This window comes from Ruminococcus intestinalis (assembly GCF_014288065.1).
GTDB classification, from domain to species: domain Bacteria; phylum Bacillota; class Clostridia; order Oscillospirales; family Acutalibacteraceae; genus Ruminococcoides; species Ruminococcoides intestinale_A.
Genome location: NZ_JACOPS010000002.1, coordinates 288,358 through 346,028, shown reverse-complemented (window position 1 = coordinate 346,028; position 57,671 = coordinate 288,358). Strand labels below are relative to the sequence as shown.

The following is a 57,671-nucleotide window of genomic DNA, read 5'->3' as shown; positions in this document are numbered from 1 at the left end:
AAGTTTACTCAATTTTTTCAAAAATTGCGGGTTTGGGCAGCGCCCATAAAATCTTCCGACACAACAATTTATCAGGCGCAAACAGCCACGCTGTTTGCGTGCTTGCACATAGTTTGAAAAACAGGCGACAGCCTTTTATAAAAGAAATGATTAACTTTTCATTATATATCGAATGGCTTTCTTGTTGCTATCGCACTTTTAAAGGCTAACGCCGTTGTGTTCAAGCCGCCAAACAGCGAGCTGTTTGGCTATCATTAGATTGCATAAACGGAAAGTATTTGTGGGCTTTGCCCACACCCACGACCTTTGAAAAGGTCGACCAAACTTTTATAATTAATTGGCAAATCAATTTGCTAAACCACAATTTATAAAACTAACCCAACATTTATAATAGAACCGTTTTAATATTGCATATGAAAAGCGCATAAATTTATATGAAATGTTTTTTGGAGGATTTGGTATGAGCATATTGGATCTTTTTATCCTTGCGGTGGGCTTATCAATGGACGCTTTTGCTGTGTCTGTGTGTAAGGGCCTTTCGCTCGGTAAAATTAAGCCTAAACATATGTGCATTGCAGGTGCATGGTTCGGTGGATTTCAGGCACTTATGCCGCTTATCGGTTATTTTTTAGGCAGCTGTTTTGCAGAGATGATTGAAAAGTACGACCATTGGGTTGCTTTTGTTCTCCTTGCGATTATCGGCGGAAATATGATAAAAGAGTCTTTTGGCAAAGACGAAAAAGTCGATTCTTCAATGGATGTAAAATCAATGCTTTTGCTTGCAATTGCGACAAGTATTGACGCTTTGGCTGTCGGTGTAACTTTTGCTTTCTTGCAGGTTCAGATTGTTCCCGCTGTGTCGTTTATCGGTGTGATAACATTTATATTTTCTGCCGTAGGTGTAAAAATAGGCAGTTTATTTGGTACAAAGTATAAATCAAAGGCGGAATTGTTCGGCGGTATTGTGCTTGTGCTTATCGGTATAAAAATATTGCTCGAGGGCATTGGCGTATTAGGATAAAAATACAAAATTTTTTTAGAAAAAAGTCATTTGTAATCGGTTATCGCCCTTTACTTTTGATATAAATTATAGTATAATTATCTGTAAAGCAAAGTTAGGCTTTGCTTGGTTACTTAATTAAAAAGGACAGGAGTGCAGAAAGCAATGATAAACGGTGCCGATATAATGGTAAAATGTCTGGAAGCCGAGGGTGTTTCAGTGGTTTTCGGATATCCGGGTGCGGCTATTTGCCCTTTTTACGATTCGCTTTATAATTCTTCAATCAAGCATGTGCTTGTTCGTCAGGAGCAGAATGCGGCTCATGCGGCAAGCGGTTATGCAAGATGCAGTGATATTCCCGGTGTATGTGTAGCAACTTCGGGACCGGGTGCAACAAACCTTATTACAGGTATTGCTACCGCTTATCAGGATTCTATTCCGATAATCGCAATTACAGGTCAGGTACGCAGTGATTTGCTTGGCAGAGATGTATTTCAGGAGGCTGACATTACAGGCGCTTGTGAGCCGTTTGTAAAGCACAGCTATCTTGTAAGCAAAACAGAAGATTTGCCACGAATTTTCAAAGAGGCTTTTCATATTGCAAAAACAGGCAGACCGGGCCCTGTACTTATTGATATTCCTATTGATATTCAGCAGAATGAAATTGAAAAGTTTGAATATCCCGAAACTGTAAATATTATCGGCTACAAGCCGAATACCAAGGGACACATTTTTCAGGTTAAGCGTGCGGTCGAGGCTATCAAAAACTGCAAGCGTCCGATTATTGTATCCGGCGGCGGTGTTTTAAGCTCGGGTGTTAAGCCTAAATTTCAGGCTTTTGCCGAGAAAACAGGTATTCCTGTAATTTCCACAATGATGGGAATCGGCGTTATGCCGTCAGAACACGAGCTTTACCTCGGTATGCTCGGTACTCACGGTAAGCCTGCAGCAAACAGAGCTTTGCACGAGGCTGATTTGGTTATTGTGTGCGGCGCAAGACTTGGTGACAGAGCCGTGGCGGCGCCCGACCAGATGAGTAAAAGAACAACTGTAATTCACATAGACATTGACCCGGCGGAAATCGGAAAAAATGTTAAGACCGCTATTCCGATTGTCGGCGATATGATGAATGTTATGGATATGCTCAATGAAAACATTGGCGACTACAAGGTTCAGAACCAGTGGAGTGAGGCTGTTAAAACATGGAAAAAGGATTTATTCAGAGAACCTCCTAAGTTTGACGGTTATGTAGAACCGAGAACGCTTGTAGGTCATTTGAGCGCAATGTTCCGTTCAAAGGCAATTTTGGTTGCCGATGTAGGTCAAAATCAGATTTGGTGTGCAAACAACTTCCGTATTCGTGAGGGAAGATTCCTTACAACAGGCGGTATGGGTACAATGGGTTATTCGGTTCCTGCCGCAATAGGAGCAAAGTTTGCAAGACCGAACAGAGATGTGCTTGTTGTCTGCGGTGACGGCAGTTTTCAGATGCAGTTAAACGAGCTTGCAACTATTGCAGGTAATAACCTTAACATTAAAATTATAATTATGCGTAACTCAAGACTCGGTATGGTGCGTGAGCTTCAGGATAACCACTACGGTCACAGACACAGTGCAACTATTCTTGAAGGTGATCCCGATTTTCTTAAAATTGCGGAGGCTTACGGAATTGATCATGCAGAGGCAAACTCAAATGAGCAGGCAGAAGAAATCATTAAACATATTGTTGATTCCGACAAGCCGTTCATTCTTGTGTGCGATGTATATCCCGACACTCCGTCGATTTAATGAGGTGTTGTTATGCAATATACTTTATCAATACTTGTTGAAAACCAGGCGGGCGTTCTTTCTAAGATTTCGGGTTTGTTTTCAAGACGAGGCTTCAACATTGACTCACTTGCGGTTGGTGTGACTACCGACCCAAATGTATCGAGAATCACTATTGTTGCAAACGGTGACGAATATGTTGTTGAACAGCTTGAAAAACAGCTTAACAAACTTATTCCCGTAATCAAGGTTAAAAGACTTGCCGAAGGTGATTTTATCAGCCGTGAGCTGATACTTATAAAAGTTCATTGTCCTGCTACAAAGCGTGGCGAAATTCTCACCACTGTTGAGCTTATGCAGGGTAAAATAGTTGATTTCTCTACTACAAGCGTTACCGTTGAGTATTGTGAATGTTCAAGCCGTGTTGACACTTTGGTAGAGTTATTAAAGCCTTATGGTATCCGTGAGATTGTAAGAACAGGTACAGTAGCTCTTGATAAGGGTGCTACTGCAGTGTCCGTGTAATCTTGCAGATTTACATAAATCTTTTTATATAAACCGCATAGCGGTAAGGAGGATTTTTAAAATGGAAAATATGACAGCAAAAATTTTCTATCAGTCAGATTGTAACCTTTCTTTGCTTGACGGCAAAACAATTGCAATCATTGGTTATGGTAGCCAGGGTCACGCTCATGCTCTTAACCTTAAGGATTCAGGCTGTGATGTAATCGTTGGCCTTTACGAGGGTAGTAAGTCTTGGGCGAAAGCAGAAGCACAGGGCTTTAAGGTATATACAGCTGCAGAGGCTGCTAAGCGTGCCGATATTATTATGATTCTTATTAACGATGAGAAGCAGGCAGCTATGTACAAGAAGGATATCGCTCCTAACCTTGAGGCAGGCAATATGCTTATGTTCGCTCACGGTTTTGCAATTCACTTTGGTCAGATCGTTCCTCCGGCAGATGTTGATGTTACTATGATCGCTCCTAAGGGACCTGGTCATACAGTAAGAAGTGAGTATCAGGCTGGTAAGGGTGTACCTTGTCTTGTTGCTGTTGAGCAGGACGCTACAGGTAAGGCTAAGGATCTTGCACTTGCTTACGCACTCGGTATTGGCGGCGCAAGAGCAGGTGTTCTTGAAACAACATTCAGAACAGAAACAGAAACAGACCTCTTTGGTGAGCAGGCTGTTCTTTGCGGCGGTGTTTGCGCACTTATGCAGGCAGGTTTTGAAACACTTTGCGAGGCAGGTTATGACCCAAGAAACGCTTACTTTGAGTGTATCCACGAGATGAAGCTCATCGTTGACCTTATTTATCAGTCAGGTTTTGAGGGTATGAGATATTCTATCTCTAACACAGCTGAGTACGGCGACTACATCACAGGTCCAAAGATTGTTACTGAGGATACTAAGAAGGCTATGAAGAAGATCCTTTCTGACATTCAGGACGGTACATTCGCTAAGGACTTCCTCCTCGATATGTCACCGGCAGGCGGTCAGGCTCACTTCCGTGCTATGAGAAGAAAAGCTGCAGAGCATCCTGCAGAAGTAGTTGGTAAGGAAGTTAGAAAGCTTTACAGCTGGTCAAACGAAGACAAGCTTATCAACAACTAATTTTATAGTTTACAGCTTATTTACAGCCTTGGCTTTTGCCAAGGCTGTTTGCGTAAACGGAAAGTATTTGTGGGCTTTGCCCCACCCACGACCTTTGAAAAAGGTTGACCAAACTTTTATAATTGATTACAAAGTGTTTTCCTAAACCATAATTCATAAAACTATTCTCTCAATCAAAACACCTGATTTTCAGAATAATTTGTCTTGCTATTGACAAAAATACCCAACACAATTATAATTGTAGCAACAGATGTAATGGGGTGTTGGAATGAAAAAATTTGATCCGGCTGTTTATAAAAAGCGTAAATGCGAGTGCCTTGACAAGTGCTTTCAGGCTTTTATGGATAACGGACTTGAAAATACAGGTTTACAGCTTTTGTGCAAATATTGCGGATTTAAAACTAACCAAGCATTATATCACTATTTTGAAAGTAAAGATATGATAATTACAGAATCTGTACAGTATGCAATGATAAAATTTGAACGAGAATTTATGAAGAAAGCACCTCGTTCAAGAGCGGATTTAAAAAATTATCTTGAAAAATTTCCACGCTGGATGCAGAAAAACTACGGCGAGCATATGCGATTTGTATATCAGGTATATACTTCTCCGAAATATAAAAAACAGGGCTATGATTTCTTTTCGGGTATTCCGAAGAGATACGATACATTCATTCATCATATAGCCAAAAACCTTGATGTTTCTTTTGAAAGCATACAAGCGCTGTACTATCTTTACATAACATCAACACTTCAATTTGCACTTTTTAAAGATGAGGTTTACCTTGATGTAGAGGTAAATGCTATTTATAATATGTGTCTTGAAGTTTTTGAGGCAGAGGACAGGAAAAAACTTAACAGCATTAATACTTAAGTTATAAATTTAAAATTATGATTTAGCAAATTGCTTTATCAAGCAATTATAAAAGTTTGGTCGACCTTTTCAAAGGTCGTGGGTGTGGGCGAAGCTCACAAATACTTTCCTTTTACGCAATCTAATAATAGCCGAACAGCTTGCTGTTTGGCGGCTTGAACAAATAGGCGAAAGCCTTTGCGAGAGCAATAAAAGAAAATACACTTCGTTTTCATAATCAACGCAATGCGTTGATTATGTTTTTAGCATTTCTGATTATAATGGCTGTTGCCTGTTTTAACAAACTTAGTTTTAGCACGCAAACAGCGAGGCTGTTTGCGCCGGATAAATTGTTATATCTGAGGATATTATGGGTGCTGCCCAAACCCGCAAGCCTTTAAAAAGGCTTGACCTAAATTTTAAAATTATTTACCCCCAAGTTATGCAATATTTAAATAAATACATCCGTCTGTAAAAAAGCAGACGGATTTTTTATGTTTTGTAAACTGTCCTTATAAAATTTACGAAAATTGTCTATTTTAATAGTGACACTATTGTTGTATAATGGGAACATCACAAGATAAATGTTGAACTGTTCAGAAATTTGAGGCGTGATTTAATGACAAAAAAAGCTGTTTTAATAAATGACCTTTCAGGTCTTGGAAAATGCTCGCTTACTGCGGCTATACCCGTGCTTTCCGTAATGGGTATTCAGGCTTGCCCTATGCCGACTGCGGTGCTTACAAGCCAGACCGGCTTTAAGAGTTTTTACTGCAACGACTGCACCGACAAGCTCGATTACTACACATCGGAATGGAAAAAACTCGGTTTTCAGCCCGACGGCATTTACACAGGTTTTTTATCAAGTGAAAAACAGGTTGATAAAATTCTTGATTTCATAAACAGCTTTGAAACAGAGAACACGCTTGTACTTGTGGACCCTGTTATGGGTGACGGCGGCAGAACCTACAGCCTTTTTACAGACGCTCTTGCCTGTAAAATGAAAAAATTGGTGACGGTTGCCGATGTTATTACACCGAATCTTACAGAGTGCTGTATTCTTTGCGATGTTGATTACTGCGAATTTATAAAAAATGCCGACAAGCCCGATTTTATGGACAAAATCGCAGAGCTTGGCAAGAATTTGCTTAATCGTTATGGCGTAAAAATCGTAATAATTACGGGCATTGAGCACAAAGATATTGACGGTACAATGTATGTGCAAAATCTTATTGCATCCAAAGATGAGGTGTTTAGTGTAAGCTGTAAAAAAATAGGCGGCAGATATTCGGGTACGGGAGATTTGTTTGCCTCGGTAATGTTTTCCGGACTTTTAAGAGGCGACACTTTGAGAGATACCGTTAGTCTGGCAGTAAAATTCATAGAAACTTCTTTGCGTGATACCGTAGCGTTGGGTATTGACCGCAATGAGGGCATTGAGTTTGAAAAACACTTAAAAATACTTTTGTGAGGGATAACTATGGAATCAAATACAATTTCAAAATCTAAGTCAAAAATTAATGTAAAGCTTATTGCTATTACAGCAATGTGTGCGGCTTTGGTAACAGTTACTACTGCGTTTATTAAAATTCCGTCAATGTTCGGATATTCACACGCCGGTGACTCAATGATTTATCTTGCAGCAAGCATTTTGCCCGGTCCTTACGGTATCATTGCCTCATCAATCGGCGGTGCGCTTGCAGACTTGATTTCCGGTTATCCGCAGTGGGCAATTCCTACTGCTATCATCAAGGCTTTTAATGCTGTTCCGTTTGTTCTTTGCAGAATGGCTATGAAAAAACACGGCAAGGACAACAAGATTATTAACTGGTCATCACTTTTAATGCTTATTCCGACTACTATGGTTACAGTCGGCGGTTACTTCATTGCGAACGGTCTTATGTATGGCTTTGAAGGCGCAGTTGCAGAGCTTGCTACTTGGTGGTTACAGCCGGGTATGGGCGCATTAATCTTTATAGTTCTCGGTTTTGCCCTTGACAGAATTGATTTTAAGAAAAAACTTGCTTTAAAATAAGCACATTTGCTTATTTTTGAGATTTGGAGTATAATAAATGAAAAATAGACTTGAATTAAATAAAAACCTTGCGCAGATGCTCAAGGGCGGAGTTATTATGGATGTAACAACTCCTGAACAGGCTAAGATTGCCGAGGCTGCGGGTGCGTGCGCAGTTATGGCATTAGAGAGAATTCCTGCCGATATTCGTGCGGCAGGCGGAGTTTCTCGTATGAGCGACCCTAAGATGATTAAAGGTATTCAGAACGCAGTTTCTATTCCTGTAATGGCAAAGTGCCGTATCGGTCATTTTGCAGAAGCACAGATTTTACAGGCAATTGAGATTGACTACATTGACGAAAGCGAAGTTTTATCTCCTGCAGATGACAAGTATCACATTGATAAAACCGCTTTTGATGTACCTTTTGTATGCGGCGCCAAAGATTTAGGCGAGGCATTAAGAAGAATCAACGAGGGCGCATCTATGATTCGTACAAAGGGCGAGCCTGGTACAGGCGATGTTGTGCAGGCTGTTCGTCATATGAGAATGATGCAGTCTGAAATTCGCAGAATCGCATCTATGGCAAAAGATGAACTCTTTGAAGTTGCAAAGCAGTTACAGGTTCCGTATGATTTGGTTTTGTATGTTCACGAGAATAAGAAATTGCCTGTTGTTAATTTTGCTGCCGGCGGTGTTGCTACTCCTGCTGATGCTGCGCTTATGATGCAGCTCGGTGCAGAGGGTGTATTTGTCGGCTCGGGTATCTTTAAGTCGGGTAATCCCGAAAAAAGAGCGTCTGCTATTGTTAAAGCTGTTACAAACTTTAATGACGCTAAAATGCTTGCTGAACTTTCAGAAGATTTAGGCGAAGCTATGGTAGGAATTAACGAGCAGGAAATTGAAATCCTTATGGCTGAAAGAGGCAAATAATTATGCAGATAGGTGTACTTGCTTTGCAGGGAGCTTTTATCGAGCACGAACAAATGCTTGCAAAACTCGGTGTGTCCTCTTTTGAAATCCGTTGTTTAGATGATTTGAAAAAGCCGTTTGACGGTCTTATAATTCCGGGCGGCGAAAGCACCGTTATCGGAAAATTACTTTTTGAACTCGGGCTTTTTGAGCCGATTAAAAAGTTGATCAATGACGGACTGCCGACTTTTGGCACTTGCGCAGGCTTATTGCTTTTGGCCGACAGCATAGAGAATGATACAAGAAAGTATTTTTGCTCTATGAATATTGAGGCCGTAAGAAATGCCTATGGCAGACAGCTCGGAAGTTTTTATGCCGAAGACAGCTTTGCGAACGAAGGAAAAATTCCTATGACTTTTATACGAGCTCCGTATATAAGCCGAGTTGGCGACGGTGTAGAAGTTCTTGCTCAAGTTGACGGAAAAACAGTAGCGGCAAGGCAGGGGAAACAGTTGGTAACTGCTTTTCACCCTGAATTAAATAATGATTTAACCGTACATAATTATTTTATAAAAATGATTAACGGAGAAATATAATGTATTTATAAGGGAGAAGAAAATAAATGGCTGACATACTTTATGTTTATAAAACATCAATTTATGCTAATCTGACTAACAAATGCCCGTGCAGATGTACTTTTTGTATTCGCAATAATACCGATGCAATCGGTAATGCAGATACACTGTGGCATAAGCACGATCCGAGCATTGAAGAAATCAAAAAAGCTGTAGATGATTTTGATTTTACAGGCTTTAAAGAACTTGTGTTCTGCGGTTACGGCGAGCCTACCAATGCTCTCGATAATCTTATTGCTACTGCGCAGTATGTCAGAGAAAAGCACCCGGATATTAAGCTAAGACTTAATACAAACGGTCTTGGTGATGTTATAAACAAAAAGCCCGTTGCAGAGATTTTGTCAAAATACATTGACTCTGTATCAATCAGTCTTAACACCTGTTCGTCAGAAAAATATGACGAGGTGTGCCGACCTGTATTTGAAAATGCATATGAATCAATGCTGAAATTTGCGACAGACGCAAAAAAATACTTTGGTCACACTCAATTTTCAATAGTCGATACTATTCCACAGGAAGATATAAAGGCTTGTCAGAAGATTGCTGACGATATGGGAATTTACCTTAGAATAAGAAAATATTCCGCTTAAAAAAATATAAACCGCTCATTGACCTTTTGTGTCATTGAGCGGTTTTGTTGTGTTTAAATTTAAAATTATGGTTTAGCGGAGTGTCGGTCGGGCATTGAAATTTAGCTAACGCTAAATTATCCTCCCAAAAGCAAAAAAGTTTACTCAATTTTTTCAAAAATTGCGGGTTTGGGCAGCGCCCATAAAAATTTTCCGATATAACAATTTATCAGTCGCAAACAGCCACGCTGTTTGCGTGCTAAAACTAAGTTTGTTAAAACAGGCGACAGCCTTTTATAAAAGAAATAATTAATTTCCAATTTAATAATGAATGGCTTTCTTGTTGCTATCACATTTAATGGCATTCGCCGTTGTGTTCAAGCCGCCAAACAGCAAGCTGTTTGGCTATCATTAAATTGCATAAACGGAAAGTATTTGTGGGCTTTGCCCACACCCACAACCTTTAAAAAGGTTGACCAAACTTTTATAATTAATTGGCAAATCAATTTGCTAAACCATAATTTATTCCAATTTTTCGATAAAAAGCCAAAAGCAATCCCTCCGAAAATATCGGAGGGATTGCTGCGTGACTATCGAATATTTAATTAATATCTTAATTATCACCAAGTACCTACATTATAGCCTTTATCTGTCTTTGTTGTTTTAGCATAGTAATTGGTGTCTTTTGAACCTGTGTTAATATCAACAGTCTGTGAAGAACCGTTAGTAAAGATTACGCTGTCGCAAGAAGTCGGAACAGTCAATGTATAAACTGCCTGACCGTGGTCATTATTCTCTACGAAATTCATTTTTGTGCCCGGCCAAGCAACTTCACCCTGACTGCCGCTTGTCCAATAATAACAGTAAATTGTACCGTCCCAGTTAAGTGAGTTTGCAAATGTTACTGTGTATGTACCGCTTGGAGTTGTTGTAGGCTCTGTTGTCGGTTCTGCAGTTGTAGGCTGTGCTGTAGTTGGCTGTGTTGTCAGTGCCGCTGTACTTGCTTGTGTTGTTGGCTGTGTAGGCTGTACAATATACTTATACTGACCTACTAAACTGCCGTCTGCAATATTATGAACCAAGTACATCTGAACAAGTGTAGCGTCAATTACATCAACACTGCCGTCATCATTTGCATCTGCCGCAATAAGCTGTTTATCTGTCAATGTTGACTGCTCACTGATAAATAACTGTATAACAGATACATCATTGATTGAAATGTTGCCGTCTGTATCAACATCTCCTATCAATACTTTATCAGAAGGTGTTGAAGGAATTTCTGTTGCAGATGTTGACGGCTGTGCTGTGGTAGGTTGTGTAGTCGGTGCTGTTGTAGGAACTTCACCTGAATCGTAAAGATATACAACATTGATTACGCCTGCGGAATAATTGCCTGTTGCATTTAAAGGAGTAATTACATTTTTACCTGCAACTGCAGAAGTTGTGTATGTGTCGCTTGAAGTAACCTTTGTTTTCTTGCTTACAACATCAGAGGCAATCTTTTTGCCTGTTGCAATATCAATATGGCTTGTAATTACTGTAGCGGCAAATGTGATAGCGCCGTTATTAATCCATACTTCGCCGGATGCGGCATAACCGCTTGCACCCTGCCCCGGCTCCTGAGCGATATTTGAAGTTGGGTGGAACATTACATAGCAAGCTGATGCAGGAACTGTACATTTGTACCAACCGTCGCCCTCGCTTGTCATTACTGTAGCGGTATTCCATTCGCCTGTCGGATTTTTGCCGTCGTCTGTATATGAATAGCAACGAACATCTGACCAGCTTGACGGCTTTTTGTAGTGAACTACTGTGCTTGTAGAATTAAGCTTTTTGTACTTAAATGTAATAGTTGTGTCAGTACCCGAGAAAGTACCGCTTGTGTTTGCAGGGAAACTATCTGTATCAAGCTGATAACCCTGAATTGTTGCAGGACTTACAGAGTATTCATCTCCGCTTCTCATTTTGTTCTTAACAGAGTCTTTAACCTTTGTGCCGTTTGCATTTACATAGTTTACTGTAAGGTAACCTGAGGAAATACCTGAAGATTTGTATGTAAATGTTACAGTGTATGTCTTGCCGCTTTCAACTTTACCTGTTGTTGTGCCTGTTGTATTAACAAGATTATAGTCATAAAGAAGTGTTGTATCAGGTAAAGCACGGTATGTTGTACCTGTCTTATAAGTAGCTGATGTGCTCTTTAAAACATTGCCGTTTTCATCAACATGGTTTACCTTAAGTGTACCGTATGTAGGCTCTGCATTCTGAAGATCACCGAATGTAGATGACTGAACAAGTACGCAAGTACTTCTTGCAGGGATAGAATATGATTTGCCCGAAACTGTGCCAAGACTTTCAAGTCCTGCCTTTGTGCCGTTTGCAACAACTGTCCAGCCGCTGCCGTCAAGATCGATTGTGCAAGCCTGTGTACCGCTGTTTACGAGTACGCAAACCTTGCCCCACTCGCCGGCTGTGTTATTGGAATATGTATAAGCAACAACATTGCCGTATGATGACTGGAATGTAGGAGTTGAGAAGTTACCTCCCTTGAGCGGTGTGTAATTCTCTCTGATTTTAAGAAGGCCCTTATAATAATCGGCTGTTTCAGAATATGTCTTTAAACGAGTCCAATCAATGGCATTGATTGAATCGGGTGATTTATAACTGTTGTGGTCGCCCTGCTTTGTACGGCAGAATTCCGAACCTGCTGTCATAAATACTATGCCCTGTGAAGTCATGAGAAGTCCCATTGTGGCTTTCATCTGATCTGTAAGCGAAGAGGAAGTAGAGTTCCAATCCTTACTACCGTTACTAAGCACCATCTTATCCCACATAATAAGGTTATCGTGGGCATCGGCATAAGCAATTGTCTGTGAAGGAGCTTTTGCACCGAAGCACTGACCTTTTACACCGTTTACAACTGTGTAAGTTTTACCATTATTACCCTGAATAAAACCGGTTGATGCATCGTTTGTACCACCCTTAATAGCATCACGGTATGAGTCGCAGAACATACCTACTCTTGCATCAAGCTGAGAAGCTTTGCTCTGAAAACAACCGTCGCTGATTGCGGTTGAACCGCCTGTCCAAGGCTCACCGTACATAAGAATCTTCTTACCCGAACCGTCCGAATAAAGGTTATCAAGACTTGAACGAATCTGATTCATAGTAGCAATGTCGTGAATTCCCATAAGGTCAAAACGGAAACCGTCAATGTGGTACTCGCTTGCCCAATAGAGAATTGAGTCGATCATATACTTTCTGTACATAAGTTTATCGGATGCAGTTTCGTTACCGCAGCCCGAACCGTTTGAATAAACGCTTGAACTTGTTTTTCTGTAATAGTAGTTAGGAACTGTATCTGTAAAACATGAACCCTCTGTTACATATGTATGGTTGTAAACAACATCCATTACAACGGAAATACCTCTGTCATGAAGTGCCTGAATCATCTGCTTAAATTCAGTGATTCTAACATTACCGTCATATGGGTTAGAAGAATATGAACCCTCGGGAACATTGTAGTTTACAGGGTCATAACCCCAGTTTCTGTTTGTTGCCGAACCTGTGATTGTTTCATCGACAGAACCGAAATCATATACAGGCATTAGCTGAACGCAGTTAATACCCGACTTTACAAGATAATCAGCAGCAGTTGATACATAGCTTGCGCTTGTATCCGAATTAATCTTTGTGCCGCCCTCGGTAAATGCGAGGTATTTACCTTTATTGTCATCACTGACGCCCGAAGTGTCCGAAATTGAGAAGTCACGAACATGAACTTCCCATACAACTGCCTCCTGTGCATTGTTGAAAAGAACATGGTTATCGCTGTCCCAACCGTCAGGGTCTGTTGAATCAAGGTCAACAACCATTGAACGGTTACCGTTTACACCTGTTGCTTTTGAATAAACATCCTGTGTTTCGTTTGTTGTACCGTTTACGGTAACAAGATAAGTATAGTATGTGTTCTTAAGGTCACCGTTTACAGTAACCGACCACATACCTGTAGAGCTGTTCTTTTTAAGGTTATAAGTGCCGAGAACAGCTGCACCTGATTCGGAATCGGAACCTGTTGCATAGAGTTTAACCTTTACGGCAGATGCCTCCGGTGACCATACCTTAAACTCTGTTGAGCTTTTGCTGTAGTTTGCACCGAGATTCTGTTCGTTGTAAGCATTGCTTGCATAATTTTCAAGATAACTTGCGTTGTAGTAATTACCTGCCGACACTGCTTCGGTATCTGTGGTTGCCGCTGTTGTTGACAACGATGTCATACCAAAGAGCATTGTAGCGCTAAGTAAAACTGCAAGCGTCCTTTTTAAAAACATTTCTTTCTCTCCTTTTTTCAATTTACTTTATGTATCAGTAATTAGATTTTAGCAAATTTTGCAAAGCTTTAATTTCTTTTACGGAAAATAAATAAGCACATTAAAACAAAGTTTTACTGTGCTTATTGTGCATAATTAACAAAATTGTTTTCTATCCAAAAAATCAGTCAAAATCAGTAATAAGCTGCATATCAGCCGAAAACACAGATTTAACGGAAATAAGTATTTTCTTGTTCTATACGCAAGAAATATCATTGCATTTAACACGGCACAGCAACAATAAATACAGAACTGATTTTATTATATATGACAGCGTTCACTAAGTCAACACATTTCAAACATTTGTTCCGAATATTATTTATGTAATTAACAAATTTGTATAGCATTTTAACTATAATAATCGTCAATGATATTTTTTGTGGTTACAAATCTATACTTTTTTGTTTATTTCTGTATCTGAAAAATGACAAAAAATTTACAATAAATCTACATAAAAAACAAAATTGTATTTTGTTAAAATATACAAAGATAAATATATACCTATACTTTTGTGCGTATTTGCCTTGACTTTTATCGTAAAACGATGTATTATCTTGCTTAAGGGTGATTGGTATTCACAAAGAAAGGTTACTTTTATTTTATGTTACTGTTCAGAATTAATACTTATTCTAACAATGCTAATATTTCCTACGGTATTGATGTAATTGACAAAGAGCGAACTGTCAGGCAATATGCCAATCTGTCCGATAATGCGGAAGAGATAAAGAAACTTGTTATTCTTTGCAATTCTCTTGATATTGAGGAATGTCACATTGACGATATAGTAGAAGATTTTTTAACTGATTTCAAAACATATTAATATAGCTATTTTCTTGCAGATGTGCTATACTTATATCATAAATTATTAGGGTGATATCAGTGATATGTAATTTATGTCCAAGAAAATGCAATGCACAAAGAAGTGAATCAAGCGGCGGAGGCTTTTGCCGAATGGGAACAAATCCCGTAATAGCGAGAGTTGCACCTCATTTTGGCGAAGAGCCTTGCATCAGCGGAGCAAACGGCAGCGGTACAATTTTTTTCAGCGGTTGCACCCTCGGCTGCGTTTACTGCCAGAACTATGAGATTTCGTCTTTGCACAAAGGCAGAGAGGTTACGCCGCAACAGCTCGCCGACTGCTACAAAAGACTTGAAGAGCAGAATGTTCATAACATAAACCTTGTTACAGCCGACCATTTTGCACCTGCCGTTGTAAATAGCTTTGAAATTTACAAGCCAAAAATTCCGATTGTGTATAATTGCAGTGGTTATACAAGTCCTAAAATCTTAAATATGCTTGACGGAATAGTTGACATCTATCTTCCTGATTTCAAATACAGCAATAATGAGCTTGCACTTAAGTATTCACTCGCACCAAACTATGTAGAAACTGCAACCGTAGCAATTAAAGAAATGCTGTTTCAGGTTGGGTTTCCACAGTTTGATGACCGACAGATGATGCAGAAAGGCATAATAGTAAGACATCTTATTCTTCCGTCACACACAAAGAACAGTATGGAAGTTCTTGATATACTCAAGAAAAACTACGGAAATCAAATACTCGTCAGCCTTATGGGGCAGTACATACCTATGGGCAATGCTAATAAATATGAAAAAATAAACCGAAAAATCACAAAACGAGAATATCAAAAGGTTAAGGACTACTATATGATGCTCGGCTTTGACGGCTTTACCCAAGAGCTTGACTCAGCCGACCGCAAATATGTGCCCGACTGGGATTTTTAATATTGTGTAAGAATCAAATTTATTGATTAATATCGACATTCATAATATAAATCAAATTTTTAAGCGACAGTTAGTTTATGCTGTCGCTTGTTTTTATTCGGTTAATTCTTGTTGCCATTCAATTTTATGCGTGTTATAATTTAAAAAATTACAGAGTATCAGGGAGTTATTATGGACACATTACTTACCCTTGGTTTAAACCTTGTTTCTTTAAGCCTAACGATTATAAGTACCGTTGTATTTATACAAAATTCATACAGTCAAAAGATGTCACGATATTTTACCGCCTGTCAGATTTTAATTATAAACTGGATAGTATGCCATATTTTTGACATTTTCACCACAAACCTTTCGGTAAAAATAATTCTCAGCAATATCGGCTACTTCTCTGTATGCACTATAGGAACTGTGTTTTTGATTTTTGCTTTGCATTATACAAAAGCCGCTACAGTAAAAAGTAAAATTTTTAAAACAGCCGTATTTCTTCCGTCAACAATTCTCTTTTTACTAAAAATCACAGATCCTATTTTTCATTTATTTTTTAAAAGTTATCAGAGCAACGAAGTAATCGGCGGAAACGGATTTTACATAACGGTTGCATATAATTACTTGTTGCTGATAATATCCGTTTGTTTAATGGTCGGAAAAAACATTAAATCTTTTAAAGAGAATTTCCCACAGATACTTTTGATTTCGCTTTCGGCAATAATTCCCATTACTTTCAACTTAATTTCTTTGCTTGATGTTTTTTCAATAAGATATGATTTTACTCCTGTATCTTTTTCAATAACTTCTTTACTGATATTTTTAGCTGTTTATAAATACGAATTTATTACCATTCCCCCGCTTACCGTAAAATATCTTATGAGCTCAATAAACGAAGGAATAATTGTTACAAATCAAAAACATAAAATCACCTATATTAATGACGCAGTAAAAAAAGCCTTTAATCTTGATGACAGTATTTTACATAAAGATTGTATTACAGCATTTATGCGTATTGCGGAAATCACAAACAGCGATATTTCAAAATTCAGCGATTTACTGAATAAAAACTCAGGTTCATTAGATGTTTCCGTTTCGGAAAACAAATACTTTGAAATCAGCAAAATGCCCGTTTGCAACGAAAAAAGAACCGTATCCGAAATATTTGTTTTTTATGATGTAAGTACATATTATATGCTGAATAAAAAACTGTCAGAAAAAAATCAAGAACTTACAAAAGCAAATACACAGCTTGCTAAGATGAATGTAATAGAAAAGCGACTTGCCGTTGAAAAAGAACAGACAAGGATTGCGCAGGAACTTCACGATTCTGTCGGTCACAGCCTTGTTTCAATTATGACATTGCTAAAGCTGTCGCTGATTGACAAAAACAATTCTAATGAAAATACAAAAAAGGCTTTGCAAGCCTCCGAATTATTACTTAATGATGTAAGAAAATGCGTTGTCGGCATTAAAACAGATACAAAATCAAGCATTTCTGCCAGAATACAAGATTTTATATGTAATTACAATTCAGGAAACAGCTGTATTGAATTTACTGAAATGGGCGAAGAAAAATCATATCACGGTTTTGCATCCGACACAATTTTCAGCGTTGTTCGTGAGGCTGTCACCAATTCAATCAGACACGGAAATGCAAACAAAATTGAAGTTATACTTAAATTTTCAGAGGATTGTATCAGACTTTATATAATTGACGACGGTACAGGCTGTGATAAAATTGTTCCTGATTTCGGACTTAAAGGAATGAAAGAAAAGATTAATTCTATCGGCGGGAATATTGAGTTTTCTTCATTACCCGATAACGGATTTTCCGTAAAGGCATATATTCCCGTGGAGGTGATAAATTATGATTAATGTTATAATTGCAGACGATGATGAAATTTTCAGAAACGGTTTAAAGATAATTATTGAACAGGACAAAGATATAAAAGTATGCGGTCTTGCAAGTAACGGAAATTCGGCATATGATTTATGCAAAACAGAAAAGCCCGACATTGTACTTATGGATATGCAAATGCCTTATTGTGACGGCTCAAGTGCTACTTATAAAATAAAGCAGGACTTTCCGAATATTAAAGTGCTTGTATTAACCACATTTGACGATAAAGCCACAGTAAGCAAAGCGTTGACAAGCGGAGCGGACGGATATGTGCTCAAAGATGTAGATGAAACAAAAATAGTTAATGCTATAAAAAGCACAATGCTCGATATAAATGTTTTTGGAAAAACTGTTTTTGACAGCTTGAAAGAAAAACTTGTTAAAAATAATACTCACACAGTAAAACTTACAAACAGAGAAACCGAATTGCTTGTCAATGTGGCAAAAGGACTTAGCAACAAAGAAATTGCTAAAACTATGTTTTTATCAGAGGGAACAGTGAGGAATAATATTTCTGCATTGCTTCTTAAATTAAAACTAAGAGACAGAACTCAGCTTGCAGTTTATGCAGTGAAAAATGATTATATATAGTTGGTCATAAATAGATTATTAAATATAGATTTGGGCTCATTTTCATTTTGTGAAAATGAGTCTTTTTGCATTAAGTATGAAAAATAATGACAAATGTCATCTAGTAATAAGAAACAATATATGATATATTTTTTATAAAAAGAGAACGATAATTGAATTTGTTTTTTTGTTGAACGCATAGATAGTTTGTATTTGTAGTTTATAAATAATAGTAACTATAGCAGACAAAAATATAAGTGTTATTCGAGAGTTTTCTAGTTAACATTTGACACAGAAAATATTTTACCGAAAGTGAATTATGGGCAATGTTGTGACATATTAGTTGCCATAAAAATTAATAATTAATTGTAATAAGTTTTGAGGGCAGCTGTATGAAAAAAAGAATTTCCTTAGATAGCACAATTAAATATTCGTTAGATAAAGTATCTTGTTTTGAAAGGGCTGTTGCTAATCAACTAAATCATAAAAATGGATATTATGGTGATTTATTTATTATTTTGTCAAAAATATACCAGTTTTACTTCTTACAAATCGGTGTGGATTCTCGTGAAAAAATAATTGAACTAAGCAAAAAACTATTAAAATTAGAAATTAAGCATATTCATAAAAATAACTTTTCAAAAAAATATTCAGAATTACATTAACAAGGGTTATGTGACTGTTTTGGGCGGAAATCTAATATCATTGTTTTATTCCGAACAGTACATGGAAAAGGATTGGCCGCATTGGTTTATAATTACCGGATATGATACAGATAAAAAACTTTATTATGTTATAGATGATATTCAATATGCACATGAAGATAAAGTCTATGGCGATGTTTGTTTAACAAGTAAAATGTTAAAATCTATTTATAAAAAATATATTTCAAAATATGGCATCAAATGGAGTTGCTTTGTTTTAGAGCCACAACAAAAATTATTTTTATCTGAAGCGTTAAGAAAAATATTAATGTTATATACATATACAAAATATGTTTCAACGAAATAAACTGGGAGGGTTACTAATGAAAAAGATTATAATATCAATTATATTTGTATTTACTCTAATTATTGGCTGTATAGTCTATGTTGCATCAGCTAGTGTAGATAGTTTAAATGATATTGAGGCTAACACAGAAAAACTAATAGAAGCAGAAAGGACAGTTGTAACACATTCAGCAACAGCAGAGAATATAATCGAACAAGTTTATGAAGCTAATGGTTTTAGTGAGGACGATAGGAGAACTGATATAAAGTTGAACATATCAACGAGTATCAATAGAGTTAATAGCATATCTAATGTTAGAAGTAGTGACAGTATTAATAGTGAAACGAACAAATCTTATATTTATGATAGAATGTTGAATTCAATTGATTATTTTAACTCATTACAGGCTACCTACTATCATATTCCTTCGACAGGTTACTCATATTATTCCACATATTGTATTCAGCAGGGTGAAAATCCGAAATCAAAAGAATTGATATATAACGAAAATGGGGAATTAATATCAAGTTGCTCATTTGATGGAAAATACTCTGCCAATGTAAATGGTGATGCAGAAAATATAAAAGTTGACGCTGATATACAGAAGCAAAAAACCAAAAGCATAAATAGCATTCAAAATAAAGCTATCGAAGAAAGAATTATAAATGATCGAATTAATATTTCTGCGAAAGAGATAAAATCCGAAAATGAGAATAATATTTATGAGAAATTGCCGGTTGATATTGAGTCAAGCAAGAAATTGGATTTTGTATCCTTAGTTGACTCAAAGAAAAGAATCAAATATTTACCCGAAGAAAATGAAGACTGCTATTTTTATAGAAATAATCTTCCTCAATTACCAATGTCGAATACGCAATATTTTTCACAAGCATTTGCTTTTGGTTTTTTATCAGACTTTAAAAAATGGAATATAGACAAAATAGATGAAGTTTTAGACAGAGAGTGCTTTGTAATTTCAGGTGAAATAGATGGTGATTATTCTGAAAAAATAAAGACTCAAAAATTTGAAATGTGGGTAGATAAGGAGATAGGAGCGTTATTAGCCCTAGAAGGTTATGATGAAAATGGCGATTTATCCATTCTTTTAACTACATCTGAATTTGTTGTTGATGAATCTATTGATCAATCTGTTTTTGATGATTTATCTAATTTGTAATAATTCAAATTTGGCTTGATTGTGTTTGCTTCATTCAAGGCTAATGAAGTATTTAGTTGTCTTAAAGTTTTAATAATTATTATTTTGTAGTGAGAGCTTAATTTATTTAGAATACTATTTAATATAATGAATTTGCAGGAGGGGTGGAATAATTATGTTGAGAAAATCAAAAAAAATTTAAGTTTCACATTATCCATATTAATATTTACTAGTATATTTTTTAGTTTTCCGATAACAACTAATGCGGCTTTTGTTGAAGACTCAGAGGTCGGAGCTGGAAATCAGAATGTTATTGATGCACAGACATGGCTAAATAATACATATTCGGGCAGAGCAGGATATACACCCATTGATGTTGATGGAGTGTCATATTCAACAACTTTTATTACATTAGTAAAAGCGTTTCAGATTGAACTAGGATTTCCAGAGTCTAAAATTACCGGAACTTTTGGTTCGCAGACGAAGGCAGCAAGTCCGACATTTGAAATTAATAAGACAAACAATAATAATATGGTGAGAATCTTGCAATACGGATTACGCTGTAAAGGGTATTATGATACAAATATAACTGATATTATTTTTATAATATTTATTTTACCAAGGTGATATGATGAAAAAAATAAAAAAATATAAACTACCTATCGGGATATTGTGCGTAGTGTTAGTGATATTTATATTGTTGCAAATCTTTTCAAGTGAACATTGGTGGTTTGGGTACACATATGAAACCGATGGATATACAAATAAATCGGCAACAATTGTAAAGATAAACTACCCGTCAGAGAAAGTTGTAATTCCTTCAACAATATTTTTCCATAAAGTAAATGCTTTAGGCGGATATGTTACAGGATACAATTTGTGGGGAGCAGAAAGGAAAGGAATGTTTGAGGATAACGATATAGTAAAAGAGATTGTTGTTTCTGAAGGGATAGAGTATACATTTAACAGATGTTTTTACCATTGTATTTCATTAGAAAGCATACAACTCCCAAGTACTATAAAACAATTCTCTTTTACGAATTGTGAAAGTCTGAAAAATGTTAATTTTAATGGTGATGTAAAAGAAATTGAAAGTTTATCATTTTCAGGCTGTTCTTCATTAGAAACGCTTGTAATTCCGGATAATATTGCTGATCGTGGTATAGCATACGGTGCTTTTTCCGGTTGCACATCACTAAAAAGTATAAATATTCCCGATAATATTACTGAAATACAACGATATACATTTAGTAATTGCATATCCTTAAAACAGTTAGTTTTGTCTAAAAATATTGAGAGCATTGAATGGGGTGCTTTTGAAAATTGCACCTTGTTGGAGAAAATTATCATTTACGATAAGGTAGAATATATTGCAGATAACGCTTTTGAAGGTTGCGATAAGCTCACAATTTATGGAATAAAAGGCTCATATGCAGAACAGTATGCAAACGAGCACAATATACCTTTTGAAGAATTAGATGCAACATATGAGCCTACAAATTAGCAAGTAGCAGTTTGTTAAAGGTCAGCGGAATATGCAATATCTTGCTTATTTCTCTGATATTTTTATATTTTTTACCAAGGTGATATGATGAAAAAAATAAAAAAATATAAACTACCTATCGGGATATTGTGTGTAGTGTTAGTGATATTTATATTGTTGCAAATCTTTTCAAGTGAACATTGGTGGTTTGGGTACACATATGAAACCGATGGATATACAAATAAATCGGCAACAATTGTAAAGATAAACTACCCGTCAGAGAAAGTTGTAATTCCTTCAACAATATTTTTCCATAAAGTAAATGCTTTAGGCGGATATGTTACAGGATACAATTTGTGGGGAGCAGAAAGGAAAGGAATGTTTGAGGATAACGATATAGTAAAAGAGATTGTTGTTTCTGAAGGGATAGAGTATATATTTAACAGATGTTTTGACCATTGTATTTCATTAGAAAGCATACAACTCCCAAGTACTATAAAACAATTCTCTTTTACGAATTGTGAAAGTCTGAAAAATGTTAATTTTAATGGTGATGTAAAAGAAATTGAAAGTTTATCATTTTCAGGCTGTTCTTCATTAGAAACGCTTGTAATTCCGGATAATATTGCTGATAGTGGTATAGCATACGGTGCTTTTTCCGGTTGCACATCACTAAAAAGTATAAATATTCCCGATAATATTACTGCAATACAACGATATACATTTAGTAATTGCATATCCTTAAAACAGTTAGTTTTGTCTAAAAATATTAAGAGCATTGAATGGGGTGCTTTTGAAAATTGCACCTTGTTGGAGAAAATTATCATTTACGATAAGGTAGAATATATTGCAGATAACGCTTTTGAAGGTTGCGATAAGCTCACAATTTATGGAATAAAAGGCTCATATGTAGAACAATATGCAAACGAACACAATATACCTTTTGGAGAATTAGATACAATATATTAGCCTACAAACTAGTAAATAGCTGTACAACGGATAAATTTTATTTGACCTAAGGTGAGACATTATGAGAAAAATTATATGTATTCAGATATCTATTCTGTTACTACTTTGTGGCTGTACGAGAAAAGAAACAACAAAACAAGGTTTTGAATATTATATAACAAGCGGATATAATTATACATTAAAAGATGGAAAAGCGGTACTTATTGAAAAAACGGTTAATAAAGATGATGAGATTATTAATCTACCTGATGAAATAGACGGATATCCTGTTATAGGGATAGGCAGGTATCATTATACTTTTATTTACGGAGAAACAACAAGAGGAATGTTTGAGAATAATGAAAGTATCAAAACGGTCGTATTGCCATCAAAATTGGAAATGCTAGATTCACAGGTTTTTAATTGGTCTTCAATTCAATGTATTGAGTTTCCAAATACGCTTTGCAATGTTGGGCAATTTGCATTGTCAAGCTGTGTTTACTTAACTGATGTAAAGTTTGGCGAGGGACTAAAAACAATTTCTATGGGTATGTTTTCGCATTGTACAGCATTGGGAGAGATTTCTTTGCCAAAAAGTATTGAAAAAATTGCTTCTTATGCATTTGAAGGATGCGAGTCTTTAGAAAAAATCGTGATTTATAACAATTGTGTAGAAATAGATGACACAGCTTTTGACGGTTGTGACAAACTCACAATCTATGGAATAAAAGATTCATATGCAGAACAATATGCAACCGAGCATAACATACCTTTTACGGAAATAAAGGAATAATTAAAACAATGGATAAGGAAATAATTAAAGATAACAAAATAAAACTCATCATATGTATTATACTTTCATTATCAATTTTCAGCATATATATTCCTATTAATACAGGCGGATATTTTACAATAATAATGTGGTTTGTTCAAATTATCATACCAATTATTTTCGGAGTGCTGATAAAGGAATATAAAAACTTTTGTATTTGTATAGCCGGTCTGACTTTATCAAATATACTAAGCAGTATTTTTATATGGATATGGGTACAAAACCAAATTACAATGGTAAAAGAATCAGTTAAAAACTATGGAGCAGTATTTGCAATTGTCGCATTCGGTATAATTGCAGATCTTTCAATTATATTTACTGTCTTTGTATGCATAGAGTGTATTATATACTTTATTGTACGATATAAAAATTACAAACAAAAATTAAACAGCTGACTTTAACCGACAGACAACAGATTTACCATAGTCTTTGTCTGTCAATTTTTTTATATTTTGTTTTTAAAAAAATTAATATTCATTATGTATTGTTTTATTTATAAAATTATGGTATAATCAATTAAAAATTTCTTAAATGAGGGATATATTATTATGGAAAAGAAAAGAAGTAACTTTTCCGGTGGCCTGGGATTTGTATTTGCTGCGGCAGGCAGTGCAGTAGGCCTCGGAAACATCTGGCGATTCCCCTATCTTGCCGCACAGTACGGCGGCGGTATTTTTATTTTGGTTTACCTTATATTAGCCGTAACCTTCGGTTTTGCAATGCTTACCGCTGAAATTGCTATCGGAAGAAAAACAAAGTTAAGCCCTGTACTTGCCTATAAAAAGCTCAACAGCAAATTCGGCTTTTTGGGCGTACTTGCAGTTATAGTTCCTATCATAATCTGCCCTTACTACTGTGTAATCGGCGGTTGGGTAACAAAGTATGTTACAGTATATGCACAAGGTCTTGCTACACAAGCGGCAGGAGATAATTATTTTTCCGACTTTATCGGTAATCCGTGGTCACCGCTTGTATTCTTTCTTATATTTATGGGATTAAGCGTATGCGTAATTTTGATAGGTGTTAAAAACGGCATTGAAAAAATCAGTAAATTTCTGATGCCTATGCTCATTATTCTTACAATCGGAATTTCGGTTTATGCACTGACACTTCCGGGTGCGCTTGACGGCGTTGCCTACTACCTTGTACCGGATTTCAGCAAATTCTCCTTAATGACGGTTGCAGGTGCTTTGGGACAGCTTTTCTACTCAATGAGCCTTGCAATGGGTATTATGGTTACCTACGGTTCATACACAAAGAATGAAATCAACCTTACCAAATCTGTAAACCAAATTGAAATTTTTGACTCTGCCGTTGCACTTCTTGCAGGTCTTATGATTATTCCTGCCGTTTATGTATTCAGCGGTGAGGCAGGTCTTTCAAAAAGCGGCCCGGGTCTTATGTTTATGACTCTTCCAAAAGTATTTGACCAAATGCCCGGCGGCGATGTTGTTGCTCTGTTGTTCTTTATTCTCGTATTCTTTGCGGCAATCACAAGTGCCATTTCAATTATGGAAGCTATAGTTTCCTCACTTATGGACAAATTCCATGTAAACAGATGTGTTGGCTGTCTTATCGTAATCGGACTTTGCTTGTTGATGGGTATTCCGTCATCACTCGGAAACGGAATCTGGTCTGATTTTAAAATTTTCGGAATGGATATTCTGACATTCTTCGATTTCTTCAGCAACAGTATTCTTATGCCGATTGTAGCGTTCTTCACCTGTATTCTTATAGGTTGGGTTATCAAACCAAAGGCTATTACAGACGAAGTTACACGCAACGGCGAAGCTTTCAAAAGAAAAGGTTTGTTTAATGTAATAATTAAATATGTCGCTCCGATTTGCCTTATCATTATTCTTGTAACATCAATTCTTACTCAATGCGGAATTATTACTATCTGATTTTAACAGAAACTGCATCTTGTCATATGACAGGGTGCAGTTTTTTGATAAGTCTTTTTATAAAAAAGTTGGGGTAATTTGTGGTTTAGCACATAATTTAAGTTGAATTTTATAATTTCTTCGGGAAGAATTTTGTTACCTCTAATCTGCAAAACTTTACTCGAAATCTTAAATAAGAGTTTTTTATATTTAACAAAAACAGAACTGTTTTAAGATAATATTTTTATTTGACAAGGAAAAAGCAGAGTGATATACTAAGGTTAGAAGAAACTAACTTGCAAGGGGCTGTTATTATGGAATCTATTATTTCTACAATTATTGTTTGTGCGGTTATCGCTGTTATATGTGTAATCGGTGTTTTAAAATACATCAAAAACCTTAAAAGCGGTTGCTGCGGTACAGGCGGCGACAGCATAAAAAAAGTTAAGCCGCAGGACAGTAATGTGAATAATTACAGCTTTGAATACAAAATAAAAATCGACGGTATGACTTGTAAAAACTGCGCAATACGAGTGGAAAATGCTTTTAACTCAAAAGAAAATTATCTTGCAAAGGTAAAACTTTCGGAAAATTCCGCTTATGTGAGAACAAAGCAGGAAATTGCCGAAAAAGAATTGAGAGATATTGTAATAAACGCAGGATATATTCCTATGAAGACAGAGAAAATCTAAAACAGTCTGCTGCGTCGGCAAAATGCATACACAGCAGATAATTTTAACGACTTAAGTTAGTTGAAACTAATCAAATGAATTTTTAAAATAACTTTTATTTATTTTTTGCTTGACAATATTTGCTTTGTATGTTAAATTCTTATTATTGAACATATGAACAAATAAACATATATTCATATAAATAGCAGGAGGTAGTTTATGTTTCTTGAAATTAAGAGTATAGAAAAGTATTACGGTACAGGGGAAAATCGTACAAAGGTATTAAAAGGTATTACCACCGGAGTTGAGAAAGGCAAGATTTGCGTTTTGCTCGGTCCGTCAGGTTCGGGTAAGTCAACCTTGCTCAACATTATCGGCGGTATAGAAAAAGCCGATGGCGGCAGCATTTCCATTGACGGCAGTAAAATCGAAGATATGAACGAAAAGCAGCTTTCGCTTTACAGAAGAAATCATCTCGGTTATGTATTTCAGTTCTATAATTTAATTCCGAATCTTACTGTAAAAGAAAATATAGAGGTAGGAGCATTTTTAAGCAAAAATCCTCTTGATACAGATGAACTTTTGCATACTCTCGGCTTGTGGGAACACAAGGATAAAGTTCCGAGTCAGCTTTCGGGCGGTCAGCAGCAGAGAACATCAATAGGCAGAGCAATTGTAAAGAATCCCGATATTTTACTCTGTGATGAGCCGACAGGTGCGCTTGATTATAAAACTTCAAAGGATATTTTAAAACTTATCGAAACCATTAATCAAAAGTACGGAAACACCGTAATTATCGTAACTCATAACGACGCTATCAAATTGATGGCAGATAAGGTTATCAAACTCAGAGACGGAAATATTCGTAAAGAATATGAAAATACCGAAAAAGTTAATGCCGAAGAGCTTGATTGGTAAGGAGATGAATTTATGAAGAATCCGCTTAATAAGCGACTGCCACGAGAACTTAAGGGAGATATCGGAAAGTATATTGTTATTTTTATATTCTTAGTAGCTACAATCGGAGTTGTATCAGGCTTTTTGGTTGCCGGTACAAGTATGAAAACCGCTTTTGACGAAAGTTTTGATAAAAATAATATAGAGGACGGTAATTTTGTTCTTGAAAGCAAGATGACCGATGACCTTAAAACAAAACTTGAAGATGAAGATTTAACGCTTTATGATAATTTTTATAAAGAAGAAACCTATAAAAGCTCTACATACAGAATTTATAAAATGAGAAATGATGTAGATAAGATAGAACTTTTTGACGGAGAATTTCCAAAGGCAGACAATGAAATTGCACTTGACAGATTGTTCAGCGAAAATAATGATATAAAAATCGGCGATAAAGTAACGCTTGACGGCAAGGAATACAAAGTCAGCGGTTATGTTGCTTTTTCCGATTACACATCATTGTTCAAAAGTAATACAGATATGATGTTTGACGCTCAAAACTTTACTGTTGCAACTGTAACAGATAATGCTTTTGACAAAATTTCCGATAAAAATTTAAACTATTGCTATTCCTACACTTTTAACGATGCTTCATATTCAGAGCAGGAAAAGCACGATAAAAATACCGATATAAAAGAATTGATTGCAAAAAATGCAGAGCTCAAAAACTTTATTGCCGAACCCGATAATCAGGCAATCCATTTTTCGGGTGATGATATCGGTTCGGATACATCTATGATGATAACTCTTTTATATATCGTTATTGCTATTATGGCATTTGTATTTGCAGTTACTACTTCAAATACTATTGAAAAAGAGTCAGCTGTTATCGGTACACTCAGAGCATCAGGCTATACAAGAGGCGAATTATTAAGACATTATCTTGTTTTGCCTGTAATTGTTACACTTATCGGTGCGGTACTCGGTAATATTCTCGGATATTCGGTATTTAAAAATGTTATAGCAGATATTTATTACGGAAGTTACAGCCTTGGCCCGTATGTTACATTGTGGAATGCATATGCTTTCTTTATAACAACCGTTGTGCCTTGTATAATTATGGTACTTGTCAATATATTTATTCTCAGCAAAAAGCTCTCGCTTTCACCTCTTAAATTTTTGCGTCATGACCTTAGCAAAAAAGAGAAGAAAAAGGTTGTGAAGTTACCTGATTTTAAATTTATGACAAAATTCAGACTTCGTGTGATTTTTCAAAATAAATCCGGCTACATTGTTATGTTTATAGGTATTTTATTCTCAAACTTTATTTTAATGTTCAGTCTTTTATTGACACCGTTGGTAAATAATTTTAAGACAGAAGTAATCGATAATATGATTTGTAATTATCAGTATGTTTTAAAAGTTCCTGTTGAAACAGATACTAAGGGAGCGGAAAAGTACGCTGTAACCACACTCGAAACCGATTTTGAAAATTCGGACAATTCGGATGAAATTACCGTGTATGGTGTGGATAAGGATTCGGACTATGTAAAAGCAGGTTTTGTTGACAGAAATTCTGCTTTTGTATCCGAGGGTGTATTGGAAAAATTCAGATTAAAAGTCGGAGATAATCTTGACTTAAAGACAAAGTATGATGATAAAACTTATCGACTGACAATAAGCGGTACATATAAATATCCTGCATCACTTGCAGTCTTTACAGATATAGAAAATTTCAGAAACGAATTTGAAAAAAGCGATGATTATTTCAGCGGATATTTTTCGGATAATGAAATAACCGATATTGATGATAAGTACATTGCAAGCAAAATTACTCAAAAGGATTTGACTGTTGTTTCCGACCAAATGACAGATTCAATGGGCGGAATGATTCCTATAATTGTAGTATTTTCCGTTGTCCTTTATATGTTGCTTGTTTACCTGATTTCTAAAGTTATAATCGAAAAGAATGCAAATTCCGTTTCGATAGTAAAAATACTCGGCTATCAGAACGGAGAAATCACAAGACTTTATATTATGTCAACAGCGATTGTAGCCATTCTTTCGGTAATAATCAGCTTGCCGATTTCGTATTTGTTTATGAAAGCTATATATTCCGAAATTATCAGGAGTTTTTCAGGCTGGCTTACTTTCTACATTGACCCTATGGTTTATGTTCAAATGCTTGTTTTAGGCATACTTGCATATGCTGTTGTAGGTGCGCTGCAGTTCAGAAAAATTAAAAAAATTCCTATGGAAGAGGCTCTTAAAAACGCAGAATAAAAGTACAGACCGATACATTTTGATGTGTCGGTCTGTTGCTTTAGTTTTGAAAATTGATTTGTTGTTCCGTAATTAACGGATAGCGTATAAGCTCTGTACCGTCAAGATTTTCTCTGTGCATATCTACGGCGGAAATCTGATGATTATTATAGGTTGTGTAGTAATAAATTCCCTTTGCGGCATTACAGCAGGAAGTATAAATTGTAATTTCATACTTTCCTTTGCTGACTTCACAACAACCTCGTTGCTGATCTACAGAGCCGAGAATATGGAAAAATTGGCTTACACTTTCGTTTTCGCTTTCACCTGAAATTGAATTCATTTTAGTAAATGCAACTCTCACAAATCGTGATGCAGATGAAAGATCACCCGGCAATCCGATTGCCCCCATACCACGGCTGTACGAATTAAGTGTAAGTCCGTTTGCAAATGTGTTCTGCGGTTGTTTAGCGGAGAGCGACATATAATTATTCAGCAGAAACATCTGGGTTTCAAACGGTGGATTGTTAGTGAGTACACCGACAGGATTATCGTAAATATGAAGTCCGTCCGCAACGGATTCAACGGTTATAGATTCGTTTTTATCTGCAATTATCCAGTGAAGCCCGGCGGTCGGAAGTTTATCGCTGAACGGAGTGCCTGTGAGATTAATTTTTGCAAGCAAGTTTTTTGCATCGCTTACACTCGCACATTTGCTTAAGATATACGGTATAAATTCAAATTGCGCCACATTTTCCTTACTGTCGTCAGGTTCGGCATAAACGGCATTTCCGACAAAGTTAAGTCCTGCCATTCCAAGCCCTTTTTCGTTGATTGCATCATAGTAGAGCGGATAATTACCTGCAATATGAGCCATTCCGATTATTGCATAATGGGAGTTGCAAGTGCTTGTATGACGAAAATCAAAGGCATAGTTTCTCGGTGTAATTGTAATTTCATCACCGTAAGAAAATTCGTAATCAAGAGTTCTTCCAAAATAAAAATCTTTTGTTTTGTATGTTGCGGCAGTACACATATATATACCTCCTTGTGTTATTATTTTCAAAAAATAAGTTAATATGTAAATGTTAAAAAATAACATCAGACTCCCTGCCTGCTGACAAGGAGTCCTTTTGATTTGCAGTCAGATTATTACCATTTAAGCTCGCCGTCACCGCCCATAAGTTTTGTCATTTTCTCAATTTTTTCAAGCGGAAACGGGGGAGATGATACGGGTTTCATTGCAATAGACATAAGTTTCATCGGGTTATCGTCAGCGGCAATTCTGTTTGAGCTTAATGTTCCGCAGATTTTGCAGCGGTGAATAATCGCCCATTCGCCGTTTTTGCGAACCCATACTGCGACAGGTTCCATAGTTTCTCCGCAATCTGCCTCACGATCACCGGGCTCAATATCAAGATGTTGACTTGACAGGCAGTAAGGGCAATGATTGCGATGGTCGCTTCCCGCACCGTTAGGTACAACAAGTCTGCCGCATACCTTGCAGATAAAACTTTCGTTGCAAGCGTGTGATTTATAATAACCTTTTTTATATGATTTTTTCTTGTTTTCTCTATTCATAGAGCATAATCCTCCAAAAAGTAAAATCAAAAACCTTTTGGGAGGTTTGTGGGTAAAAGTAGCAAACCTCCCGATTATGCTACTATTACAGTTGTATTAGTCTTTGTCAAACACTAATCTCCTTATTAAAATATTTATGAAAAAGCCAAGGCTTAGTCAACAATCGGTGTTTTTATTATATCAACATATAAAATATTTTTCAATATATATCAAGTGAATTTTTGTATAAAATTATATTTTAATTTTTTCCCACTCTGTCCCGACAGCGGCGGAGGGAATGTTATCTTTTTTCATATAGGAATACATGATATTGAAAGGAGTGTTAATAAAAGTCCAATCTCTTACCGCAATGCTTGCCTCTTTGGCATAGCCTTTATGCTGCATATCTTTTCTAAAATGATACCCGATTTCAGGCTTAATTTGATTATTGATAATTTGCATAGTAAGTCCGCAGTCGCCAATCATTTCGCCGTTATCTTTTAAGCAAACTGCCCACAAGCCAAAGCCGAAAATATTGTATCGCTCAATGCTTTTGTCAATCCAATTCATTACTCTTGCTTTATCAAATGTATATGGATAGTGTTGCATTATATCCGAATCTGCCAAAACAGCATATAGTGCACTGAAATCATCTTTTGTTAGCTCACGAAGAAATAATCGTTCTGTTTCCGTAATCATAAAATCACCATCAATAATTTTACTTTTTATATATGTAAAAGTCAGCAAAAATCAAAGGGAACTTCTCGGTTGAAAAGTTCCCTTAATTTCATGCAAGTGCTTTTTTATTTTTAAAGCCTTTCATTTTTATATAGTAAACCGCAAGCATTAACAGCATACTTGCCGTCCATGCGGCAGGACCTGCAACGCAGATTGATATATAACCGATTATTGAGCTTAAAATAACCGGTGCACATATTCTCATAAGTACCTCGATAAGCGAGCCGATCATCGGAATAATGCCGTTTTTAAGTCCCTGTATTGTGCCTCTGTAAATGAACAACATTCCGAGAGTAAATTCAAACGGGCAGTTCCAGAATATGAATTGTACGGAATAATCTATTGTTTGCTGAGAGCTGTTGCTTGTGAATATTCCCGTAATCGGTGTGGCAAACAACATTGTTAATGCGCCAACTGCTATTGCGTATGTTATGCAGAGAATAAGGCAGTAGTTTACGCCTTTTCGTATTCTGTCATATTTTCCTGCGCCCTCATTTTGTCCCGCAAAGGTAGCAATTACCATGCTTATTGAGTTCATCGGATTTTGAACAAGCATCTGCACTCTGTTGCCGATAGTATATCCTGCAACCGCATATGAGCCGAACTGATTTACAAAATACTGCAAAACCATCATACCTATAGAAATTACAGAGTTTTGAAGTCCCATAGGACAGCCGACTTTAAGTTCGTCAGCAACCATTCTGCCTATACTTGTAAAACTTTCTTTGGTCGGCAAAAGAAGTTTAACTTTAAAATATATGTAAATACAGCAAAGCACTGCAGAAATTAATTGTGAAACTACAGTTGCTATTGCCGCACCTGCAACATCCCATTTGAATACTACTATAAACAGCAGGTCAAGTCCGACATTCAGAACAGAAGAGAACAACAGTAAATACAACGGAGTTTTGCTGTCACCGACCGATCTGAGCAATGATGCTGTAAGATTATAAAGCATAGTTGCCGGTATGCCGAGGTAGATTATTGTAAGATACCGGCTTGCGTAATCAAAAGTTTCTTTTGTAGTGCCGAGCATTGTTAAAAACGGATTTACTAAAAATACAAAAGCAACTGTAAGTACGGCAGATGATATAATTCCGATTAATATATGTGCGGCAACACTTTTTTTGATTTGCTTAATATTTCCTGCACCGAAGTGTTGAGAGGTGATTACCGAACAGCCTGCCGATAAACCTATGAAAAAGCCGAGCGCAAAAAAGTTAAGAGAGCTTGTAGAGCCTACCGCCGCAAGTTTGATTTCGCCAAGCGTTTGCCCCACTATCAAGGTATCAACTACATTATATAATTCCTGTAAAAGGTTTCCTATAATTACGGGAATGGCAAAAAATAAAATCTGACTGAATATTTTACCCTGCGTCAGATTTCGTACGGATTTTGAACCGGTCATAATAATTCACACTTCTTTGTTAAAATTTATTGTAAAGAATAATTATGGACTACAATATCCTTGAATTCGTATGAATTATAGCATAGCAGAATAAAAAAGTAAATCCTAAAATTTTGAAAAATACACTGATGTTTACTTAAAAAATTTTTACAAAATGCACAGTTGTGTTTATAAGAGAAAAGTAAAATTACAAGATGTTTAGTTGTAGTGTGAAATATTTACGCAAACAAAAACAGGCGAAAAAATCACGCCTGTTTATCGTAAAAATATTTAGGTTAAATGTAAAATGTTAATCAAAAGCAGCCATACCATACCGTAATATGTCACAACTGCAACAAGGTCGTTTATGGTTGTAATCAATGGGCCTGACGCTACGGCAGGGTCGATTTTCATTTTGTTGAAGAACATAGGAACAAGTGTGCCGATAAGGCTTGAAATTACCATAGACGCCAAAAGCGAAAATCCTACGCAGCCCGATACAATAAACGAGTAGGCAATATCGTTTCCTTTAATAAGGAAAATATAAAGACCGACAAAAATCACTGCCATTACACCGAGGAGAATTCCGTTTGAAAATCCGACTTTCATTTCTTTGACGGTGAGTTTTAATTTGTCTGACGCTGTCAGATTTTCATCCATAAGTACACGGATTGTAACCGCAAGCGATTGAGTGCCTACATTTCCCGCCATATCAAGTATGAGCGACTGAAAGCATATAACTATCGGAATAACGGCTACCACCGATTCAAAAATGCCTACCACCGAAGATACTCCCATACCGAGAAAAAGCAGAATAATTAGCCAAGGCAATCTTTTCTTTGTGCTTTGAAAAGTGGTTTCGTTTAAATCTTCTTCTGCGGTCAAACCACCGAGTTTTGCGTAATCCTCACCGAGTTCTTCGTCCACAACCTGAACAATATCATGGGCGGTAATAACGCCGAGAATATGTTTTTCGTCATCAAGCACAGGGATAGAATCCTCTGCATAGTCTTTTAATTGTTCAATACAATCCGTAATTTTTTCGTGTGCCTTTACAAAAGGATATGACTTTACTATGATGTCATCAAGATTTTGATAATTCCTTGCAACAATTAAATCTTTCAAATCAATAGCGCCGAAAAAACAGTTGTTGTCGTCAACAGCGTAAATTGTATTGATGTTATCATTTTCACCTGCCTGCGAGATAAGTTCGTGTCTGGCTTCTTTTATAGAAAGATTTTTGCTTATAACGATGTAGTTGGTAGTCATTTCACTGCCGATTTCATCATCGTCATAAGATAAAATCATTCGTACATCTTGTTTTGCATCGTTGTCAAGCAAGGCGACTATTCTTTTTCTGTCGTCATCGCCGAGCTTTTCAAGAATATCTACCGCATCGTCGGAGTCCATTTCCGAAAGCAGATTAGCAACTTTATCGGAATTAATTTCTTTCAGATACTCTTCCGAATCTTCAATGTAAGAAAATATTTCCGCAACAAGTTCCACACCGAGAACAGGGTAGAGCGCTTTTCTTTCGTCGACAGTCATTTTTTCAAGAGCGTCGGCAATATCGCTTGTATGGTAGTCGGAAATTTTTTCTATAAGCTCGTCTTTTGAAAGACCGCTCCTGAAAATCTTTACGATTTCGTCTGCATACATTGGTTTGTTTAATACTTTCTCTGTCATATCATTACCTCCCATTTGCCTCAAAAGGGCATAAAAATACCACCGCTATTCCCACAGCAGTTTAACAATTGATTGTTGAGCAGTATAGGATAATATTCGGTGGAACAGAAAGTAATATTATGTTTACAAAAGGCTAAACATCAGTCAGAATTTAACAGACAGCCTTACATTGAGTATTTCCGTAACACCTGTTTGAATACTTCGACCAAAACTACTGCAACTGTCCATTAAATCTCACCTCCGATTAAACTTCATCATATATTAATTTATCACCTAAATATATTTATGTCAAGTAAGTATAAGAATTTAGATTTAAAATTTACAATCCGATAACAATATTATGCACAAGTTGTTTGCAGCTTATAAAATATTATGAATTGTGACAGATTTCCCTATAAAAAGTGATGCTTTATATTTGCAATTTGTGCCGCAGCACAAAGAAATTTGTGCATAAAAGTGTTGCGCTCATAAAATATCGTGGTATAATAATGGCATAAACAAAAGAGATTTCAAAGCAATGGGGCTTCGTTGAACACGAAGTCCCATTTGTGATTTGATAGGGTATGATTTGAAAGGATGATAATTATGACACCTGAAAAAATTGTTGAAAACCATAAGAAATATGTACTTCAGTCATGGAGCAAGCAGGGTAACTTAAATCCTATTCCTGTTGCAAAGGCAGAGGGAATTTACTTCTACGATTTTGACGGTAATAAATATACAGATATGTCTTCACAGCTTGTAAACCTTAACTTAGGTTACGGTAACAAAGCTATCGGAGATGCAATTAAAGAACAGGTTGATAAGTTTTGTTTTGTAGGCCCGTCATACGCAACAGAGGCAAAGTCAACACTTGCGGAAATGATTATTAATCTTCTTCCGGACAGTTTTGGCAAAGTATTCTTTACAAATGCAGGTGCAGACGCAAACGAAAACGCAGTAAAGATTGCAAGAATGTTTACGGGCAGAAACAAGGTATTCAGCCGTTACAGAAGTTATCACGGTTCTTCATTCGGCGCAGGCAACCTTACGGGCGAGCCGAGAAGATATCCGCTTGAGCCGGGTATTCCGGGATTTGTAAAATTTTTTGATCCGTATGTTTACAGAGAGGCTGTTGAATTTGAATCCGAAGAGGCAGCTACAAAATATTATCTCACTAAATTGAGAGAGCAGATTATTTACGAAGGCCCTGACAGTGTAGCCGCAATCGTTATGGAAACAATTACAGGTTCAAACGGTGTAATTATTCCTCCTAAGGGTTACTTACCGGGAGTAAGAAGGATTTGTGATGAGTTCGGTATTCTGATGATTTGCGATGAGGTTATGGCAGGTTGGTGCAGAACAGGTAAAATGTTTGCATTCCAGAATTTTGATGTAGTTCCCGATATTGTATCATTTGCAAAGGGCGTTACCTGCGGCTATGTTCCGCTCGGCGGCGTTGCGGTATCGCAGAAAATCGCAGATTACTTTGACGATCATCTTCTTTCCTGCGGTCTTACATACAGCGGTCATCCACTTGCTTGTGCGGCAGGTGTTGCCTGTGTAAACTACTACAGCGAGGCAAACATTCTTGACAATGTAAACAAGGTTGGCAAGGTGCTCGGTGAAATTCTTGAAGAAATGAAAGAGAAACATCCTTGTGTAGGTGATGTAAGATATATCGGTTTGTTCTCTGCTATTGAACTTGTAAAGGACAAGAAAACAAAAGAACCGTTAGTTCCGTACGGCAAGGATGAAAAAGGCATTATGGACAGTCTTGTAGGAATGTTAAAGAAGAAAAAGTTTATGACTTATTCACACGAAAATATGCTCTTTGTAAATCCGCCGCTTATCATTACAGAAGAACAGATCAGGGAAGAAATGGTAAAGATGGACGAAGTTCTTACATATGTTGACAATGAATTGATTTGATACTATAATAGTAAAATTCTAAAATAACGGGAGATATTAAAATGTCACATTTTGTAGTTCCAAATCACATAGTAGTCGGCAAAGGCGTGCTTAACGAGGCTGCACCGCTTTTAAAAGAAATGGGCAGAAAGGCTTTTATCGTAACAGGCAGACACATTGCGGTTTCGGATATGATGAAAAAACTAACGGCATTGCTCGACGAAGAGGGTAGATAATATGCTGTTTTATGTGCTAAGCAATTTTACAAATGCGGAAATCGAAAGTCTGGTTGAAAAGTTGCAGGCAGAGCAGGAGAAGTTTATGAGCGTTAATAAACTTTATATTGCGGTCAGTAAAACCGATTGTAATATAAAGTCGCTGTCAAAAGCATATCAGATTGTGCTTAAGATGCTCAAACTTTCTCAACGCAGAAATATCAGTCCGATGTTTTATGAAAAACTTGAAATCAAAAAACTCATTCTTGCCGTAGACGATAATTCGCTGCTTGAGAGCATATACAATGAAAACCTCAGAAAACTTGAGATTTACGACAGAGATAACGGAACCGATTATCTGAATTTTTTACGGTTGTATCTTAAGTATGACGGCAGTGTGCAGAAGGTGGCGGAAGAAACATTTGTGCACCGCAATACAATAAATTATCAGCTTGCTAAAATCAAAAAAATCCTCGGCAATAACCTTAAGACCTTTGAGGAACGCTTTAAACTCATTTTGGCTTTTGAGATAAAAGATGTGCTGTAATTTTATAAATTATTTTGTTGTCAAAAAATACAAAGCTGACATTGCAATGCAAATTAGCAATGTCAGCTTTGTTTATTTTAAATGTGATTATATATGCAATAATCTTAATACGGGAAATCCCTTCTTTAGTGCGTTCCAGAGTAATATCAGCGCCGAGCAGGCAAGAATGTCAACTATTGTCATAATCCACCAACAATAGCTTATACTTTGCAGTACAGGAGTATTGCTCCAAATTTGGTTTGAATAACTGTTTACTGCGTAATTTAAAGCCATAATAATTATGGTGTTTTTGCCTAAGAATGCTAAAAATTTAAAATTATTCACATATTTATAGCAAATAAAAAGTATGGCAACAGAAACTGTGATTGAACCCGTAAATGTAAGAAAAGTGTTGTTAAGTGTATTGTTGCAGAGGTCAACTCTTGGGTTTGTTACTATGCATAATGCACCGAGAGCTATCATAGAAAATATAAAAGATATACCGTGGGTGATATTTTTCAGCAGATTTGATTCTTTGATTTTAAGTCCTATGAACATAAATGCCATACCGATTAGAGCAACATTGATGTGCCAAGGTAATTGAATATTTATAAATAAGTACAAGATATAGTCAAGTGTTACAGACAATATACAGATAACTGTCTGTACGGCTGTGTTGTTTATTTTATTGAGAAAATAAAAGCAAATACAACAAATGAAAATACACGGCAAAAACCATAACGGAGTGCAGTTAGGCATTTTGTCTATTGCGCCCCAAGAGTAAAATATCCATTGCAAATGATTCATTGTTGAGTCAAATAATTCCTGACCTTTCAGACCTTTAATTTGTTCAATCGGTATATTTATGAGTAAATTGAAAAAAGCCAAAATAAAGTAAGGCACTATGTAAGCTTTAAATTTGGATACTGTGAATTTTTTGAAACCGAGTTCGGACCATTTTGTTTTATTATATAAAAATCCGGAAAGTATAAAGAAGAATGGCATATGAAAGCCGAAAATTGCTTTCACAAGCGGGTCAGGTGCATTTGCGTGACCGATAAGCATTAAAATAATTACAAATCCCCTTGCCACATCTATATAAGCCAATCGTTCGGTTTTGCTGTTTTCCATCATATTTCCCCACACATTTTCATATTTTTCATTTTACATAACTACTATTATACCTCTGATTTTTCGTTTTTCAAGTTTGTAATAATATTTTGGTTTTTCTGATATGATTATTGAGATAGAAAAAGAAAATATTAGTATAAATGTCTTTTAATATTAAATTATTATGATATAATTATTAAAAAATAAAGATTAATATTTTGCAAGGTGGTGCTTTTATGAAAGAAACATACGAAGAGAAAATAAACAGACGATTAGGTGTAAAGCAGAGAATCATTGCGGTTGCTTCGGGCAGAGAAAAGGCTGACCTTGTACTGAAAAACGCAATGTATCTCAATGCCTTTTCAAATGAATTTTTGCAGGGCGACATAGCCGTAGCAAACGGTCTTATAGCCGGTATCGGAGAGTATGAGGGAGAAAACGAAATCGATGTAAACGGCAAACTTGTCTTACCAGGTTTTATAGATGCACACATTCACCTTGAAAGCTCAATGGTAACTCCGAGTGAGTTTGCAAAAGCGGTTGTTTCTCACGGAACAACAACCGTTATTACCGACCCGCACGAAATAGCAAATGTAATGGGAACTGACGGCATTGAATATATGATACAAAGCTCGCAGAACCTGCCTGTTGATGTGCATTTTATGTTGCCGTCCTGTGTACCTGCTACCGAGTTTGACGAGAGCGGTGCAGAGCTTGGCTACAAGGATATTGATTCGTATTTTGAGCATAAAAAAGTCCTCGGTCTTGCCGAGATGATGAACTATGTCGGAGTGATAAACGGTGACGATGATGTGGTTTCAAAAATAGTTGCCTCGCAGGCTCACCATAAAAAGATAGACGGACACGCTCCCGAACTTTCGGGAAACGACCTTAACGCTTACATAGCCGCAGGTGTTTACTCCGACCACGAATGTTCAACATTTGAAAATGCACTTGAAAAGCTTAGAAAAGGTCAGTTTATTATGATAAGAGAGGGTACTGCCGCTCACAATCTAAAGGCACTTATGCCGTTGCTGAATCAGCAATATTATGCACGCTGTATGTTTGCCACTGATGACAAACATCCGAGTGATTTGCTGTATGGAGGACATATTGATTACATAGTAAAACAGGCGCTGAAAAACGGAGCAGACCCGATAATCACATTAAAAGCAGCAACTCACCATGCCGCAAGATATTTTGCGCTTAACAATAAGGGAGCAATTGCACCCGGTTATCTTGCCGATATGGTTGTTGTAGACAATTTGACGGATTTTAATGTGGAAACTGTTTTCAAGCGTGGTAAAGTGATTTTTGACGGTGAGGTAAAGGAGTTTGAAATCCCTGCCGCAGACGACAGGCTTATCGAAAAATGTCATAATACATTCTGCCTAAACGAAGTTATGCCAGACAGTTTTAAAGTTGACGGAAAACTCGGTCTTATCGGACTTGTCAGCGGAGAACTTCTCACGCATAATCTCGGAACAGCCGATAAAATTGATGTGGAAAACGATATTTTAAAAATCGCCTGCATTGAGCGCCATAAAAATACGAACCACATCGGTGTCGGCTATGTAAATGGATATTCTTTAAAATCTGGAGCGGTTGCAACTTCCGTTGCGCACGACTCACATAATATTATTGCGGTAGGCTGTACCGACAGTGATATATCCGTTGCCGTTAATGCGGTCAGAAACAGCAAAGGCGGTATAGCGGTTGTCGATAACGGAAAAATTAAGGCATTGCTTGAACTCCCGGTTGCAGGACTTATGTCGGAAGAACCTTTAGAAAAGGTAAACGAAAAACTCGAAAAAGCCAAAACCGAAGCATACCGCCTCGGTGCGGATAAAGGCATAGACCCGTTTATGACGCTGTCATTTTTAAGCCTGCCTGTAATCCCGTCACTGCGAATAACCACAAAAGGTGTATTTGATGTTGAAAAATGCGAGTTTGTTGAGAAAAATAAAATTTAATTATAAATTAAACAACAGCTCTCCGGTCACGGTAATAATGATAGGGGAGCTGTATTGTGTAATATATCAGAAGTTTTTATTTATCGATAACCTCTCTGTAAAAATCTATAAATGCGTTTAGGGCAGGGGAGCGCCATTTGTTTTTGTGTATTAATAATTGAGTCCATACAGAAACATCACAATCCGCAATCGGCAGATGTTTAATATATCCGTTGCGGTATGCGTCTTCCGTAATAAAATCAGGTAGAAAGGAAATCATTTTGCTGTTTTCTATGAGTGAGCAGATTTGCAGAGGATTGCCGATTTCAAGAATCGGGAGAATTTCCAACGATTGCGTGGCAAGCTCGTGATTCAGAAGTTTTCGGTAGCTCATATTGCTTTCTGTAAGCACAAAATCTTCGGAGCATATTTCTTTTAACAATAGTTCGTTTCGCTGTAAAAGCGGATGATCTGCGGCGGCTATAAAGTGGACTTCCTCTTTATGTTCGGCACAGATAATAAACTCCGAATCGTAAATATGGCTGTCCAAAGTAAATATTAAGTCAACTTCGTTTTTCCTTAGCATATCAAACATTTGCTCGGTACCGCTCTCCAATACAACCAAATGAATATCGGGAAACTGTTTGCGAAATTTCAGAAAATCATCTTTAAAATAACGATTACATACCGAACTTGACATTGCAAGTCTGATATTTCCTTTTATTATTTCGGGAGTTTTAAGTTCTTCAAGCATTTTTTCGTGAGATTCGAGTATATTTCTTGCGTGCTGCAAAACGATCAGCCCGTCCTCTGTAAGGTTTATTCTGTGATAAAACCTGTCAAAAAGAACAGTGTCAAGCTCATTTTCCAATTGCTTTATTTGTGAAGAAACCGTAGATTGTGTATAACCGAGTTTATCGGCAGCCGCTGAAAAACCCGAGTATTCGCATACGGCAACAAAAGTTTTTAATACATTGGTATCCATATTATTTATCCTTTATAAACGATATTTTCGTTATTATAACATAATATTATCAATTTTACAAATAATACAATTTTTGCTATACTATAAATTATATTGTGTTTAATTTTAAAGGAGATTTACTATAATGAAGCGTGAACAACTTGGAAGCAGACTTGGCTTTATTATGCTTTCGGCAGGATGTGCAATCGGATGCGGAAATGTTTGGAAATTTCCGTGGATGTGCGGGCAAAACGGCGGCGGAAGTTTTATGCTGGTATATATAATTTGCTTAATTGTACTCGGTATTCCGTCTTTGATTATGGAATTTGCCGTCGGAAGAGCGGCGCAGACAAGTCCTATTCATATGTATAAAAAATTAGAAAAGCCGGGGCAGAAATGGGGCGGCTTTGGTTGGGTGTGCCTTGTGGGCAATCTTGCGCTGATGGCGTTTTACACAGTTGTGTGCGGATGGATTATCTACTATTTTGTCAATTTTCTTATAGGGAATAATGCCGACCTCGGCTTTAATTCTATGATTTCTCAGCCGTCTGTAAATGTTATTTTTCTGCTGGTTACGGTAGTTATTGCTTTTGTAATTCTTTCGTTCAATATTCAGAACGGACTTGAAAAAGTAACAAAATATATGATGTGCGCATTGCTTGTGCTGATGGTAGTTTTGGCGGTAAACAGTCTGTTGCTGAAAGGCGCAGGAGAGGGAATGTCGTTTTACCTCAAACCCGATTTTTCAAAGATTGACGGCTCGGTTATAGTGGCGGCAATGAATCAGGCATTCTTTACATTGTCAACAGGTATGGGCGGAATGGCTATTTTCGGAAGTTACATAGGCAAAGACCATTCCCTTATGGGCGAGGCTGTTAATATAATTTCTTTGGATACTCTTGTTGCCATTCTTGCAGGTGTAATAATTTTCCCTGCATGCTTTACTTATGGTGTTGAAGTAAATTCAGGCCCGAGCCTTTTATTTGACACTATGGCAACTGTGTTTAATAATATGGCAGGCGGCCGCATATGGGGAACTCTCTTTTTCCTGTTTATGGTTTTTGCGGCTTTGTCAACCGTTCTCGGTGTGTGTGAAAATATCCTTGCAATGATTAGAGATTTAACGGGTTGGTCACGCCGCAAAGGAAGTTTGATTTGCGGAATTGTTGTATTTGTCCTTGCACTTACAACGGCGCTCGGTTTTAGTGTGCTTCATTTTCAACCGTTTTCCGAAGGAACAACATGGCTTGATTTCTGGGATTTCATAGTATCTACAAATATTCTTCCGCTGGGTTCGCTTGTTCTTGCTCTTTTCTGTTGCAATAAATTCGGCTGGGGCTGGGATAACTTTATCAAAGAGGCTAACGAGGGCAAAGGACTTAAGATTAAGTCGTGGATGAAACCGATTTTTAAATATGTTGTACCTCTGTTTATAGGATTTATTTATGTTTACGGTTTGATAACTTTCAATTGGAGATAAGCTGCGAAAAATTTACACTTTTTGTCGGTTTGACAAAAGAATAGCGTATAAATTATAATATCAAATATATCAAAGTTTATCGGTGGTGATTTGATGTACAATCCGCAAATTGAAACTTTTATAAGAGCAACAGACACAGGCAGTTTTAATAAATCGGCGGAAGAAGCAGTTAAAACTAAAAAGCAGTTATAACCTTTAAGTATATACAGATTAACAAAAACAAGACTTCTCTTGAGGTCTTGTTTTTCTTATAATATAAACAGAAAAAATATTTGGAAATGTAGCTATGAATGAGCCGACCCCAAAAAGTTAGACTAAGAATCTAACTTTATTTTTAAGACAAAAGTCAATAAATCCGTTGACTTCATTTCCTGTAATTATCGCAGAAAAAGAGAGAGTATAAAATTTAAATTTTCCAGATCTGTGTCCGTTATCTATATAAACTATGTTTTTCGGCACACTATACGATAAGTTGAGTTTTATATTGTCTTTGTATATTTCTCCGCTTTTTGCTGTGAGTGTTATTATTGTTGGTGTGGCGGATTCTTTTCTGATTTTTTTCGACCTTTTTACCGACCATATTCCCATAGGTATTACACTTATAAATTCAAGCAGAAACGGTATCACAAGAATATATAAATCAAATACGCACATCAAAATAAATGTGGCAAAAATTAAAACTGCCCATGACAATGCAGGCACTGCCTGTCGAAAAGTATCTTTGCCGCTTAGAAATTGAGGTGTAACTGTTACTTGATACATTTTTTACCTTCCTCAAAATTATTGTATATTTTAATTTTTTTTGCAATAAATATATTGTACCTTATGATACAAGCTTGTTTTCTTCCGTATTATGATATTTAAAACTGTATTTTTCCTAATAGTGTTTAGATTTTTTGTTATCGTCATAGTAGTTGCCTTATATTGCGGTATGCATAAAACATTAAATGTGTGGCGTTGCGGAGCTTTTATGACTTTTGAAATATATATGTTTTCATAATATTTAATCCGAGGTTACAACCTGAACGAAATTTTGCGGTGGATATGTTTCCGTAAGATATAGCTGGGTATTTACATTAGTTGTGCGTATAATTTAAACTGCTGCAAAAGTCAGCAAACAAGCCGCATTATAGATTGTTTGATTATTTCCTTGACATCAATACTATGGTTTCAATATGGCACGGTTGTTCAACGAAAAACATACTCAACCCCTATTGTACAAGGGAATGGTGGAACGCACCTTTTTCCTTAAAATCTAGTGGTTCGAGCCTGTGAGAACCTTGAATTGTCCTATAATTTGTATAGGCAAACAGGGTAAAGCTCTGTTCCTTAAACTTCATTTTTCATGTCATCCCTACAAACTGGAAGTTATATTGCAATCATTTTTTCTTTAATTCTAGAATATTCTTCTCGATCTGCTGTATAACCCCCCTGAAATCATCATCCGTTTTTCCTGTCGGATCTTCAAATTTCCAGTTGTCATCAAACGCTCTGCCAATAAACGGACAACCTACATCACAACCCATGGAGATGGAGATGTCTGGCTCCGGGATGCTTGATATCAACTTAGAATACTGCTTTTTCTCCATGTCGATGCCGTAAAGCTCCTTCATGAGACGGACGGCATCCTGATTAATCTGGGGCGCAGCAAGTATGATGGAATCCTTCAGGAAATCAATGCCCGTATGATTCTGTATAATTTCTGTGAATTAGTGACTTCTCACACTGTGGTAAAAACATCTAAAAATACCAAACACGTCTATAAAATTAATTTCGCCACCGCAGTAAACATATGCAGGGCATATCTCAAACACGGCGGTGACGAAACAGAGACCATGCTTCTCATACAAAAGTATCTGACACCTGTCAGGTACAATCGAAATTATCCTATCCACCTCCGTCCAAAGAGAAATAGGAATTTCATGTATCGGGTTGCATAAATCTCGTTACCATTATACTGCATTATAAAGCAGATAAGCAATCTGTCTTTTTGTCATACCCCAAAAAATGATTTGAACTCATCATACACCTGCTTTCTACACATTAGTGCACCTAAAAAATACAGCATTTCTTAACTGAACAGTATTTTCAATGCATGACCGCATATGATATACTGTTTTCATCATAAAAAACCTTATCTAGAAACCGTAATAATTCTATTCAAATTTTCTTTCTGATTCACTTCACTCTGCATGTACGGTCACGTCACTTTCCTTTTTTTTAGACATAAACCAATAAAATATAACACAAAATGCTAAAGCAAACACAACACCAAAAACATTTTGAATCACTCTAAGACTAACTGCTCCTTGTAGTCCATAAGTCTCTGCAGCAATGGCTAAAGCACCAAATGTGTTAAATACTGCCTGCCAGCCATATTGTGCTGAAAATCCTACACCGATTCCACCAAGAATTCCTATATATGCATAGATTGACGAAGGAAGCAGAAAATATAATACTGTAAAACATATAACACCTGCAATATTTCCGACAATCCTTTTACGGACTCTGTAGTGCATATCTTCCATAGACGGCAAAATTACGGACATGGCCGCAATACCAGCCCACATTGCACGTGGCATATTACAAAGTTCTGCAATGCAAAGGACAATCGGTACGCATAAAATCTGACATATCTGCCATTTTGTTCTGGAAGAAGTGATATCAAATTCTTGTATCAGATCTTTCAGATTACTTTTATAAGTTCTGTTTTTATGATTTCGATAAAATACGAAGCAGGTAAGTGCTGCACCTAAAGCCATTCCGACTAATCGCATCTGATAGCTTTTTCCCGTAACATCATAACCATATAGCAGCAGATACCCAAGAACCAATGTAGATTGATTAAACATGAATGGATTATGGCATCCGAACAGAATCAACACAGCCAGTGCCGCAATATTTAACAGCATTCCCAATACCGGTGAAAACTGATTTGCTAAATGCGGACATACAGTCATAATTACAAAGAACAAAGCCAAAAGCATCGTAGATTGTCCGGTGTGGATCCCCAGATCCGCATTTCTAAACACCATGAGACATAATAAGACTACTACACCTACAATGCTGTTCTCATTTCCAAATAGGATGCTGAAAATACTCACAAAGAAAAAACAAAATGCCATTGTAACAGCTATCTTCACCAGATATACCCACATATGATATAATCTTTCTTTTAGTGTTTCACTCTTTTTCAACAGGTTTTTAGAACCTGCCTGATTTAACTGCAACTCCTGATAAAATGTCATATAAATCCTCCCATCTTCTAATTTATCTTAAAACTATATAATCTCATCTTTCTGCTTTGGCAGCTCTATAACAAATCTGCATCCACCATATTCACGGTTTTCTGCTTTGATTGTTCCTCCGGCACTATCTACAATCCGTTTTACAAGTGCAAGACCTAGGCCATTTCCTTCTGCTTTATGAGATCCATCTACCTGATAGAACTTGTCAAATATTCTGGATTTTACATCATCCTCTATTCCTGGTCCTTCATCTTCCAGAATGAATTTAACAGAATCCTGTTCTTGTTTTAGAAACATCGTAATTGTCCCCTTTGAAGGGCTGAACTTAATCGCATTATCCAAAAGATTTATCCAGATATGCATAAAAAGTCCTTCATTCCCAGTATATTTAACTTCCTCCAATTCTACCTGAAAACCAATTTCTTTTTCTGTCCATTTTGTTTCCAATGAAAGAAATGCCTGGCGGATCTGTTCATCCAGACGATATTCTGTTTTTTTCATTGGTATATTCTGATTCTCTAACTTGGATAACAGCAAAATATTACCAACCAATCCGGAAAGTCTTTGGGTGTTAAATAAGATTTTTTCTACATATTTCTCTTGATCCGGAGACAGTTCTTCTCCCTGAAGCAGCATTGTATATCCTTCAATGGCATTAATCGGGGTCTTAAACTCATGAGAAACATCAGATACAAAATTCATCTGCAGCACCTCTGTTGCACGAAGTTCTTTTGTCATAACGTTAAAACTTTGATAAGATTCTCCAACTTCTGCTATACGGCTGTTCGTTTCCAAATGCTGTTCAAAATTTCCCTGAGAAACTTCCTTCATTGCTTTACTAAGTCTGGTAATTGGTTCCAGTAACTTTGCATTAATAAAGGAAGTGATCAGCCCTGCAATCAATGTATTGAAAATCAAAAGCCAGCCAAGCACAGGTATGCTGCCCGGCAGATAAAAAAAATGATTCAAAAAAACAAATAATAAAGCAGATATGACTGTTGAAAATACAAGTGCCAGCCAGATTGCACCGGTCAGACAGGATCGGATCCGCAATCCTTTTTCTTTCTTTTGTTCCATTATTTTTTCACCACCTTGTATCCAATTCCACGCATTGTTACGATTTCAAAATCAGGGTTATCTTTAAAATGCTCTCTGATTCTTCCTATATGTACCTCTATCGTATGTGGGTCTGCTTCCGTCTCGTATCCCCATACTTCATCCATCAACTGTTGTTTTGTAAATGTTCTGCCTGGCGAAGCTGCAAGCTTATATAAAAGCAGGAATTCTTTTTTAGGCAAAACAAGACTTTCCTTATCAGTTGTAACCGTCATTGCATCATAATCAAACTCTGTTGAACCGATCACAATTTTGTGTTCATTCAGTATCTGTGCACGGCGAAGCAGTGCTCCGACTCTTAAAACCATTTCATTCACATTTACCGGTTTTACCATATAATCGTCACTTCCCGAAAGAAATCCCTGGCGCATATCATCAAAGGAACCTTTCGCAGTGATCATAAGCACTGGTATCTGATATCCTGCTGAGCGAAGTTCTGACACCAGTTCATAGCCATCCATAACCGGCATCATAATATCAGAAATGATCAGATCAATATATTCCTTATCCAATACTTCTAATGCCTGTGCTCCATCCGATGCACTTTTGACTTGATATCCATTCTTCTCAAGCACTTTTTGGAATAGCTGGCTTAATTCTTTATCATCTTCTACAATCAATATTTGAAACACGTTTTCCTTCCTCCTTATTAAAACAGATACCTTGCCCATCCAAGCAGATGCTGTACCAAAAATATTTTTCTCTGACGTTTCTTTGTTAATTCGATTGGCTCTACATGATATGGATCACGATAGGTTCCATCTTCCAATACCTGGCGGGACACTCTTTCATATCAATCCAGCTCTTCATTCCATCTACTAACAGACGAATATGTACGCCTCTGTCTGCCGCATCATGCAGTGCTCCTAAAATCAATTTTCCACTTTCATCGGATTGAAATGCAAAAGTAGAAAGAATAATTTCCTTTTTTGCATTCTTGATCAAACGCACTCTTTGTAAAAGTGCTTCTGGATTCTTTTCTATGATTACTGCCAGTTCTGTATTTTCACTTCATTCGTTCCATGACCCATTTTTTGTTTCTTTTTTGGTTGTATTGGACACTTCCGGCTGCTTTTTATATGCAACGCAGATTCCGAGCAATTCATAAAAAGCCACACATAAAAAAATTGCCAGTATAACAAGAAGGATTTTATATATTAAGGATTTTACATATTTTATACTTTTTCATTGTACATCACCTGATTCCTTTTTATTTCATACTTATACAATACAAAGTCAATCTCAATTTAACCTCAACAAAATTTATTTTTATTCTAATATATGAAGGAGCTTTTCTTACTCCGTTGTATTAATCACTATTTTATTTCTTCCATAAGCTGTCGGATTTTTCTCAATGTACACTGTGTAACTGCCAGGTCATCTTCTTGTATATTCGATATGATTTTTTCATAAGCTTCTATCATTTTTTCTTTCTGACAATTACTTAATTCAATTGCCTTGTTCGTCAAAACCAGGTATGTTCTTTCTTTTTTTTCATCTAATTTCCAGATAATATATCCTTTATTTTCAAGACTTTTTACCATCTTAGATGTTTCTGGAATCGATAATTTCATGTATTCTGCCACTTCTGAAAGATATACTCTTTCATGACAGTCTGATTTTTCAACACATTCCTTTATACTATAAAGGAACAAATAATCTGTTCTTTCAATAAATTCAAATATGCTTTCAACATTGACGCTCTTTAAAAAAAACTCCTCTGCACTGGTTCCTGCTCCCATATTATCGTTCCTCTCTTTCTATATATTCTTTTTTGCTGACTAGACTCTTATATGCCGGTCGAATGATCTTATCTGTAGTTATCAATTCTTCCAGGCGATGTGCACTCCAACCAGCAATTCTTGCTATCGCAAATAATGGCGTGTACAATTCTCTTGGAATATTCAACATATCATACACAAAACCACTATAGAAATCTATATTAGGACTTACTCCTTTGAATATCTGACGCTGCTTTGCAATCAACTTAGGTGCAATCTTCTCAATATTGTTATAAAGGGCCATATCTTTCTCACGTCCTTTATCCCTTGCGAGTTGTTCTACAAAGCCTTTGAACACCCTTTCTCTCGGATCTGAAATAGAATACACAGCATGTCCCATTCCATAAATAAGTCCTTTCTGATCAAACGCCTCTTTCTTCAAAATCTTACTCAGATATGATGTAATTTCCTCTTCGTCTTCATAATCTTTCACATGACTTTTAATATCATCCATCATATTCATTACCATCAGATTTGCACCGCCATGTTTTTTCCCTTTTAAGGATGACATTGCTGCTGAAATAACAGAATAAGTATCTGAACCTGAAGATGTTACTACCCGTGTAGTAAATGTAGAATTGTTACCACCACCATGTTCCATATGTAACAATAATGCTATATCCAGTACTCTTGCTTCCAGTTCTGTGAATTTTGTATCTGGTCTTAATAGGCGCAGGAAATTTTCAGCAATAGATAAATCTTTTTCAGGTCTATGAATATACATACTTTCGTTTTTTTCATAATGACAATAAGCATGGTATGCATATACTGCTAACATAGGAAATACTGCGATCAACTGCATACTCTGCCTTAGCACATTCGGAATTTCAAGACTTTCTTTCTCCTTATCGTAAGAGCCCAATGTAAGAATACTTCGAGTCATAGAACCCATAATATCTGATGTAGGTGCTTTCATAATGACATCTCTGGTAAAGTTAGTCGGTAGTTCCATACAATCAGATAGTCTTCCCTGAAATTCCATTAACTGTGTATCAGTTGGCAATTCTCCGAATAAAAGAAGATATGCTCCTTCTTCAAAGACAAACCTTTTTCCTTTACCTCCTGTTACTAAATCTTTTATATTATAACCACGATAAGATAACTCGCCATCACATGGGCTCTTTACTCCATCACGATATTCAAAAGCTTTTATATCAGAAATATTTGTAAGCCCCGTCAACACACCTTGGCCTTTTTCATCTCGTAAGCCTCTTTTTACACCATACTCTGAATACAGATTCTTACTAATGCTATCATTTTGTTCGCAAAAAATTGCTTGCTGTTTCATATAATTTTCCAAATTGCTCATTTGAATCGCTCCTTTCATTCTGTTACGAACTTACATACTATACTCAGATATTCTTGTTTCCAGAGTATTCAGCATTGTCTGTTCTTTTTCTTATTCTTATTCATTAGCAATACAATACAATGGAAAACTCAATTTAACCTCAACAAGGTTTGTTTTTTTCATCCATGCAAAATCTTCTTTGTACAACAGACTGTTAGATATAGCAAAAACGGCCTTCCAAAAACAGTTAACTTCTAAATCAACTGTTTTTTAAAATGTCGTTTCATCAGACTCTTATAGCAATCCAGCAAATAATCTCATAAATAATTGTCCCAGTCGCAAATATGCACTTCGTTCGGTTTGATATTGGTCTGTCACATCACGACATTCTCCCATCGTTCTTATCAGATCATTTTTTATTTCCACAACTGCCTGACGACTTACAAAAACTTTTTCTGCAAGCTCATCCTGCGACATTCCCTTTTGAGTACGAAGTTCAAGTATAACCTGTTTTGTATCCACTATGCAGTACCTTCCTTACACCTTTATTATAGTCTCACGCATTATCTCAAACAAGCAACTCGCAGTTGCTGTCCTTATTACTTGGCTTTTTCGTTCACGGCTACCCAAATTTCACAACGATAGTTTGGGGCGGTTGTATCCGCAGACGGATAAACTTCAAACTCCACGCCCTTGGCATATTCATGCTGCGAGCTTTGCGGGAAGATTCTGCCGTTTCTTGACATCGTATGCTTTGGAGTGTTAGATTTCCTGTCCTTTGTTTTCTTTTTCCTGCATACCCTCATCGGCTTGTGCAATCATCTGTCTGTACTGTTCTTTTACACTTTCCGGTGCAAGTATCTGTACCTTGCCATTAAAGCCAAACACCCAACCGAAAAAGGTTGGACTGGCTGATACTTCGGTCTGTACTCTGAAAGACGTAATATCATACGCAAGGTTGTCACATCTTCTCCGAAGCGGTCAACCATTGTTTTCATCAGGGTGTTATCACACCGTAAATCTTCAAGAACTTTCTCGCCTGAGAACATAGAGAACACTTCTTTTGTAAAATTCTCTTCTCAAAGGGCAAGTTGGCAAACTGGAAGTTGTATCATCATTTATCTTTATCTTTTTTTGAAAAAATAAGACTGCCAGATATACCAAAAGATATACCCAGACATATTCCGATTCCAATTCCAGCCATGCTATTTAAGACATTTATAAAAACAACGCTCCAAAGTATTGCTGCGATTATTCCAATAGTGACTCCTATAATTATCCTTTTGTTGTTCATCAGCTTTATCCTCCATAAATTCCGATTTATCTAATTTCTATTAACATCTATTTCACTGTTCATGAACCCCTCAAAACGGTCGAATTGCAGGATTGCCTGTCAGCTTTTTGTCCTATAAAATTCTCTCCAAACACACTGACATCTAATCCACTCACTCAATTTGCATTATCTAATCCGAGGCTACAACCTGAACGAAATTTTGTGTTGGATATGTTTCCGCAAGATACAGCCAAGCATTTGCAGCAGTTGTGCGTATAATTTAAACTGCTGCAAAAGTCAGCAAACAAGCCGCATTATAGATTGTTTGATTATTTCCTTGACATCAATACTATGGTTTCAATATGGCTCGGTTGTTCAACGAAAAACATACTCAACCCCTATTGTACAAGGGAATGGTAGAACGCACCTTTTCTCTTAAAATCTAGTGGTTTGAGCCTGTGATAACCTTGAATTGCTCTATCATTTGTATAGGCAAACAGGGAAAGCTCTGTTCCTTAAACTTCATTTTTCATGTCATCCCTACAAACTGGAATTTAGCACTTCCATACCATTGTAAATTCCTTTTCTCCCGTATTATCATCTACACATTCAGATTGGATACTAAATTCTTCTCGCAGATAAAATTGAATTGCTCTCTCATTTTTTTGATAAACGTTCAATTTTAGAGTGGACTTGATTTTCTTTACCTGATCCAATAACTGTTTTCCGGTTCCCTTTGACTGTGCTACATCTTTTATAAAGATTCCTTCAATATAGTCGTTATTTAATCCAATAAATCCATCTATCTGATTTGCATTGTCAACTTCATGCACACATATTTCTGCAAGTGGAATCATTTCTTTTACCATATCAAAGTTGCTTTTCCAGTAATCTTGAGATATAAAACTATGTGCCTGAATATTCGTATTCAACCATATTTGCATTACTGAATCTAGATCACCAGCAACGTATTTCCTAATCATTTCATTGTCTCCTCAAATTCCGATTTATCTTTCTACTCAACTACACGCCAACTTCTTTAAAATATTAACATAATATTTAAGCTCATTCAAGGAACTCAAATAAACACACAAGTGGAATACCTCAAATTAAGTTTGGAAAAAGCTGATTAATGCTAAGCATTCGTTTCGCCGTTTTGAGCAACGCTCGAAAATACGTCACTGAGAGGACTGTGAACAAACGACAGAAACGATTTATTCAGCGTTTCCTTTGTTTATATGAAATTGCAATATAACTGCATATAGAAATCAGGAAACTTATACAGTACAAAACAACCGCTCCAAAACTAAACAATATTTCTCCCAAATAAGTTAGTCCTGGCATAAATCCATATCCAGGAAGATTATTAAAGTAAATCATCAGTCCTATGGATATAAGCAGCGGAATTAGTTCTGACGAAAACAATATCCGCCAAAGTTTTTTTGTTTTCTTGCGAATGGTTATCACAAATAATATTATTTGAAATGTAAAAATTACTATATATGTAATCAGTAAGAACAGTGCCATTACTATTTTCCTCCGTAAATTCCGATTTGTCAATTTCATTAAATATGAAATTTATCTCTCTATCGTGGATTCAGATATGTAATCGGATTCTGTGCCGACTGATTCAACTTCAGTCTGGCTATCGACTTTCCAATGTAGAATGTTTCATTCTCATCCAACGGAAATCCCTGCTCATATCTTTCATCCACGAAGAACACTCTGCTTTTAGTGCCTTTTCCAATATAGAAAATTTGCTTACTGCGTGGATCTATGAGTCCATACACATAATGATCTCCGAGTGAAAGAAGACTCTTCTCTGAAAATCTATCCATTCGTTTCTCCTAGTGTGCTGTCTGCATTCCCTTATTTGTATCCAAATCAAAGCCAACCTGCCAAAACAGCACAGCCTGACCAATACGCACAAACCACACCGTTAAGCCACCTATCCCGATTTACTCCTCTTTCCTTGACATCACCACCACGCACTCAACGGTATTACCTTTTTCCCACAAAAGCTCCGTAACTTCCCCGCCATCCTTGAACACCGGAAAATTCAGACCAATCCGCTTTAGCGGATATTCAGACTCGTCATTCCTGTAAATTTCAATTTCTTTAATCAAGGCTGTGACCACATTTCTCTTTTCTTCGTCATTTATTATATTATAAACGCAGTCGAAATTCACCATGATTTTGTAAATATTCTCAAGAGTAATTGCCTGCTGCTTAATTGCATCTCGCCGAAGTCTGGCATCTTCGATTTTTTCCTCCAGCTCAACAATGACATCATATAGGGAATCTAACCGCAAGGTCATATCATGGAGCTTTCGTTCCCGATATTTTGCATCAGCAGGGAGACTGTCAATTTCCCGTTCCAATCTTGTTTTATTCAGATCAACTTCCTTCAGCTTTGCCTGATAACCCTCCAGTTCTTTATCCACTGCTTTCGTGTCAATCTGAACGCCAATCCGTTTTTTAATGGCCTGGGCATATTCCTCATTCCTTACGATCTCACGAATTGCCTCAATGACCATCGGTTCAATATCGGTCTTTTTCAGCATTGCCTTATATTCACAATGCTTACCCCGGACCATCCTATTCCGACTACATACATAATAGTAAATTTCTTTGTAAGTGCCATCTTTATTTGTCCATGCGTGTTTATTCGTATACATGGGACTTCCACAAACCGGGCATTTCAGCAGACCGGATAACAAATGAACTCGATCCCGCCCAATTTTTGACGGTTGCTTTACTCCGGTTCTAAGACGCTTGGCATGAGCCTTTTCCCATACCTCCTCACTAACGATTCCTTTATGCTGTCCCTCTGTCAGAATGTAATCGTCATTTCTTTTCATCTGGTAATCGTTTTTTGTGCCTTTGACTTTTTCCTTCGTTCTCCGTCCATAAGCAATTTTACCGCAATAAACCGGGTTATCCAATATCAGTTTAATAAAATGTCCTGTCCAATCCTCTAATGTGCCATTCTGCCTCGGAATTTTCCGTATGCCTTGTAAGTTCAACTGATTCGCAATACCACCCAAACCGATTTCCGATGAAGTATATAATTCAAAAATCTTCCGTATTGCCACAGCCTCTGTTTCTTCAATCATCAGCTTGTTATCTTCCAGTGTATATCCGTAGGGAGCAAAGCCACCATTCCATCCACCCTGCCGTGCCTTTTCGCGCCGCCCGTTCATCGTCTGCTCGATAATATTCTCACGCTCAATCTCAGCCACAGCAGATAGTACAGAAATCAAAAGTTTTCCGCTTGTCTGAGAGGAATCAATCCCTTCTTCTATACAAATCAGATTTACACCATAAGATTGAACCAACTCCAAAGAGTTAAGTATATCTGCTGCATTACGGCCAAACCGTGACAGCTTATACACTAAAATATAGTCAATGTCCAAGCCATCCTCAATATCTCTGAGCATTTTTTGAAAGGCAGGCCGTCCCTCAATGGATTTACCGGATTTACCGGCATCTTCATAAGTATCAACAACGATCATTTCCTCACGATCCGCAAATCGTGTCAGCATATTTTTTTGACCTTCCAGGCTGTATCCGTCCACTTGCATCTCTGTGCTGACCCTCGGATACAAAACACAGCGTTTTCCATATCGGTTCATAATTCATACCTCCAAAATTTACTTTTGGAAAATATCCTATGTAAAGCTGCGATTCTCACGCAGCTCCGTCAACCTCGCCCAGCACTCTCATACCATATTTCTCGATGATATGTGCCAGCGAAGTGATAAACGCTTCAAATTTTTGTTCCGCCAGAAGTTCTTCTGACCGGATTTCATCTGAAGGAATCAATGCGCTTTTATGCTGGATATTCTCCATTCAGAATCACCTCCGCAATTCCTAACGAAATTATAACTCTACTTGCACAGCCTGAAAATGATACGGCCTTTCGGCACTTTTATGTAATCCCCAGACTGCACAAGAGCGTCTTGTTTATGTTTTCCATGTCATCCTTGTTTAGATGACCAATATAGTTTTTTAACCTCGACTTGTCGATTGTTCTGATCTGTTCCAGCATAACAACAGATGGTTTCACCAAACCGCATCTGTCATTTAAGTGGTAATGCGTGGGGAACTTTCTGCTTTTTTTGCTTACACTGGTAATTGCTGCAATAATAATCGTAGGACTGAAACAATTTCCCACGTTGTTTTGAAGAATGAGTACAGGACGAGAGCCACTTTGTTCGGAGCCGATACCAGGGCTTAAATCAGCCGAATATATGTCACCTCGATGGAATTTTTCAAACATCACTCTCGCCTCCTTAATATCTTAATACTTAAACAGCCGCACCAGTCTGAAAGAAATCTTCGGATAAAAACCTGGTGCGGCTACTGTTATTCTGTTCGGATTACTCGTCATATTTGCCACGCCCCCTGACGATGGGAACACAACAGGTCTCCGCTGGCGCGGCTGTCATAACTCCGCAGCATCGTTCGTATCGTGTGCCGCAGGGTTCCCCCCAAGTCTTTGGCGGGCCGTGAGGAAGTATCTTTAAGCCCCCGCGCCCTCATCGCGCCGGATGTGCCACCATCCGGGTCGCAGGGACGTTGATCGCTCCGAAACAGCTTGTCCATCACCTCCTGGCTGCTCCATCTTCGCGGCGTCCTGCACTCGCTCATGCGCGGGTTATGTACCTGTTCTGCCGTGTATTCAGTTGTCAAAGGTCAGCGAAAGAAAAGCTCCTTCTTGACAGCCATGACAAAAACAGGCGATTTGTCCTGTCTGTACTGCGATTTATTTGAAAAAATATTTTGCCTTGTCCCTTCATAGAAGCTGCGGACAGCGCAATCTCCTTACAAGCACAACAAAATAGGTACTATCGTACTCAAAAACGCCTTTTATGAGGTTCTTCCTGCAAGGAAATGGGCACGATAAAATATGATAAAGGAGACGATAGTGCCTATGGAACTGATAAAAGAGCTGGGACGAAGGATACAAAAAGCGCGTAAGGAAAAAGGATTGACGCAGCAGGAACTCGCAGATCTGAGCCACGTTTCTCTAAAGCACGTTCAAGGCTGCGAAAGAGGGGTGAAGAATCCTTCTTTTGAGGTTCTGCGCGCTTTTTGCAAAGTCTTGAATTTATCTTTAGATTCCCTGATGAATCTCGATCTGCCTGAAGATGAGCAAGCCGCCAACGATATGCGGCAGCTTTACCTTTCGTGCCCTCCGGCTGCCAGAAAAGTGCTGTTAAACTCGACCCGTGCGTTGACTGATGAGCTAAAAGAGATGGTGCAGACGGCTGGGGTTGACCCAGATGAACATTTAGAGAATAAGTAAGCCGGTGGAGGAATAAAAACCCCCACCGGCTCTCTTTTTGCCGCTATGCGGCGGTCAGGTTATTGGGCCGTATCCAGCAACCGCGCCAGCTTCTTCAATCCGCGCCGGATGCTCTCCCACACGCGGCGGCGGTCAGCCCCCTCGATCCGGGCGATCTCGGCCACCGTCATGCCCAGGTAAAACCGGGCGTAGATACGCCGGGCCTGGATGGCGGTCAGCTGCATCAGCGCGGCATACACTTCCTCCCGCAGCAGCTTCTGCTCCAGGACTTCCTCCGGGGTGAGTGACCGGTTGAGGGCATCGTTTTCAATGCCATCCTCCCGGTTCAGAGAGTAGTGAGCCTTGTGCCGGAACTTCCGGCGTTCATAGGCGGCATCGTCCTGCTCCTGGCCCCGGATCGCGGCCACGATTTCCTCGGCCACGTCTACAAAGACATCGGTTTTATACACATCGGGATACAGTTCCCGAAGATTGATCTTCTGCATTATGTACCTCCATTTCGATTCACGGGTTGACGGGTGAACCGAAATGAAGGCGGTGAGCGACACCTTTCGGGGAAATTCCCGAAAAAACGACAAACAAAAGCGCCAGCATCCGAAGAACGGCGGCTGGCGCTGCTAAAAGAGGACTTATGACGCTTATGGACCAGCCACGATAGTGCCTGTTCATAAACAGATGGGGGCCGATTGACGGTCAGGCTTTTTTTGACAGGTAAATTCCTGCCGAATTATGTCGAAGCGGTCTTTGCTTCACGGCGGCTCCCTCCTAAAGCCGCCGTGTCAGCGTGTAGTCGTCACTCCTTTGTCGAGGGCATAAGGAACGGCGGCCTTGATGTTACTCAAAACCGCCGCAGTACCCTGAAAATCCATTATGGGCGCACGAAGCTACCTGCCCTGCAACGGTTTTTTTCTTTCCCCGTCTGGCGGGGCAGGATCGCTTGGCTTATTCGGTTTATTCTTGCTCTTGTGCGGCTGCCTCTTTCAGCCGCGAAAAGCTCTCATCGCTGATGATGTGTTCAATCCGGCGGGCGTCGGCCTCCGCAGTTTTTGGGTCAACGCCTGCGGCGATGATAAGCTGCTCGGTAAAA

Annotated in this window: 58 protein-coding genes and 1 pseudogene (1 of these 59 running past the window's edge); 32 read left to right on the top strand and 27 right to left on the bottom strand. The window is 37.4% G+C overall.

The annotated features are described in order from the left end of the window. Window positions 1–460: 460 nt before the first annotated feature. The 10 genes from H8R91_RS05815 (at window position 461) to H8R91_RS05770 (ending at window position 9,384) form a co-directional block, all read left to right on the top strand. Window positions 461–1,021: a manganese efflux pump MntP gene (locus tag H8R91_RS05815; RefSeq protein ID WP_186935241.1), complete on the top strand. Its 561-nt coding sequence runs from the start codon at window positions 461–463 to the stop codon at window positions 1,019–1,021. A 144-nt stretch (window positions 1,022–1,165) separates the two neighbouring features. Then, the gene (gene ilvB, locus H8R91_RS05810; RefSeq protein ID WP_186935240.1) at window positions 1,166–2,788 is read left to right on the top strand and encodes a biosynthetic-type acetolactate synthase large subunit; all 1,623 of its coding nucleotides are present in this window, start codon (window positions 1,166–1,168) and stop codon (window positions 2,786–2,788) included. Window positions 2,789–2,800: 12 nt separating this feature from the next. After that, window positions 2,801–3,292 (top strand): acetolactate synthase small subunit, encoded by a 492-nt coding sequence (ilvN, locus tag H8R91_RS05805; protein ID WP_186935239.1) that lies wholly within the window; start codon window positions 2,801–2,803, stop codon window positions 3,290–3,292. Between the two features lie 52 nt (window positions 3,293–3,344). Then, window positions 3,345–4,382, top strand: a complete 1,038-nt coding sequence (gene ilvC / locus H8R91_RS05800) for a ketol-acid reductoisomerase (RefSeq protein WP_302484499.1) — start codon at window positions 3,345–3,347, stop codon at window positions 4,380–4,382. Between the two features lie 268 nt (window positions 4,383–4,650). Further along, window positions 4,651–5,256 (top strand): TetR/AcrR family transcriptional regulator, encoded by a 606-nt coding sequence (locus tag H8R91_RS05795; protein ID WP_186935237.1) that lies wholly within the window; start codon window positions 4,651–4,653, stop codon window positions 5,254–5,256. Between the two features lie 598 nt (window positions 5,257–5,854). Beyond that, a complete protein-coding gene (locus H8R91_RS05790) occupies window positions 5,855–6,706 on the top strand; it encodes a pyridoxamine kinase (RefSeq protein WP_186935236.1) in 852 nt (283 codons plus the stop codon). A gap of 9 nt (window positions 6,707–6,715) precedes the next feature. After that, a complete protein-coding gene (locus tag H8R91_RS05785) occupies window positions 6,716–7,270 on the top strand; it encodes an ECF transporter S component (protein WP_022234021.1) in 555 nt (184 codons plus the stop codon). A 37-nt stretch (window positions 7,271–7,307) separates the two neighbouring features. After that, window positions 7,308–8,180, top strand: a complete 873-nt coding sequence (gene pdxS / locus H8R91_RS05780; protein WP_186935235.1) for a pyridoxal 5'-phosphate synthase lyase subunit PdxS — start codon at window positions 7,308–7,310, stop codon at window positions 8,178–8,180. Window positions 8,181–8,182: 2 nt separating this feature from the next. Next, window positions 8,183–8,755: a pyridoxal 5'-phosphate synthase glutaminase subunit PdxT gene (gene pdxT / locus H8R91_RS05775; protein ID WP_117705432.1), complete on the top strand. Its 573-nt coding sequence runs from the start codon at window positions 8,183–8,185 to the stop codon at window positions 8,753–8,755. A gap of 26 nt (window positions 8,756–8,781) precedes the next feature. Continuing rightward, window positions 8,782–9,384 (top strand): TIGR04100 family radical SAM protein, encoded by a 603-nt coding sequence (locus H8R91_RS05770; protein WP_022234024.1) that lies wholly within the window; start codon window positions 8,782–8,784, stop codon window positions 9,382–9,384. Window positions 9,385–9,983: 599 nt separating this feature from the next. Here the strand turns inward: H8R91_RS05770 and pulA are convergent. Further along, window positions 9,984–13,694 carry a type I pullulanase gene (gene pulA, locus H8R91_RS05765; RefSeq protein WP_186935234.1) on the bottom strand — a complete coding sequence of 1,237 codons (3,711 nt, stop codon included), beginning with the start codon at window positions 13,692–13,694 and terminating at the stop codon, window positions 9,984–9,986. 640 nt (window positions 13,695–14,334) lie between these two features. Between pulA and H8R91_RS05760 the strand changes: the two genes are divergently transcribed. The 16 genes from H8R91_RS05760 (at window position 14,335) to H8R91_RS05685 (ending at window position 29,080) form a co-directional block, all read left to right on the top strand. Continuing rightward, on the top strand, window positions 14,335–14,553 hold the full coding sequence (locus tag H8R91_RS05760; protein WP_022233950.1) for a DUF6514 family protein: 219 nt from the start codon (window positions 14,335–14,337) through the stop codon (window positions 14,551–14,553). Between the two features lie 131 nt (window positions 14,554–14,684). After that, window positions 14,685–15,479 carry a radical SAM protein gene (locus H8R91_RS05755; RefSeq protein WP_186935233.1) on the top strand — a complete coding sequence of 265 codons (795 nt, stop codon included), beginning with the start codon at window positions 14,685–14,687 and terminating at the stop codon, window positions 15,477–15,479. Between the two features lie 171 nt (window positions 15,480–15,650). Further along, a complete protein-coding gene (locus tag H8R91_RS05750) occupies window positions 15,651–17,342 on the top strand; it encodes a sensor histidine kinase (protein ID WP_186935232.1) in 1,692 nt (563 codons plus the stop codon). After that, window positions 17,335–17,958: a response regulator transcription factor gene (locus tag H8R91_RS05745; RefSeq protein ID WP_186935231.1), complete on the top strand. Its 624-nt coding sequence runs from the start codon at window positions 17,335–17,337 to the stop codon at window positions 17,956–17,958. Before H8R91_RS05750 ends, H8R91_RS05745 begins: the two co-directional genes overlap by 8 nt. 371 nt (window positions 17,959–18,329) lie before the next feature. Beyond that, a complete protein-coding gene (locus H8R91_RS05740) occupies window positions 18,330–18,602 on the top strand; it encodes a hypothetical protein (protein WP_186935230.1) in 273 nt (90 codons plus the stop codon). A 40-nt stretch (window positions 18,603–18,642) separates the two neighbouring features. After that, window positions 18,643–18,948, top strand: coding sequence for a hypothetical protein (locus tag H8R91_RS05735; protein ID WP_186935229.1), 306 nt, complete (start codon window positions 18,643–18,645; stop codon window positions 18,946–18,948). A gap of 16 nt (window positions 18,949–18,964) precedes the next feature. Beyond that, entirely contained in the window at window positions 18,965–20,104 is a 1,140-nt protein-coding gene (locus tag H8R91_RS05730; protein WP_186935228.1) for a hypothetical protein, read from the top strand. A 126-nt stretch (window positions 20,105–20,230) separates the two neighbouring features. Beyond that, window positions 20,231–20,710 carry a peptidoglycan-binding domain-containing protein gene (locus H8R91_RS05725; RefSeq protein ID WP_186935227.1) on the top strand — a complete coding sequence of 160 codons (480 nt, stop codon included), beginning with the start codon at window positions 20,231–20,233 and terminating at the stop codon, window positions 20,708–20,710. A gap of 1 nt (window position 20,711) precedes the next feature. Further along, on the top strand, window positions 20,712–21,587 hold the full coding sequence (locus H8R91_RS05720; RefSeq protein ID WP_186935226.1) for a leucine-rich repeat domain-containing protein: 876 nt from the start codon (window positions 20,712–20,714) through the stop codon (window positions 21,585–21,587). Between the two features lie 84 nt (window positions 21,588–21,671). Continuing rightward, window positions 21,672–22,535, top strand: coding sequence for a leucine-rich repeat domain-containing protein (locus H8R91_RS05715; protein ID WP_186935225.1), 864 nt, complete (start codon window positions 21,672–21,674; stop codon window positions 22,533–22,535). 61 nt (window positions 22,536–22,596) lie between these two features. Then, window positions 22,597–23,307, top strand: a complete 711-nt coding sequence (locus H8R91_RS05710) for a leucine-rich repeat domain-containing protein (RefSeq protein WP_186935224.1) — start codon at window positions 22,597–22,599, stop codon at window positions 23,305–23,307. Between the two features lie 8 nt (window positions 23,308–23,315). After that, the gene (locus H8R91_RS05705; RefSeq protein WP_186935223.1) at window positions 23,316–23,741 is read left to right on the top strand and encodes a hypothetical protein; all 426 of its coding nucleotides are present in this window, start codon (window positions 23,316–23,318) and stop codon (window positions 23,739–23,741) included. Between the two features lie 153 nt (window positions 23,742–23,894). Continuing rightward, a complete protein-coding gene (locus H8R91_RS05700; RefSeq protein WP_022234030.1) occupies window positions 23,895–25,250 on the top strand; it encodes a sodium-dependent transporter in 1,356 nt (451 codons plus the stop codon). 293 nt (window positions 25,251–25,543) lie between these two features. Then, entirely contained in the window at window positions 25,544–25,921 is a 378-nt protein-coding gene (locus tag H8R91_RS05695; protein WP_186935222.1) for a heavy-metal-associated domain-containing protein, read from the top strand. Between the two features lie 198 nt (window positions 25,922–26,119). After that, complete coding sequence (locus H8R91_RS05690; protein ID WP_022234032.1) at window positions 26,120–26,818, top strand: ABC transporter ATP-binding protein; 699 nt, start codon at window positions 26,120–26,122, stop codon at window positions 26,816–26,818. Between the two features lie 12 nt (window positions 26,819–26,830). Continuing rightward, window positions 26,831–29,080, top strand: coding sequence for an ABC transporter permease (locus tag H8R91_RS05685; RefSeq protein WP_186935221.1), 2,250 nt, complete (start codon window positions 26,831–26,833; stop codon window positions 29,078–29,080). Window positions 29,081–29,120: 40 nt separating this feature from the next. Here the strand turns inward: H8R91_RS05685 and bsh are convergent, their stop codons facing one another. The 5 genes from bsh to mgtE all read right to left on the bottom strand — a co-directional run bounded on the left by bsh (window position 29,121) and on the right by mgtE (window position 34,430). Then, complete coding sequence (bsh, locus tag H8R91_RS05680; RefSeq protein WP_186935220.1) at window positions 29,121–30,095, bottom strand: choloylglycine hydrolase; 975 nt, start codon at window positions 30,093–30,095, stop codon at window positions 29,121–29,123. A gap of 116 nt (window positions 30,096–30,211) precedes the next feature. After that, window positions 30,212–30,640 carry an RNHCP domain-containing protein gene (locus H8R91_RS05675; RefSeq protein ID WP_186935219.1) on the bottom strand — a complete coding sequence of 143 codons (429 nt, stop codon included), beginning with the start codon at window positions 30,638–30,640 and terminating at the stop codon, window positions 30,212–30,214. Window positions 30,641–30,871: 231 nt separating this feature from the next. Next, window positions 30,872–31,318, bottom strand: coding sequence for a GNAT family N-acetyltransferase (locus H8R91_RS05670; protein ID WP_186935218.1), 447 nt, complete (start codon window positions 31,316–31,318; stop codon window positions 30,872–30,874). 88 nt (window positions 31,319–31,406) lie between these two features. Next, entirely contained in the window at window positions 31,407–32,765 is a 1,359-nt protein-coding gene (locus H8R91_RS05665) for an MATE family efflux transporter (protein ID WP_186935217.1), read from the bottom strand. 270 nt (window positions 32,766–33,035) lie between these two features. Beyond that, window positions 33,036–34,430, bottom strand: a complete 1,395-nt coding sequence (gene mgtE / locus H8R91_RS05660; protein ID WP_186935216.1) for a magnesium transporter — start codon at window positions 34,428–34,430, stop codon at window positions 33,036–33,038. 585 nt (window positions 34,431–35,015) lie between these two features. Between mgtE and H8R91_RS05655 the strand changes: the two genes are divergently transcribed. The 3 genes from H8R91_RS05655 to H8R91_RS05645 are packed head-to-tail and all read left to right on the top strand — an operon-like array spanning window position 35,016 to window position 37,082. Next, on the top strand, window positions 35,016–36,341 hold the full coding sequence (locus H8R91_RS05655) for an aminotransferase class III-fold pyridoxal phosphate-dependent enzyme (protein WP_186935215.1): 1,326 nt from the start codon (window positions 35,016–35,018) through the stop codon (window positions 36,339–36,341). A 41-nt stretch (window positions 36,342–36,382) separates the two neighbouring features. Beyond that, the gene (locus H8R91_RS05650; RefSeq protein WP_186935214.1) at window positions 36,383–36,556 is read left to right on the top strand and encodes an iron-containing alcohol dehydrogenase; all 174 of its coding nucleotides are present in this window, start codon (window positions 36,383–36,385) and stop codon (window positions 36,554–36,556) included. A gap of 1 nt (window position 36,557) precedes the next feature. Then, window positions 36,558–37,082 carry a PucR family transcriptional regulator gene (locus H8R91_RS05645; RefSeq protein ID WP_186935213.1) on the top strand — a complete coding sequence of 175 codons (525 nt, stop codon included), beginning with the start codon at window positions 36,558–36,560 and terminating at the stop codon, window positions 37,080–37,082. A gap of 87 nt (window positions 37,083–37,169) precedes the next feature. Here H8R91_RS05645 and H8R91_RS05640 read toward each other — a convergent pair whose 3' ends face one another. After that, complete coding sequence (locus H8R91_RS05640) at window positions 37,170–38,192, bottom strand: acyltransferase family protein (protein ID WP_186935212.1); 1,023 nt, start codon at window positions 38,190–38,192, stop codon at window positions 37,170–37,172. 215 nt (window positions 38,193–38,407) lie between these two features. Here H8R91_RS05640 and ade point away from each other — a divergent pair, with 215 nt between their 5' ends. After that, entirely contained in the window at window positions 38,408–40,144 is a 1,737-nt protein-coding gene (ade, locus tag H8R91_RS05635; RefSeq protein WP_186935211.1) for an adenine deaminase, read from the top strand. 76 nt (window positions 40,145–40,220) lie between these two features. Here ade and H8R91_RS05630 read toward each other — a convergent pair whose 3' ends face one another. Further along, window positions 40,221–41,108, bottom strand: coding sequence for a LysR family transcriptional regulator (locus tag H8R91_RS05630; RefSeq protein ID WP_186935210.1), 888 nt, complete (start codon window positions 41,106–41,108; stop codon window positions 40,221–40,223). Window positions 41,109–41,232: 124 nt separating this feature from the next. Between H8R91_RS05630 and H8R91_RS05625 the strand changes: the two genes are divergently transcribed. Next, a complete protein-coding gene (locus H8R91_RS05625) occupies window positions 41,233–42,567 on the top strand; it encodes a sodium-dependent transporter (RefSeq protein WP_186935209.1) in 1,335 nt (444 codons plus the stop codon). Window positions 42,568–42,876: 309 nt separating this feature from the next. Here the strand turns inward: H8R91_RS05625 and H8R91_RS05620 are convergent, their stop codons facing one another. The 17 genes and pseudogenes from H8R91_RS05620 to H8R91_RS05540 all read right to left on the bottom strand — a co-directional run bounded on the left by H8R91_RS05620 (window position 42,877) and on the right by H8R91_RS05540 (window position 55,555). Further along, on the bottom strand, window positions 42,877–43,329 hold the full coding sequence (locus tag H8R91_RS05620) for a hypothetical protein (RefSeq protein WP_186935208.1): 453 nt from the start codon (window positions 43,327–43,329) through the stop codon (window positions 42,877–42,879). Between the two features lie 617 nt (window positions 43,330–43,946). Further along, a complete protein-coding gene (locus H8R91_RS05615) occupies window positions 43,947–44,180 on the bottom strand; it encodes a low molecular weight phosphatase family protein (RefSeq protein WP_186935207.1) in 234 nt (77 codons plus the stop codon). 570 nt (window positions 44,181–44,750) lie between these two features. Continuing rightward, window positions 44,751–45,815, bottom strand: a complete 1,065-nt coding sequence (locus H8R91_RS05610) for an FUSC family protein (RefSeq protein ID WP_186935206.1) — start codon at window positions 45,813–45,815, stop codon at window positions 44,751–44,753. A gap of 33 nt (window positions 45,816–45,848) precedes the next feature. Then, window positions 45,849–46,892: a HAMP domain-containing sensor histidine kinase gene (locus tag H8R91_RS05605; RefSeq protein ID WP_186935205.1), complete on the bottom strand. Its 1,044-nt coding sequence runs from the start codon at window positions 46,890–46,892 to the stop codon at window positions 45,849–45,851. Beyond that, window positions 46,892–47,602 carry a response regulator transcription factor gene (locus H8R91_RS05600; RefSeq protein ID WP_186935204.1) on the bottom strand — a complete coding sequence of 237 codons (711 nt, stop codon included), beginning with the start codon at window positions 47,600–47,602 and terminating at the stop codon, window positions 46,892–46,894. The genes H8R91_RS05605 and H8R91_RS05600 overlap by 1 nt, the downstream gene beginning before the upstream one ends. A gap of 97 nt (window positions 47,603–47,699) precedes the next feature. Then, window positions 47,700–48,110 (bottom strand): annotated as a pseudogene (locus tag H8R91_RS05595) (phospholipase D-like domain-containing protein); the annotation flags it as partial. Between the two features lie 137 nt (window positions 48,111–48,247). Further along, window positions 48,248–48,673, bottom strand: coding sequence for a MarR family winged helix-turn-helix transcriptional regulator (locus tag H8R91_RS05590; protein WP_186935203.1), 426 nt, complete (start codon window positions 48,671–48,673; stop codon window positions 48,248–48,250). A 1-nt stretch (window position 48,674) separates the two neighbouring features. After that, a complete protein-coding gene (locus H8R91_RS05585; RefSeq protein WP_432767110.1) occupies window positions 48,675–50,021 on the bottom strand; it encodes a citrate/2-methylcitrate synthase in 1,347 nt (448 codons plus the stop codon). Between the two features lie 273 nt (window positions 50,022–50,294). Further along, complete coding sequence (locus tag H8R91_RS12275; protein WP_295026333.1) at window positions 50,295–50,522, bottom strand: helix-turn-helix domain-containing protein; 228 nt, start codon at window positions 50,520–50,522, stop codon at window positions 50,295–50,297. A 77-nt stretch (window positions 50,523–50,599) separates the two neighbouring features. Next, entirely contained in the window at window positions 50,600–50,806 is a 207-nt protein-coding gene (locus H8R91_RS05575; protein ID WP_186935201.1) for a hypothetical protein, read from the bottom strand. Beyond that, complete coding sequence (locus tag H8R91_RS12405) at window positions 50,763–50,888, bottom strand: hypothetical protein (RefSeq protein WP_333780949.1); 126 nt, start codon at window positions 50,886–50,888, stop codon at window positions 50,763–50,765. The genes H8R91_RS05575 and H8R91_RS12405 overlap by 44 nt, the downstream gene beginning before the upstream one ends. Before the next feature lie 226 nt (window positions 50,889–51,114). Further along, window positions 51,115–51,294 carry a hypothetical protein gene (locus tag H8R91_RS05565; RefSeq protein ID WP_022233904.1) on the bottom strand — a complete coding sequence of 60 codons (180 nt, stop codon included), beginning with the start codon at window positions 51,292–51,294 and terminating at the stop codon, window positions 51,115–51,117. Between the two features lie 533 nt (window positions 51,295–51,827). After that, window positions 51,828–52,256: a GNAT family N-acetyltransferase gene (locus tag H8R91_RS05560; RefSeq protein ID WP_186935200.1), complete on the bottom strand. Its 429-nt coding sequence runs from the start codon at window positions 52,254–52,256 to the stop codon at window positions 51,828–51,830. A gap of 603 nt (window positions 52,257–52,859) precedes the next feature. Further along, on the bottom strand, window positions 52,860–53,111 hold the full coding sequence (locus H8R91_RS05555) for a GIY-YIG nuclease family protein (protein WP_186935199.1): 252 nt from the start codon (window positions 53,109–53,111) through the stop codon (window positions 52,860–52,862). Window positions 53,112–53,231: 120 nt separating this feature from the next. After that, window positions 53,232–54,908, bottom strand: coding sequence for a recombinase family protein (locus tag H8R91_RS05550; RefSeq protein ID WP_186935198.1), 1,677 nt, complete (start codon window positions 54,906–54,908; stop codon window positions 53,232–53,234). Window positions 54,909–54,963: 55 nt separating this feature from the next. Beyond that, on the bottom strand, window positions 54,964–55,125 hold the full coding sequence (locus tag H8R91_RS05545; protein WP_171905590.1) for a hypothetical protein: 162 nt from the start codon (window positions 55,123–55,125) through the stop codon (window positions 54,964–54,966). Between the two features lie 79 nt (window positions 55,126–55,204). Further along, window positions 55,205–55,555, bottom strand: coding sequence for a type II toxin-antitoxin system PemK/MazF family toxin (locus tag H8R91_RS05540; RefSeq protein ID WP_002576184.1), 351 nt, complete (start codon window positions 55,553–55,555; stop codon window positions 55,205–55,207). A 654-nt stretch (window positions 55,556–56,209) separates the two neighbouring features. On the opposite strand from H8R91_RS05540, the gene H8R91_RS05535 reads away from it, so the two are divergent. After that, window positions 56,210–56,584 (top strand): helix-turn-helix domain-containing protein, encoded by a 375-nt coding sequence (locus H8R91_RS05535; RefSeq protein ID WP_004797313.1) that lies wholly within the window; start codon window positions 56,210–56,212, stop codon window positions 56,582–56,584. Between the two features lie 59 nt (window positions 56,585–56,643). Here the strand turns inward: H8R91_RS05535 and H8R91_RS05530 are convergent, their stop codons facing one another. Then, a complete protein-coding gene (locus H8R91_RS05530) occupies window positions 56,644–57,069 on the bottom strand; it encodes an RNA polymerase sigma factor (protein WP_186935197.1) in 426 nt (141 codons plus the stop codon). 466 nt (window positions 57,070–57,535) lie between these two features. Then, on the bottom strand, window positions 57,536–57,671 hold the 3' portion of the coding sequence (locus H8R91_RS05525) for a metal-dependent transcriptional regulator (RefSeq protein WP_186935196.1). It continues 239 nt past the right edge of the window; only the last 136 of its 375 coding nucleotides appear in the window; the start codon falls outside the window, past its right edge — the gene reads right to left on this strand; it ends in the stop codon at window positions 57,536–57,538.

Excerpts from the sequence above, each read along its gene's own strand:
- H8R91_RS05815 (WP_186935241.1), top strand. The coding sequence starts at position 461 with ATGAGCATATTGGATCTTTTTATCCTTGCGGTGGGCTTATCAATGGAC.
- ilvB (WP_186935240.1), top strand. The coding sequence starts at position 1,166 with ATGATAAACGGTGCCGATATAATGGTAAAATGTCTGGAAGCCGAGGGT.
- ilvN (WP_186935239.1), top strand. The coding sequence starts at position 2,801 with ATGCAATATACTTTATCAATACTTGTTGAAAACCAGGCGGGCGTTCTT.
- H8R91_RS05795 (WP_186935237.1), top strand. The coding sequence starts at position 4,651 with ATGAAAAAATTTGATCCGGCTGTTTATAAAAAGCGTAAATGCGAGTGC.
- H8R91_RS05790 (WP_186935236.1), top strand. The coding sequence starts at position 5,855 with ATGACAAAAAAAGCTGTTTTAATAAATGACCTTTCAGGTCTTGGAAAA.
- H8R91_RS05785 (WP_022234021.1), top strand. The coding sequence starts at position 6,716 with ATGGAATCAAATACAATTTCAAAATCTAAGTCAAAAATTAATGTAAAG.
- pdxS (WP_186935235.1), top strand. The coding sequence starts at position 7,308 with ATGAAAAATAGACTTGAATTAAATAAAAACCTTGCGCAGATGCTCAAG.
- pdxT (WP_117705432.1), top strand. The coding sequence starts at position 8,183 with ATGCAGATAGGTGTACTTGCTTTGCAGGGAGCTTTTATCGAGCACGAA.
- H8R91_RS05770 (WP_022234024.1), top strand. The coding sequence starts at position 8,782 with ATGGCTGACATACTTTATGTTTATAAAACATCAATTTATGCTAATCTG.
- pulA (WP_186935234.1), bottom strand. The coding sequence starts at position 13,694 with ATGTTTTTAAAAAGGACGCTTGCAGTTTTACTTAGCGCTACAATGCTC.
- H8R91_RS05760 (WP_022233950.1), top strand. The coding sequence starts at position 14,335 with ATGTTACTGTTCAGAATTAATACTTATTCTAACAATGCTAATATTTCC.
- H8R91_RS05755 (WP_186935233.1), top strand. The coding sequence starts at position 14,685 with ATGGGAACAAATCCCGTAATAGCGAGAGTTGCACCTCATTTTGGCGAA.
- H8R91_RS05750 (WP_186935232.1), top strand. The coding sequence starts at position 15,651 with ATGGACACATTACTTACCCTTGGTTTAAACCTTGTTTCTTTAAGCCTA.
- H8R91_RS05745 (WP_186935231.1), top strand. The coding sequence starts at position 17,335 with ATGATTAATGTTATAATTGCAGACGATGATGAAATTTTCAGAAACGGT.
- H8R91_RS05740 (WP_186935230.1), top strand. The coding sequence starts at position 18,330 with ATGAAAAAAAGAATTTCCTTAGATAGCACAATTAAATATTCGTTAGAT.
- H8R91_RS05730 (WP_186935228.1), top strand. The coding sequence starts at position 18,965 with ATGAAAAAGATTATAATATCAATTATATTTGTATTTACTCTAATTATT.
- H8R91_RS05725 (WP_186935227.1), top strand. The coding sequence starts at position 20,231 with ATGAATTTGCAGGAGGGGTGGAATAATTATGTTGAGAAAATCAAAAAA.
- H8R91_RS05720 (WP_186935226.1), top strand. The coding sequence starts at position 20,712 with ATGATGAAAAAAATAAAAAAATATAAACTACCTATCGGGATATTGTGC.
- H8R91_RS05715 (WP_186935225.1), top strand. The coding sequence starts at position 21,672 with ATGATGAAAAAAATAAAAAAATATAAACTACCTATCGGGATATTGTGT.
- H8R91_RS05710 (WP_186935224.1), top strand. The coding sequence starts at position 22,597 with ATGAGAAAAATTATATGTATTCAGATATCTATTCTGTTACTACTTTGT.
- H8R91_RS05705 (WP_186935223.1), top strand. The coding sequence starts at position 23,316 with ATGGATAAGGAAATAATTAAAGATAACAAAATAAAACTCATCATATGT.
- H8R91_RS05700 (WP_022234030.1), top strand. The coding sequence starts at position 23,895 with ATGGAAAAGAAAAGAAGTAACTTTTCCGGTGGCCTGGGATTTGTATTT.
- H8R91_RS05695 (WP_186935222.1), top strand. The coding sequence starts at position 25,544 with ATGGAATCTATTATTTCTACAATTATTGTTTGTGCGGTTATCGCTGTT.
- H8R91_RS05690 (WP_022234032.1), top strand. The coding sequence starts at position 26,120 with ATGTTTCTTGAAATTAAGAGTATAGAAAAGTATTACGGTACAGGGGAA.
- H8R91_RS05685 (WP_186935221.1), top strand. The coding sequence starts at position 26,831 with ATGAAGAATCCGCTTAATAAGCGACTGCCACGAGAACTTAAGGGAGAT.
- bsh (WP_186935220.1), bottom strand. The coding sequence starts at position 30,095 with ATGTGTACTGCCGCAACATACAAAACAAAAGATTTTTATTTTGGAAGA.
- H8R91_RS05675 (WP_186935219.1), bottom strand. The coding sequence starts at position 30,640 with ATGAATAGAGAAAACAAGAAAAAATCATATAAAAAAGGTTATTATAAA.
- H8R91_RS05670 (WP_186935218.1), bottom strand. The coding sequence starts at position 31,318 with ATGATTACGGAAACAGAACGATTATTTCTTCGTGAGCTAACAAAAGAT.
- H8R91_RS05665 (WP_186935217.1), bottom strand. The coding sequence starts at position 32,765 with ATGACCGGTTCAAAATCCGTACGAAATCTGACGCAGGGTAAAATATTC.
- mgtE (WP_186935216.1), bottom strand. The coding sequence starts at position 34,430 with ATGACAGAGAAAGTATTAAACAAACCAATGTATGCAGACGAAATCGTA.
- H8R91_RS05655 (WP_186935215.1), top strand. The coding sequence starts at position 35,016 with ATGACACCTGAAAAAATTGTTGAAAACCATAAGAAATATGTACTTCAG.
- H8R91_RS05650 (WP_186935214.1), top strand. The coding sequence starts at position 36,383 with ATGTCACATTTTGTAGTTCCAAATCACATAGTAGTCGGCAAAGGCGTG.
- H8R91_RS05645 (WP_186935213.1), top strand. The coding sequence starts at position 36,558 with ATGCTGTTTTATGTGCTAAGCAATTTTACAAATGCGGAAATCGAAAGT.
- H8R91_RS05640 (WP_186935212.1), bottom strand. The coding sequence starts at position 38,192 with ATGGAAAACAGCAAAACCGAACGATTGGCTTATATAGATGTGGCAAGG.
- ade (WP_186935211.1), top strand. The coding sequence starts at position 38,408 with ATGAAAGAAACATACGAAGAGAAAATAAACAGACGATTAGGTGTAAAG.
- H8R91_RS05630 (WP_186935210.1), bottom strand. The coding sequence starts at position 41,108 with ATGGATACCAATGTATTAAAAACTTTTGTTGCCGTATGCGAATACTCG.
- H8R91_RS05625 (WP_186935209.1), top strand. The coding sequence starts at position 41,233 with ATGAAGCGTGAACAACTTGGAAGCAGACTTGGCTTTATTATGCTTTCG.
- H8R91_RS05620 (WP_186935208.1), bottom strand. The coding sequence starts at position 43,329 with ATGTATCAAGTAACAGTTACACCTCAATTTCTAAGCGGCAAAGATACT.
- H8R91_RS05615 (WP_186935207.1), bottom strand. The coding sequence starts at position 44,180 with ATGAAGGAGCTTTACGGCATCGACATGGAGAAAAAGCAGTATTCTAAG.
- H8R91_RS05610 (WP_186935206.1), bottom strand. The coding sequence starts at position 45,815 with ATGACATTTTATCAGGAGTTGCAGTTAAATCAGGCAGGTTCTAAAAAC.
- H8R91_RS05605 (WP_186935205.1), bottom strand. The coding sequence starts at position 46,892 with ATGGAACAAAAGAAAGAAAAAGGATTGCGGATCCGATCCTGTCTGACC.
- H8R91_RS05600 (WP_186935204.1), bottom strand. The coding sequence starts at position 47,602 with ATGGGCAAGGTATCTGTTTTAATAAGGAGGAAGGAAAACGTGTTTCAA.
- H8R91_RS05590 (WP_186935203.1), bottom strand. The coding sequence starts at position 48,673 with ATGGGAGCAGGAACCAGTGCAGAGGAGTTTTTTTTAAAGAGCGTCAAT.
- H8R91_RS05585 (WP_432767110.1), bottom strand. The coding sequence starts at position 50,021 with ATGAGCAATTTGGAAAATTATATGAAACAGCAAGCAATTTTTTGCGAA.
- H8R91_RS05575 (WP_186935201.1), bottom strand. The coding sequence starts at position 50,806 with ATGAGGGTATGCAGGAAAAAGAAAACAAAGGACAGGAAATCTAACACT.
- H8R91_RS05565 (WP_022233904.1), bottom strand. The coding sequence starts at position 51,294 with ATGAACAACAAAAGGATAATTATAGGAGTCACTATTGGAATAATCGCA.
- H8R91_RS05560 (WP_186935200.1), bottom strand. The coding sequence starts at position 52,256 with ATGATTAGGAAATACGTTGCTGGTGATCTAGATTCAGTAATGCAAATA.
- H8R91_RS05555 (WP_186935199.1), bottom strand. The coding sequence starts at position 53,111 with ATGGATAGATTTTCAGAGAAGAGTCTTCTTTCACTCGGAGATCATTAT.
- H8R91_RS05550 (WP_186935198.1), bottom strand. The coding sequence starts at position 54,908 with ATGAACCGATATGGAAAACGCTGTGTTTTGTATCCGAGGGTCAGCACA.
- H8R91_RS05545 (WP_171905590.1), bottom strand. The coding sequence starts at position 55,125 with ATGGAGAATATCCAGCATAAAAGCGCATTGATTCCTTCAGATGAAATC.
- H8R91_RS05540 (WP_002576184.1), bottom strand. The coding sequence starts at position 55,555 with ATGTTTGAAAAATTCCATCGAGGTGACATATATTCGGCTGATTTAAGC.
- H8R91_RS05535 (WP_004797313.1), top strand. The coding sequence starts at position 56,210 with ATGGAACTGATAAAAGAGCTGGGACGAAGGATACAAAAAGCGCGTAAG.
- H8R91_RS05530 (WP_186935197.1), bottom strand. The coding sequence starts at position 57,069 with ATGCAGAAGATCAATCTTCGGGAACTGTATCCCGATGTGTATAAAACC.